The 56,478-nt window shown below is 70.4% G+C and carries 53 protein-coding genes (1 of these 53 running past the window's edge); 30 read left to right on the plus strand and 23 right to left on the minus strand.

Annotation, left to right across the window (positions count from 1 at the left end; genetic code table 11):
- Nucleotides 1-12: 12 nt before the first annotated feature.
- From dacB to folE, 6 genes are all read left to right on the plus strand, one after another.
- Nucleotides 13-1,632 carry a D-alanyl-D-alanine carboxypeptidase/D-alanyl-D-alanine-endopeptidase gene (gene dacB, locus KCH87_RS42650; RefSeq protein ID WP_210593325.1) on the plus strand — a complete coding sequence of 540 codons (1,620 nt, stop codon included), beginning with the start codon at nt 13-15 and terminating at the stop codon, nt 1,630-1,632.
- A gap of 89 nt (nt 1,633-1,721) precedes the next feature.
- Complete coding sequence (locus KCH87_RS42655; protein WP_210593326.1) at nt 1,722-2,861, plus strand: zinc-dependent metalloprotease; 1,140 nt, start codon at nt 1,722-1,724, stop codon at nt 2,859-2,861.
- Nucleotides 2,862-3,074: 213 nt separating this feature from the next.
- Nucleotides 3,075-4,100 carry a tRNA lysidine(34) synthetase TilS gene (gene tilS / locus KCH87_RS42660; protein ID WP_210593327.1) on the plus strand — a complete coding sequence of 342 codons (1,026 nt, stop codon included), beginning with the start codon at nt 3,075-3,077 and terminating at the stop codon, nt 4,098-4,100.
- Between the two features lie 71 nt (nt 4,101-4,171).
- Complete coding sequence (gene hpt / locus KCH87_RS42665; protein WP_210593394.1) at nt 4,172-4,711, plus strand: hypoxanthine phosphoribosyltransferase; 540 nt, start codon at nt 4,172-4,174, stop codon at nt 4,709-4,711.
- 183 nt (nt 4,712-4,894) lie between these two features.
- Nucleotides 4,895-6,928 (plus strand): ATP-dependent zinc metalloprotease FtsH, encoded by a 2,034-nt coding sequence (gene ftsH, locus KCH87_RS42670; protein WP_210593328.1) that lies wholly within the window; start codon nt 4,895-4,897, stop codon nt 6,926-6,928.
- Nucleotides 6,929-7,047: 119 nt separating this feature from the next.
- Complete coding sequence (gene folE / locus KCH87_RS42675) at nt 7,048-7,653, plus strand: GTP cyclohydrolase I FolE (RefSeq protein WP_210593329.1); 606 nt, start codon at nt 7,048-7,050, stop codon at nt 7,651-7,653.
- Between the two features lie 12 nt (nt 7,654-7,665).
- Here folE and KCH87_RS42680 read toward each other — a convergent pair whose 3' ends face one another.
- The 6 genes from KCH87_RS42680 to KCH87_RS42705 all read right to left on the minus strand — a co-directional run bounded on the left by KCH87_RS42680 (nt 7,666) and on the right by KCH87_RS42705 (nt 12,947).
- Nucleotides 7,666-8,154 (minus strand): DUF3180 domain-containing protein, encoded by a 489-nt coding sequence (locus KCH87_RS42680; protein ID WP_210593330.1) that lies wholly within the window; start codon nt 8,152-8,154, stop codon nt 7,666-7,668.
- 88 nt (nt 8,155-8,242) lie between these two features.
- The gene (folK, locus tag KCH87_RS42685) at nt 8,243-8,854 is read right to left on the minus strand and encodes a 2-amino-4-hydroxy-6-hydroxymethyldihydropteridine diphosphokinase (protein WP_210593331.1); all 612 of its coding nucleotides are present in this window, start codon (nt 8,852-8,854) and stop codon (nt 8,243-8,245) included.
- The gene (gene folB / locus KCH87_RS42690) at nt 8,851-9,210 is read right to left on the minus strand and encodes a dihydroneopterin aldolase (RefSeq protein WP_210593332.1); all 360 of its coding nucleotides are present in this window, start codon (nt 9,208-9,210) and stop codon (nt 8,851-8,853) included. The genes folK and folB overlap by 4 nt, the downstream gene beginning before the upstream one ends.
- Before the next feature lie 258 nt (nt 9,211-9,468).
- Nucleotides 9,469-9,972: a nuclear transport factor 2 family protein gene (locus KCH87_RS42695; RefSeq protein ID WP_210593333.1), complete on the minus strand. Its 504-nt coding sequence runs from the start codon at nt 9,970-9,972 to the stop codon at nt 9,469-9,471.
- Nucleotides 9,969-10,904, minus strand: coding sequence for a dihydropteroate synthase (gene folP / locus KCH87_RS42700; protein WP_247197647.1), 936 nt, complete (start codon nt 10,902-10,904; stop codon nt 9,969-9,971). Before folP ends, KCH87_RS42695 begins: the two co-directional genes overlap by 4 nt.
- A 177-nt stretch (nt 10,905-11,081) precedes the next feature.
- Nucleotides 11,082-12,947: a phosphatidylglycerol lysyltransferase domain-containing protein gene (locus KCH87_RS42705; protein WP_210593395.1), complete on the minus strand. Its 1,866-nt coding sequence runs from the start codon at nt 12,945-12,947 to the stop codon at nt 11,082-11,084.
- 223 nt (nt 12,948-13,170) lie between these two features.
- On the opposite strand from KCH87_RS42705, the gene KCH87_RS42710 reads away from it, so the two are divergent.
- Nucleotides 13,171-14,295 (plus strand): esterase family protein, encoded by a 1,125-nt coding sequence (locus tag KCH87_RS42710; RefSeq protein ID WP_210593334.1) that lies wholly within the window; start codon nt 13,171-13,173, stop codon nt 14,293-14,295.
- Nucleotides 14,296-14,393: 98 nt separating this feature from the next.
- Nucleotides 14,394-15,677, plus strand: coding sequence for a hypothetical protein (locus KCH87_RS42715; protein ID WP_210593335.1), 1,284 nt, complete (start codon nt 14,394-14,396; stop codon nt 15,675-15,677).
- A 23-nt stretch (nt 15,678-15,700) separates the two neighbouring features.
- Here the strand turns inward: KCH87_RS42715 and KCH87_RS42720 are convergent, their stop codons facing one another.
- Nucleotides 15,701-17,035 carry a PH domain-containing protein gene (locus KCH87_RS42720; RefSeq protein WP_210593336.1) on the minus strand — a complete coding sequence of 445 codons (1,335 nt, stop codon included), beginning with the start codon at nt 17,033-17,035 and terminating at the stop codon, nt 15,701-15,703.
- Nucleotides 17,032-17,535, minus strand: coding sequence for a PH domain-containing protein (locus tag KCH87_RS42725; RefSeq protein ID WP_210593337.1), 504 nt, complete (start codon nt 17,533-17,535; stop codon nt 17,032-17,034). Before KCH87_RS42725 ends, KCH87_RS42720 begins: the two co-directional genes overlap by 4 nt.
- Nucleotides 17,536-17,574: 39 nt before the next feature.
- Here KCH87_RS42725 and KCH87_RS42730 point away from each other — a divergent pair, with 39 nt between their 5' ends.
- Nucleotides 17,575-18,726, plus strand: a complete 1,152-nt coding sequence (locus KCH87_RS42730) for an NADH-quinone oxidoreductase subunit D (protein WP_210593338.1) — start codon at nt 17,575-17,577, stop codon at nt 18,724-18,726.
- Nucleotides 18,727-18,781: 55 nt separating this feature from the next.
- Here KCH87_RS42730 and KCH87_RS42735 read toward each other — a convergent pair whose 3' ends face one another.
- Nucleotides 18,782-19,807, minus strand: coding sequence for an SAM-dependent methyltransferase (locus KCH87_RS42735; RefSeq protein ID WP_210593339.1), 1,026 nt, complete (start codon nt 19,805-19,807; stop codon nt 18,782-18,784).
- Nucleotides 19,808-19,925: 118 nt separating this feature from the next.
- On the opposite strand from KCH87_RS42735, the gene KCH87_RS42740 reads away from it, so the two are divergent.
- The 3 genes from KCH87_RS42740 (at nt 19,926) to KCH87_RS42750 (ending at nt 22,554) form a co-directional block, all read left to right on the plus strand.
- A complete protein-coding gene (locus tag KCH87_RS42740; RefSeq protein ID WP_210593340.1) occupies nt 19,926-21,131 on the plus strand; it encodes a sensor histidine kinase in 1,206 nt (401 codons plus the stop codon).
- Nucleotides 21,132-21,216: 85 nt separating this feature from the next.
- A complete protein-coding gene (locus KCH87_RS42745) occupies nt 21,217-21,888 on the plus strand; it encodes a response regulator transcription factor (RefSeq protein ID WP_210593341.1) in 672 nt (223 codons plus the stop codon).
- Nucleotides 21,889-21,921: 33 nt separating this feature from the next.
- The gene (locus KCH87_RS42750; protein WP_210593342.1) at nt 21,922-22,554 is read left to right on the plus strand and encodes an AAA family ATPase; all 633 of its coding nucleotides are present in this window, start codon (nt 21,922-21,924) and stop codon (nt 22,552-22,554) included.
- 15 nt (nt 22,555-22,569) lie between these two features.
- Here the strand turns inward: KCH87_RS42750 and KCH87_RS42755 are convergent, their stop codons facing one another.
- Nucleotides 22,570-23,661, minus strand: a complete 1,092-nt coding sequence (locus KCH87_RS42755) for a DUF5937 family protein (RefSeq protein WP_210593343.1) — start codon at nt 23,659-23,661, stop codon at nt 22,570-22,572.
- A gap of 149 nt (nt 23,662-23,810) precedes the next feature.
- Here KCH87_RS42755 and KCH87_RS42760 point away from each other — a divergent pair, with 149 nt between their 5' ends.
- On the plus strand, nt 23,811-24,026 hold the full coding sequence (locus tag KCH87_RS42760) for a hypothetical protein (protein ID WP_210593344.1): 216 nt from the start codon (nt 23,811-23,813) through the stop codon (nt 24,024-24,026).
- On the opposite strand, the gene KCH87_RS42765 is transcribed toward KCH87_RS42760, so the two are convergent.
- The gene (locus KCH87_RS42765) at nt 24,016-25,242 is read right to left on the minus strand and encodes a low specificity L-threonine aldolase (RefSeq protein WP_247197648.1); all 1,227 of its coding nucleotides are present in this window, start codon (nt 25,240-25,242) and stop codon (nt 24,016-24,018) included. The genes KCH87_RS42760 and KCH87_RS42765 overlap by 11 nt on opposite strands.
- A gap of 179 nt (nt 25,243-25,421) precedes the next feature.
- Between KCH87_RS42765 and KCH87_RS42770 the strand changes: the two genes are divergently transcribed.
- The 10 genes from KCH87_RS42770 to KCH87_RS42815 all read left to right on the plus strand — a co-directional run bounded on the left by KCH87_RS42770 (nt 25,422) and on the right by KCH87_RS42815 (nt 33,661).
- Nucleotides 25,422-26,351, plus strand: coding sequence for a Rossmann-like and DUF2520 domain-containing protein (locus tag KCH87_RS42770; RefSeq protein ID WP_210593346.1), 930 nt, complete (start codon nt 25,422-25,424; stop codon nt 26,349-26,351).
- A complete protein-coding gene (gene panC, locus KCH87_RS42775) occupies nt 26,348-27,349 on the plus strand; it encodes a pantoate--beta-alanine ligase (RefSeq protein ID WP_210593347.1) in 1,002 nt (333 codons plus the stop codon). The genes KCH87_RS42770 and panC overlap by 4 nt, the downstream gene beginning before the upstream one ends.
- Complete coding sequence (locus KCH87_RS42780; RefSeq protein WP_210593348.1) at nt 27,346-29,130, plus strand: L-aspartate oxidase; 1,785 nt, start codon at nt 27,346-27,348, stop codon at nt 29,128-29,130. Before panC ends, KCH87_RS42780 begins: the two co-directional genes overlap by 4 nt.
- A gap of 5 nt (nt 29,131-29,135) precedes the next feature.
- Nucleotides 29,136-30,113, plus strand: a complete 978-nt coding sequence (gene nadC / locus KCH87_RS42785; RefSeq protein ID WP_210593396.1) for a carboxylating nicotinate-nucleotide diphosphorylase — start codon at nt 29,136-29,138, stop codon at nt 30,111-30,113.
- 2 nt (nt 30,114-30,115) lie between these two features.
- Entirely contained in the window at nt 30,116-30,913 is a 798-nt protein-coding gene (locus KCH87_RS42790) for a type III pantothenate kinase (RefSeq protein WP_210593349.1), read from the plus strand.
- A 160-nt stretch (nt 30,914-31,073) separates the two neighbouring features.
- The gene (locus KCH87_RS42795; RefSeq protein ID WP_210593397.1) at nt 31,074-31,703 is read left to right on the plus strand and encodes a hypothetical protein; all 630 of its coding nucleotides are present in this window, start codon (nt 31,074-31,076) and stop codon (nt 31,701-31,703) included.
- A gap of 79 nt (nt 31,704-31,782) precedes the next feature.
- The gene (locus KCH87_RS42800; RefSeq protein ID WP_210593350.1) at nt 31,783-31,962 is read left to right on the plus strand and encodes a hypothetical protein; all 180 of its coding nucleotides are present in this window, start codon (nt 31,783-31,785) and stop codon (nt 31,960-31,962) included.
- 161 nt (nt 31,963-32,123) lie between these two features.
- Entirely contained in the window at nt 32,124-32,552 is a 429-nt protein-coding gene (locus KCH87_RS42805; protein ID WP_247197649.1) for a BlaI/MecI/CopY family transcriptional regulator, read from the plus strand.
- Nucleotides 32,553-32,561: 9 nt separating this feature from the next.
- A complete protein-coding gene (locus KCH87_RS42810; RefSeq protein ID WP_210593352.1) occupies nt 32,562-33,101 on the plus strand; it encodes an amino-acid N-acetyltransferase in 540 nt (179 codons plus the stop codon).
- A 224-nt stretch (nt 33,102-33,325) separates the two neighbouring features.
- Complete coding sequence (locus KCH87_RS42815; RefSeq protein WP_210577987.1) at nt 33,326-33,661, plus strand: Lsr2 family protein; 336 nt, start codon at nt 33,326-33,328, stop codon at nt 33,659-33,661.
- A 22-nt stretch (nt 33,662-33,683) separates the two neighbouring features.
- Here KCH87_RS42815 and KCH87_RS42820 read toward each other — a convergent pair whose 3' ends face one another.
- The gene (locus tag KCH87_RS42820; RefSeq protein ID WP_247197650.1) at nt 33,684-34,265 is read right to left on the minus strand and encodes an SCO3374 family protein; all 582 of its coding nucleotides are present in this window, start codon (nt 34,263-34,265) and stop codon (nt 33,684-33,686) included.
- A gap of 469 nt (nt 34,266-34,734) precedes the next feature.
- Between KCH87_RS42820 and KCH87_RS42825 the strand changes: the two genes are divergently transcribed.
- A complete protein-coding gene (locus KCH87_RS42825; protein WP_210593354.1) occupies nt 34,735-37,260 on the plus strand; it encodes an ATP-dependent Clp protease ATP-binding subunit in 2,526 nt (841 codons plus the stop codon).
- 81 nt (nt 37,261-37,341) lie between these two features.
- Here KCH87_RS42825 and KCH87_RS42830 read toward each other — a convergent pair whose 3' ends face one another.
- The 3 genes from KCH87_RS42830 to KCH87_RS42840 form a co-directional block, all read right to left on the minus strand.
- The gene (locus KCH87_RS42830) at nt 37,342-40,548 is read right to left on the minus strand and encodes a serine protease (RefSeq protein WP_210593355.1); all 3,207 of its coding nucleotides are present in this window, start codon (nt 40,546-40,548) and stop codon (nt 37,342-37,344) included.
- A complete protein-coding gene (locus KCH87_RS42835) occupies nt 40,545-40,946 on the minus strand; it encodes a trypco2 family protein (RefSeq protein WP_210593356.1) in 402 nt (133 codons plus the stop codon). The genes KCH87_RS42830 and KCH87_RS42835 overlap by 4 nt, the downstream gene beginning before the upstream one ends.
- Before the next feature lie 157 nt (nt 40,947-41,103).
- The gene (locus KCH87_RS42840) at nt 41,104-41,739 is read right to left on the minus strand and encodes an HAD family acid phosphatase (RefSeq protein ID WP_210593357.1); all 636 of its coding nucleotides are present in this window, start codon (nt 41,737-41,739) and stop codon (nt 41,104-41,106) included.
- Nucleotides 41,740-42,250: 511 nt separating this feature from the next.
- Here KCH87_RS42840 and KCH87_RS42845 point away from each other — a divergent pair.
- Complete coding sequence (locus tag KCH87_RS42845) at nt 42,251-42,844, plus strand: M23 family metallopeptidase (RefSeq protein ID WP_210593358.1); 594 nt, start codon at nt 42,251-42,253, stop codon at nt 42,842-42,844.
- Between the two features lie 7 nt (nt 42,845-42,851).
- Here KCH87_RS42845 and KCH87_RS42850 read toward each other — a convergent pair whose 3' ends face one another.
- Complete coding sequence (locus KCH87_RS42850) at nt 42,852-43,448, minus strand: TetR/AcrR family transcriptional regulator (RefSeq protein ID WP_210593359.1); 597 nt, start codon at nt 43,446-43,448, stop codon at nt 42,852-42,854.
- Nucleotides 43,449-43,569: 121 nt separating this feature from the next.
- Between KCH87_RS42850 and KCH87_RS42855 the strand changes: the two genes are divergently transcribed.
- The 3 genes from KCH87_RS42855 to KCH87_RS42865 all read left to right on the plus strand — a co-directional run bounded on the left by KCH87_RS42855 (nt 43,570) and on the right by KCH87_RS42865 (nt 46,153).
- Nucleotides 43,570-45,141 (plus strand): MDR family MFS transporter, encoded by a 1,572-nt coding sequence (locus KCH87_RS42855; RefSeq protein ID WP_210593360.1) that lies wholly within the window; start codon nt 43,570-43,572, stop codon nt 45,139-45,141.
- Between the two features lie 75 nt (nt 45,142-45,216).
- Nucleotides 45,217-45,648: a helix-turn-helix transcriptional regulator gene (locus tag KCH87_RS42860; protein WP_247197651.1), complete on the plus strand. Its 432-nt coding sequence runs from the start codon at nt 45,217-45,219 to the stop codon at nt 45,646-45,648.
- A 58-nt stretch (nt 45,649-45,706) separates the two neighbouring features.
- Nucleotides 45,707-46,153, plus strand: a complete 447-nt coding sequence (locus KCH87_RS42865; protein ID WP_210593399.1) for a VOC family protein — start codon at nt 45,707-45,709, stop codon at nt 46,151-46,153.
- Between the two features lie 9 nt (nt 46,154-46,162).
- Here KCH87_RS42865 and cseC read toward each other — a convergent pair whose 3' ends face one another.
- From cseC to KCH87_RS42890, 5 genes are all read right to left on the minus strand, one after another.
- Entirely contained in the window at nt 46,163-47,506 is a 1,344-nt protein-coding gene (gene cseC, locus KCH87_RS42870) for a two-component system sensor histidine kinase CseC (RefSeq protein WP_210593361.1), read from the minus strand.
- A gap of 8 nt (nt 47,507-47,514) precedes the next feature.
- On the minus strand, nt 47,515-48,219 hold the full coding sequence (gene cseB, locus KCH87_RS42875; RefSeq protein ID WP_210593362.1) for a two-component system response regulator CseB: 705 nt from the start codon (nt 48,217-48,219) through the stop codon (nt 47,515-47,517).
- Between the two features lie 112 nt (nt 48,220-48,331).
- A complete protein-coding gene (locus KCH87_RS42880) occupies nt 48,332-49,009 on the minus strand; it encodes a hypothetical protein (protein WP_210593363.1) in 678 nt (225 codons plus the stop codon).
- Nucleotides 48,997-49,554: a SigE family RNA polymerase sigma factor gene (locus tag KCH87_RS42885; RefSeq protein WP_210593364.1), complete on the minus strand. Its 558-nt coding sequence runs from the start codon at nt 49,552-49,554 to the stop codon at nt 48,997-48,999. Before KCH87_RS42885 ends, KCH87_RS42880 begins: the two co-directional genes overlap by 13 nt.
- A gap of 306 nt (nt 49,555-49,860) precedes the next feature.
- The gene (locus KCH87_RS42890) at nt 49,861-50,796 is read right to left on the minus strand and encodes an A/G-specific adenine glycosylase (RefSeq protein ID WP_210593365.1); all 936 of its coding nucleotides are present in this window, start codon (nt 50,794-50,796) and stop codon (nt 49,861-49,863) included.
- Nucleotides 50,797-50,992: 196 nt separating this feature from the next.
- Here KCH87_RS42890 and KCH87_RS42895 point away from each other — a divergent pair, with 196 nt between their 5' ends.
- Complete coding sequence (locus tag KCH87_RS42895; RefSeq protein ID WP_210593366.1) at nt 50,993-51,814, plus strand: hypothetical protein; 822 nt, start codon at nt 50,993-50,995, stop codon at nt 51,812-51,814.
- Nucleotides 51,815-51,936: 122 nt separating this feature from the next.
- Here the strand turns inward: KCH87_RS42895 and disA are convergent, their stop codons facing one another.
- Nucleotides 51,937-53,061 (minus strand): DNA integrity scanning diadenylate cyclase DisA, encoded by a 1,125-nt coding sequence (gene disA / locus KCH87_RS42900; protein WP_210593367.1) that lies wholly within the window; start codon nt 53,059-53,061, stop codon nt 51,937-51,939.
- Nucleotides 53,062-53,143: 82 nt separating this feature from the next.
- A complete protein-coding gene (radA, locus tag KCH87_RS42905; RefSeq protein WP_210593368.1) occupies nt 53,144-54,553 on the minus strand; it encodes a DNA repair protein RadA in 1,410 nt (469 codons plus the stop codon).
- Between the two features lie 218 nt (nt 54,554-54,771).
- On the opposite strand from radA, the gene KCH87_RS42910 reads away from it, so the two are divergent.
- Nucleotides 54,772-56,478 carry the 5' portion of a sigma-70 family RNA polymerase sigma factor gene (locus KCH87_RS42910; RefSeq protein ID WP_210593369.1) on the plus strand. 30 nt of this gene lie beyond the right edge of the window, so 1,707 of the gene's 1,737 nt are visible here — the first part of the coding sequence; it begins with the start codon at nt 54,772-54,774; its stop codon lies beyond the right edge, outside the window.

Raw genomic sequence — 56,478 nt, forward strand, 5'->3', positions numbered from 1 at the left:
CGAAAGGGGCTGGTGGTCGTGCCAGAGCTGAGGCCGTGGCGGGCTGCGAGGCCGCATGTGGTGCGGATCGCGAACGCCGTACGACCGCGTCTCGCACGAGCAGCGGACGCCGTACGACCGCGCGTCGAACGGGCCGTGGCAGCTGTGCGGCCGCGGGTCACGCGGCTGGCACGGGCCGCGAAACCGCAGGTCGCGCGGGGTACGGGGGTGAAGACCTGGCAGTACACCGCCGGCGCCGCCATCGCCGGACTGGCCCTGGCCGCGTCCGTGGTGACCGCGGTCGGCCCCTGGGACTCCTCGGGTCAGCGTACGGCCGAGCGCGATCGGGCCGCCGCCCAGGACCTCACGGGTGGCGCAGATCACGGACGTAATTCCGGTACGACAGCCAGGGCGCCCGGGCCCGCCCCCAGCGCCGCATCCGTACTGACCGGCCTCGGCGGTACCGCCAACACGGTGAAGTCCGCGCCGAACGGCAAGGCCGTCGCCGGCGTCCTGGACCCCCTGCTGAAGGACGCCGCGCTCGGCCGCCGGCACGCCGCGTCGGTCGTGGACGTCGCCACCGGCAAAACGCTCTACGGCTCCGGCGCCGACGAGGCGCTGACGCCCGCCTCCACCACGAAGATCGCCACCGCGGTCGCCGCCCTCTCCGCGATGGGCGCCGACCATCGCCTCACCACCCGCGCCGCCCTCGAACCCGACACCAGGGAACTCGTCCTCGTCGGCGGCGGCGACCCCACCCTCACGGCCCGCGAGGACGCCGAGGGCTGGGCGAGCCTGCGCACCCTGGCCGACGAGACCGCCGAAGCCCTGAAGAAGCGGGACATCAGCGAGGTGACGCTCTCGTACGACACCACGCTGTACGCCGGTCCCGAACTCCACCCCATCGGCGAGAACCCCAACCTCGCCCCCGTCAGCGCCCTGATGGCCGACGAGGCCCGCACCGACGACTCGACGAGCGGCCAGGTCGAGCGGGTGAAGGACCCGGCGGCGGACGCGACCCGCAGGTTCGCGGCCTTCCTGAAGGACCACGGCATCAGGACGACCTCGCCCGGCCCCTCCAAGGCGACGGGCCGCGCCGACACCCTGGCGACGGTGCAGTCACCCCCGCTGTCCGCCCTGGTCGAACGCATGCTGACCAACAGCGACAACGACATCGCCGAGGCCCTGGCCCGCCAGACCGCCGTCGCGACGGGCGAGCAGGCGAGCTTCGACGGCGCGGGCAAGGCGATCCTGGACCGGTTGAAGAAGCTCGGACTCCCCGTCGCGGGCGCCGACTTCAAGGACGGCAGCGGCCTCAACCGCGACGACCGCCTCACGGCGGGCCTCCTCACGGGCCTGCTGGTGAAGTCTTCCGACCCCGCCCACCCCGAACTCCGCGCCGCCCTCACCGGCCTCCCCGTAGCAGGTTTCACCGGCACCCTGACCAGCCGCTACACGGACGGCGCGGCAGGCATCGTACGAGCGAAGACAGGCACTCTGACCGGCGTGAACGCCTTGGCGGGAACGGTGGTGGATCAGGACGGGCACCTGCTGGCTTTCGCGTTCCTGGCGTCGGACACGACGGATGCGGGGGCGGCCCAGACGGCCCTGGACAGGACGGCCACGGCGCTTGCTTCGTGCGGCTGTCGGTAGCCGGTGTGCCGGGCGCCCGGCACACCGACGCCACCCCTGCCGACCCGCGCGGCCTGCCCCAAGTGGGAACGCTCACGTACCGTTGACGCATGACGAGCATCGGTGGTGCAGAGATGGTCGACTGGAATCTCGCGGTGGCGACCGCGACCCGGCTCGTACGGCCGGGCCCCGAGGTGAGCCGTGACGAGGCCAGGGCCGTCGTCGCGGAGCTGCGCCGGCATGCCAAGGCCTCGGAGGAACATGTCCGGGGCTTCACCCGTATGGGCACGGACGACGCCCACGACACCCCCGTCCTCGTCGTCGACCGCCCGGGCTGGGTCCGGGCGAACGTTGCGGGGTTCCGGGAGATCCTCAAGCCGCTGCTCGACAAGATGCAGGAGCGGCGCAGCAATACCCCGGGAGGCGCGGTCCTCGGCGCGGTCGGCGGCAAGGTGACGGGCGTCGAGCTGGGCATGCTGCTGTCCTTCCTGGCCTCCCGCGTCCTCGGCCAGTACGAGACCTTCGCCCCGGCCACGCGTGAACTCCCGGCCGGCGGTCCCCCTGATTCGCCGAGCGGCGGCGGCCGGCTGCTGCTCGTCGCGCCGAACATCGTGCACGTGGAGCGCGAACTCGACGTACAGCCGCACGACTTCCGGCTGTGGGTGTGCCTGCACGAGGAGACGCACCGCACGCAGTTCACCGCGGTGCCCTGGCTGCGGGACCACCTGGAGGGCGAAATCCAGTCGTTCTTGGGGGAGACCGACGTCGACCCCATGACCGTTCTGGAGCGCATCCGGGAGGCGGCCCAGTCCCTCGCGGGCGGGCGTCCCGAGGGCGAGGAGGACGACGGCGGCCGTTCCCTCGTGGAGATCGTGCAGACTCCGGGCCAGCGGGAGATCCTCGGCCGCCTCACGGCCGTGATGTCTCTTCTGGAGGGCCATGCCGACTTCGTGATGGACGGCGTCGGTCCGGCCGTCGTCCCGTCGGTCGCGGAGATCCGCGAGAAGTTCCAGCAACGGCGCGCCAAGGGCGCCTCCCGACTGGACCTGGCCCTGCGCAAGCTGCTGGGTTTGGATGCCAAACTCAGGCAGTACCGGGACGGCGAACGCTTCGTGCGCGCCGTCGTCGAGGAGGTCGGCATGGACGGCTTCAACCGCGTATGGACTTCTCCGAACACGTTGCCGACCAAGGTGGAGATCGCCAAACCGGCGGACTGGATCGCGCGGGTGCACCGCAAGGCCGAGTCGTGAATCCCGGCCCCACGTGGTGAAGGGAAGCCCGGCTGTGGTGAAAGGAATCCGGCCGTCGACAGACGAACGCCCCTTCAATCACCCGTCCGAGGGACCGTGAGCCCTGGGTAGGCGTGCAATGCTCGGGGAACGGCCCGGTTCTGTCACCATCTACACACTCTGAGTGACTGAACCCGGGCTCACCCCCCGAAAACTTCATGAAGGGAACCGGACATGGGTCCCCATCCTGCGGTCGCGGCGATACGCCTGGCGGTTCGCCGCGTTCTCCACGACATCCTCAACGAGCACAGCCACCCCTCCAGTGAGACTCCGCACGAGCGCCCGTCCTCGCCGCTCGTGCTCGTGGCATGCTCCGGCGGCGCCGACTCCATGGCCCTCGCCTCCGCCCTCGCCTTCGAGGCCCCCAAGCTCGGCATCCGCGCGGGTGGCGTCACCGTCGACCACGGCCTCCAGCCCGGCTCCGACCTGCGCGCCGCAGAAGTCGTCCTGCGCCTGAACGAACTGGGCCTCGCCCCGGTCGAGTCGGTCGCCGTGCGCGTCGGCCGTGACGGTGGACCCGAAGCCGCCGCCCGCGATGCCCGGTACGCCGCCCTCGACGCCGTTGCCGCCCGCCATGGCGCCGGCACCGTTCTGCTCGGCCACACCCGGGACGACCAGGCCGAAACCGTCCTGCTCGGTCTCGCCCGCGGTTCGGGCATCCGCTCCCTGTCCGGAATGGCTGCGGTCTCGGGGGCCGACGGCCGCTATCGGCGCCCCTTCCTCCACCTGGACCGGCAGACCGCCCGCAAGGCCTGCATGGTCCAGTCCCTGCCCGTCTGGGACGACCCGCACAACGCCGACCCGGCCTACACCCGTTCCCGGCTGCGCCACGAGGGCCTGCCCGCGCTGGAGAAGGCGCTCGGCAAAGGCGTCGTGGAAGCTCTCGCCCGTACGGCCCAGCTCTCCCGCGACGATGCCGACGCCCTCGACGCCTGGGCCGGCCAGGCCGAGGCCGCCGTCCGGGACCCGGCGGGCCGTCTGGAGTGCGCCAAGCTCTATGCCCTGCCGCCCGCCGTACGCCGCCGGATCCTGCGCCGCGCCGCCATCGAGGCAGGCGCCCCCGCCGGTTCGCTGTTCGCCCGCCACATCGAGGAAGTCGACCGGCTGATCACCGGCTGGCGCGGCCAGGGGGCCATCAATCTTCCCGGCAAGGTCGTCGCCCAGCGGCAGGGTGGCAGACTGGTGATTCGGCAAGGCTGAATCCTTGCCCCCCTTCCGGGGGGTGGGCGGCCGGTAGGACGACCGAAGGTGTGCGGGTGGACGCGAATGACATGGGTGCCGACCTCAAGTCGGTACTCATCACCAAAGAAGAGATCGACGCGAAGCTGGCCGAGCTGGCTGCGAAGATCGACGCGGAGTACGCGGGCAAGGACCTGCTGATCGTCGGCGTCCTCAAGGGCGCGGTGATGGTCATGGCGGACCTGGCGCGTGCGCTGTCCACCCCTGTCACGATGGACTGGATGGCGGTGTCCTCGTACGGCGCGGGCACCCAGTCCTCCGGTGTCGTACGGATCCTCAAGGACCTCGACACCGACATCAAGGGCAAGCACGTCCTCATCGTCGAGGACATCATCGACTCCGGCCTGACCCTGTCCTGGCTGATCTCCAACCTCGGCTCGCGCGAGCCCGAGTCGCTGAAGATCTGCACCCTGCTCCGCAAGCCCGACGCCGCCAAGGTCGCCATCGACGTCGAGTGGGTCGGCTTCGACATCCCCAACGAATTCGTCGTGGGCTACGGCCTCGACTACGCCGAGAAGTACCGCAACCTCCCGTTCGTCGGTACGCTCGCGCCTCACGTGTACGGCGGCTGAGCCACTCGGGCCAAGCCCTGTAAGACGATCGGGAACCCCAGCGGGTTTCGCGCCGTTGGAGCATGAGACGGGATTGCCAGCGGCCCTGTGCGGCTTCGGCCCACAAAGCTGGGGTACCGTCAGAAGAACTGTCTTATCAAACTCACTATGGCAGGAGGGACGGGGCGACACCGCTCCGTATGGATGGACGTGAAGCGATACTTCCGTGGGCCGGTCATGTGGATCGTGCTGGCCGTCCTTGCCGTGGTCGTGTTGATGCAGGTCGTCGGCTCGTCCGGCGGCTACAAGACGGTGGACACAGGCCAGGTCGTCCAGGCGATCAATGACAACAGGGTCGAGTCGGCCAAGCTGACTACAGGCGACGAGCAGATCATCAAGGTCCAGCTCAAGGACGACCAAAAGGTCGAGGGCAGCTCGAAGATCCAGGCGAGCTACATCGGCGACCAGGGCGTGGCCATCGCCACCACGCTGCAGAACAAGTTCCAGGCGAAGGAAATCCCGGACGGCTACACAGTCTCGCCGTCCAAGCAGAACCCGTTCGTCGGGATCCTGCTCTCCCTGCTCCCCTTCGTCCTCATCGTGGTCGTCTTCCTGTTCCTGATGAACCAGATGCAGGGCGGCGGCTCCCGGGTCATGAACTTCGGGAAGTCCAAGGCGAAGCTCATCACCAAGGACACCCCGAAGACGACGTTCTCGGACGTCGCCGGCTCGGACGAGGCCGTCGAGGAACTCCAGGAGATCAAGGAGTTCCTCCAGGAGCCGGCCAAGTTCCAGGCCGTCGGGGCGAAGATCCCCAAGGGCGTCCTGCTGTACGGCCCTCCCGGCACCGGCAAGACCCTGCTCGCGCGCGCCGTCGCGGGCGAGGCGGGTGTGCCGTTCTACTCGATCTCCGGTTCCGACTTCGTCGAGATGTTCGTCGGTGTCGGTGCCTCCCGAGTCCGTGACCTGTTCGAGCAGGCCAAGGCGAACGCCCCGGCGATCGTCTTCGTCGACGAGATCGACGCGGTCGGCCGCCATCGCGGCGCCGGCCTCGGCGGCGGTCACGACGAGCGCGAGCAGACCCTGAACCAGCTGCTCGTCGAGATGGACGGCTTCGACGTGAAGGGCGGCGTCATCCTGATCGCCGCCACCAACCGGCCCGACATCCTCGACCCGGCCCTTCTGCGCCCCGGCCGCTTCGACCGCCAGATCGCGGTCGACCGCCCGGACATGCAGGGCCGCCTGGAGATCCTCAAGGTTCACCAGAAGGGCAAGCCGGTCGCCCCGGACGTCGACCTGTCGGCAGTCGCGCGGCGTACGCCGGGCTTCACGGGCGCGGACCTGTCGAACGTGCTGAACGAAGCGGCGCTCCTCACGGCGCGCAGCAACCAGAAGCTGATCGACAACAACATGCTCGACGAGGCCATCGACCGCGTCGTGGCGGGCCCGCAGAAGCGGACCCGGATCATGTCGGACAAGGAAAAGAAGATCACCGCGTACCACGAGGGCGGCCACGCCCTGGTCGCGGCGGCTTCCCCGAACTCCGACCCGGTCCACAAGATCACGATCCTCTCGCGAGGCCGTGCCCTTGGTTACACGATGGTCCTGCCGGACGAGGACAAGTACTCGACCACGCGCAACGAGATGCTGGACCAGCTGGCTTACATGCTGGGCGGCCGCGCGGCGGAAGAGCTCGTCTTCCACGACCCGACCACCGGTGCTGCGAACGACATCGAGAAGGCCACCGCAACGGCCCGCGCGATGGTCACGCAGTACGGCATGACCGAGCGTCTGGGCGCGATCAAGTTCGGTGGCGACAACAGCGAGCCGTTCCTCGGCCGGGAGATGTCGCACCCGCGCGACTACTCGGAAGAGGTCGCCGCGCTGGTCGACGAAGAGGTCAAGAAGCTCATCGAGAACGCGCACAACGAGGCCTGGGAAATCCTGGTCGAGAACCGCGACGTCCTCGACGCGCTGGTGCTCCAGCTGCTGGAGAAGGAGACGCTGAGCAAGGAGCAGATCGCCGAGGTCTTCGCTCCCATCGTCAAGCGCCCGCCCCGGCCCGCCTGGACCGGTTCCTCGCGGCGCACGCCGTCCACCCGCCCGCCGGTGCTCTCCCCCAAGGAGCTCGCACTGACGAACGGCGCCAACGGCGCGACTCCGGCGATCACCACGGCCAAGGCCACCGCAGCGGAACCCGCCGCGGAACCGGTCCCCGAGGAGCGTCCGGAGAGCTGACCCTCCTGGCACCGGTGACCTCACCAGGCCCGGAATGATTGCCGCGCCCCCCTGGTTTTAACCTGGGGGGCGCGGCATCTTCGTATGCCTGTGCAAGTCACCTAGGAACGAGGCACCACATGATCGACCCCGTGATGCTGGACGGCGAGGGCGCCATTGGCGAGTTCGATGAGAAGCGCGCCGAGAACGCCGTACGCGAACTGCTGATTGCGGTCGGCGAGGACCCGGACCGCGAGGGGCTGAGGGAGACGCCGGCGCGGGTGGCGCGGGCGTACAAGGAGATCTTCGCGGGGCTGTGGCAGTCGCCCGAGGATGTGCTGACGACGACGTTCGACATCGGTCATGACGAGATGGTGCTCGTCAAGGACATCGAGGTGTACTCGACCTGTGAGCATCATCTGGTGCCGTTCCGGGGTGTGGCGCACGTCGGGTACATCCCGTCCACCAGCGGCAAGATCACCGGGCTGTCGAAGCTGGCCCGTCTCGTGGATGTCTACGCCCGCCGTCCGCAGGTGCAGGAACGACTCACCACGCAGATCGCGGACTCCCTGATGGACATCCTGGAGCCGCGCGGCGTGATCGTCGTGGTGGAGTGCGAGCACATGTGCATGTCGATGCGGGGCATCCGCAAGCCCGGGGCGAAGACCATAACGTCGGCGGTGCGTGGGCAGCTGCGGGACGCGGCGACGCGCAACGAGGCCATGAGCCTCATCATGGCCCGCTGACACGGCGGTGGGTCAGGCGGCGGACGCCGCTCCCGTGTTGTGGTCGTCGTCGTCCTCCGGGAGCTTGCAGACACGCTCCAGGAAGATGGCTGCCGCTATGACGGCGATGCCGGCCATGACGGAGAAGCCCGCATAGACGGCCTGGTCGCGGCGGGCCGGGATGTCGAGGGACTCCAGGAGGAAGACGCCCGTGCCGCCGTACATCCCGGCGACGAGGGCGGCCACCAGGGCGCTGGCCTGGCCGAAGACGACCGCACGGGCCGCCATGAGCGGGTCGACGCCCTTGGCCTCCGGTCGGCGCTCGCGCTGGGCCTTGAGGCGGGCGCGCAGCGAGAGCGCCGTGGCGAGGAGGATCACGGCGATGACGGCCAGGACGATGGGGGCGGCAAGCGGGACGCTGGGGAGCGTCCCGATCGAGTTCCAGAGGCGGGCTCCCGCCCAGGACAGGATTCCGGCGACGACGAAAACGCCGGCCAGCAGCCTGATGCGCAGCTCTCTCACGGTGTCCCTTCAGCTCCCCGGATCGGTGCCTGTCCTGCGGTCGTGCTGACCCGGCCGGTCCGTCCTGTGGTCGTGTCGACCTTAACGACTATTCAGGCAGCCGGAGTTCCAGGTCCTTGCGGGCCGCGACGCCCTCGCGGGTGACGATGCCGAGGAGCTCGGCCACCGCGCCACGGCCGGGGAGCTGGGCACCCGGCTCCAGGTCGTGCCAGGGGGCCAGGACGAAGGCGCGTTCGTGGGCGCGCGGGTGGGGGAGGGTGAGCTGGGGGTCGTCGGAGACGACATCGGCGTACGCGACGATGTCGACGTCTAGGGTGCGCGCGCCCCAGTGCTCGTCCCGGACGCGGTGGAAGGCTTCCTCGACCGCGTGCGCCCGCTCCAGGAGGGAGGACGGGGGGAGGGTGGTCTTCAGGACCACGACCGCGTTGAAGTACGAGGGCTGGCTGCCGGGCTCCACACCCCACGGCTCCGTCTCGTACACCGGCGAGACCCCCTTGATACGGACGCCCGGGGTGTCCTCGAGGGCGTCGATGGCTCCCTGGAGGGTCTCCAGGCGGTTGCCGAGGTTGGCGCCGAGGGAGATCACGGCTCGTTTCGGATTCTGGAGGGTGGTGTCGGCGGCGTCGACCTTCTCGACGACGGAGGCGGGCACCGGCTGTACGGTCGGGTCGCTGTGACCCTCGGTGAACGACGCAGTCATACTCGGCTCCGGGTGATGGTGACGGTCACGTCGTCGAAGGGGACCGTGATCGGCGCGTCCGGTTTGTGGACGCAGACCTCGACCTCCTGGACCCCTTCGTGCTTCAGACAGGCCTGGGCGATGCGCTCGGCGAGGGTCTCGATGAGGTTGACGGGCTCGCCCTCGACGACGGCCACGACCTCCTCCGCCACGATGCCGTAGTGCACGGTCTTCGCCAGGTCGTCGTCGGCGGCGGCCGGTCGGGTGTCCAGGCCCAGGACGAGGTCCACGATGAACGTCTGGCCCTCTTCGCGCTCCCTGGGGAACACACCGTGGTGCCCGCGGGCCTTGAGGCCGCGCAGCGCGACACGATCCACGCGAATCACTCCTGCAATCGTCGGTCATGGCCGAGGTGCACCGGGTGCGGGCGGCGCACCGGCCTCAAACGAATCTACCTGCGGGCACTGACAGGGCCGGGCCACGGGGCCGGGGTCCGAGTCGGGCTTCGCAGCTTTCATCGTGTGTTTCCCCGGGGGAACCCGGCGGCTCACGGGCTGGTAGCCGCCCCTACCCGGTGCTTCGTGATTCCAACCACTTCTTGGATTCCCTTGGTCCCGTAGGGGGCGCCTACCCACTCAGGTGGGGGTCTCGTCGCCTTCGTCCTCGTCGGTTTCGGCCAGAACCGGGGAGGCGTGGTGCGACCAGAGCCTCCAGCCGCCGGGTGTGCGCCGGAACACATTGGTGGCGACGACGAGCTGTCCGACCAGCGGGCCGAGTTCCTCGCCTCCTTCGGGGGCGGGGCCGCCGCTGAGGATGTTCTCGGTACAGGTCACCAGGGCGGTGTCACCGGTGACGGAGACGTGCACATCGGTGAGGAAGAACTGGATGTAGTCGGTGTTCGCCATGATCAGCGCGTACGACCTCAGGACCTCGCCGCGGCCGTTCAGTACGGGCCAGCCGGGGTGCACGCAGGAGATCACGCCGGCATCCGCCGGGTCGTGGTACTCCTCGTCGACGCCCAGGTCGGAGGGGGTGAGCCAGAGCGAGGTCAGCTCTTCGAAGTCGCCGCGTTCCATCGCTTCGTAGTAGGCGGTGTTGGCGAGTTCGACCTGCTCGACGTCGGTATGGGGGGCGCTCACAGGGCTCCTTCGGCGCCGAGCGCTCCTTCTGCGCCGGGGGTGTGGACGTCGCGCGAGGGGTGAGTGCCGGGGGTGCGCGCTCCCTCCACGGCGCGTGCGACGCGTACCGCGTCCGCCGTCGCGTGCACCTCGTGCACGCGCACTGCCCATGCGCCGGCGTGCGCCGCGAGTGCGGACACGGCGGCCGTTGCGGCGTCGCGCTCGCGTGCGGGCGGCGGTGCGCCCTCCGGTCCGGCCAGGACGCGGCCGAGGAAGCGCTTGCGGGAGGCGGCGACGAGCAGGGGATGGCCGAGGGCGTGCAGGCGGTCGAGGTGGGCGAGGAGCACGAGGTCGTGCTCGGCCTCCTTGGAGAAGCCGAGGCCGGGGTCGACGACGATGCGGTCGGGGGCGATGCCGCCGGCCAGGACGGCCTCCACGCGCACGTGCAGTTCGTCGAGGACTTCGGTGACGACGTCGGCGTAGACGCCCTTGGCGTTGCCGCCCTCCAGGAAGCCCCGCCAGTGCATGACGACGAAGGGGGCGCCCGCTTCCGCGACGACGGGGACCATCGCGGGGTCGGCGAGACCACCGCTGACGTCGTTGACGAGGGCGGCGCCGGCCGTGAGGGACTGCTGGGCGACACAGGCGCGCATGGTGTCGACGGAGACCGTGACGCCCTCGGAGGCGAGCTCGCGCACTACAGGGATGACGCGCCTGAGTTCCTCTGCCTCGTCGACCCGGGTGGCGCCGGGGCGGGTGGACTCGCCGCCGACATCGATGAGGTCCGCTCCCTCGGCGACCAGGGCGAGACCGTGTTTGACGGCGGCCGTCGTGTCGAACCAGCGGCCGCCGTCGGAGAAGGAATCGGGGGTGACGTTCACGACTCCCATGACCGCGCAGCGGTCCCACTCCGGAAGGCCCGCGACGCGCCCGCGTCCGCTCTGCTTGCTCATATCTTCAGCGTAGGCCAGGGCGCTCCGCTGGTTGGGCGGGTCTTTTGGCGCGGGCCCGGTGGGGGCGGTCGCGCCCACGCATGAGAGGCCGAGATGCGCCGTGGCAGGCTGCCGCGCCGTCGTGGCTGGTCGCGCAGTTCCCCGCGCCCCTGACGGGGCGCTGTGCCGCAGCCTCGCTCATGCCGCGCGGACGTCCCGTTCCGCCATGGCGTGGGCACACGCGCGTGGGGCGGGGCGGTGGCGGCGCAGGATGCGCGGCAGGGGCAGGGCGAGATCGACGAAGCCTTCCGCCTGCATGGCGGCGAATCCGATGCGCGGGAGGTCGGCGGAGGCGCGGTACACGACGAAGCGGGGCTCCCAGCGGGGCCGGAACTTCGCGTTGAACTTGTACAGGGACTCGATCTGGAACCAGCGGGAGAGGAAGACCAGCAGGCCGCGCCAGGCTCGCAGCACCGGTCCCGCGCCGATCTTCTCGCCGCGTGCCAGTGCCGAGCGGAACATGGCGAAGTTGAGCGACACGCGCGCGATGCCGAACTTCGGGGCCGCCTGGAGGGCCGCCACGATCAGCAGTTCGTTCATGCCGGGGTCGGCCGAACGGTCGCGCCGCATCAGGTCCAGGGAGGCGCCGTCGGTGCCCCAGGGCACGAAGTGCAGGATCGCCTTGAGATCGCCGTAGGGGCCGGGCTCGTCCGCTGCCCGCCCGTCTCCCACCACCGCCCTGCCTGAGGCGCTGCGCGCCGCCCCTTCAATTCTGTGGGCGGTGGCGATGAGGCAGTCGCCGTCGGTCGGGTCGCCGATGCGGCCGAGTGCCATGGAGAAGCCGCGCTCGGTGTCGGTGCCGCGCCAGTCGTCGGCGGCGCGGCGGATCCGCTCGAGTTCGGCATCGCCGAGGTCACGGACTCGTCGTACCCGGGTCTCGTAGCCGGCGCGCTCGATACGCTTCACCATCTGGCGCACGTTGCGCATCGCGCGCCCGGCGAGCGAGAAATCCGCGACGTCCACCACCGCCTCGTCGCCCAGTTCGAGGGCGTCGAGCCCGGTCTCGCGGGTCCACACCTCGCCGCCGGTCTCCGAGCAGCCCATGACGGCAGGCGTCCAGGAGTGGGCCTTGGCCTCGTCCATGAAGCGCTCGATGGCGCCCGGCCAGGCCTCCACGTCGCCGATCGGGTCACCGCTGGCCAGCATCACGCCGGACACGACGCGGTACGTCACGGCCGCCTTGCCGCTCGGGGAGAACACCACCGCCTTGTCGCGGCGCAGGGCGAAGTGGCCGAGGGAGTCGCGGCCGCCGTGCTTCTCCAGGAGCGCACGCAGCCGGGTCTCGTCCTCCTCGGTGAGACGTGCGGCCGGGTGTTCGGGGCGGAACGCGAGGTAGACGGTCGTGATGGCGGTGAGCAGGCCGAGGGCGCCCAGGGACATGGCGACCGTCCACGACGTGGTGCCCTGGTAGTCGACCGGGCCTTCGAAGCCGAACAGGCCGTAGAGGACGTGCGTGAGGCGGTCGGCCAGGCTCGGATCGCCCACCAGGGTTTTCGGGTGGACGCTGACGATGACCAGCCCGAGGACGAGCGAACCGGCGCCCATCAGGACGAAGTTGGCGAGCGCGCGCCACCGGCTGCGCGGGTCGGGCAGGGCCCTGAACTGGTCGCGGTGGCGCAGCAGCGGTGCCAGCAGCGCCAGCGAGATGACCGCCCCGACCAGGGAGTGGCGATAGGTGAACTGCGCCAGCGCGCCGAACGGCAGCAGGGCGACGGCGGCGCGCCAGGCCCGGCGCTTGCAACGCCTGAGGCCGTGGGCGAGCAGCAGCAACAGCACACCGGCGCTCAGCGAGAGCGCGGCCGCGAACGGGCCGAACGAACCGGGCAGCACTTCGGCGAGTGCGTGCATACGGCTGTGCCGGAACCGTGGGAAGACGCCCGCGGCGATGTCCAGCAGGCCCACGAGGGCACAGGCTCGGGCGACGAGGACGGGAACGGCTTCGGGGCGTGGACCGCGCAGCAGGTGCCGTACTCGGTAAGATCGCTGCGGAACCCCGCCCGACATTTCCACATCTGTCCTGACAGACATCGCATCCCATAGTTCCGCGAGAGAGCTTGGATCCGGTGCCGATTGGGGCATCCGGCGACATTGCGCCCTCTAGGACGGTGTCTCGGAGGCAGAGGTTCACTCCTCTCCTCAAAGCTGGTGAAAAGGCCGGGGAAAGCCCTGGACAAGCCCTTGCGAAGACGTGTGGGGCGAGGCGGAAAGCGCAGGCAGGAAACAGTTCATGGGTCTCACGAGCAACAAGGTGCTGGTGCTGGCGGTCCTCTCCGCCGTGCTGCTGTTCGCCGGCACGGTGTGGCTGTGGCCGCGGCTGGCCCGGCGGACCTGGCGGGCCGTCAGCGGCCGTGTCGCCCTGCTCCTCGCCACCCAGTTGACGCTCTTCGCCTCGGCCGGTCTCGCCGCCAACCAGGCCTTCGGGTTCTACGCCAGTTGGGCCGACCTGCTGGGGCAGGAGACCGACGAGGGAGTGGTCGTCGACCACACACCCGGCGACCCCACGCGCCCGCTCCGGGTCGTCGACACCGGGCGCGTTCCGGGGGCGGGCAGCCCCGGCGCGCGCTCCGGCGGCCGGATCCACGAGGTCGACCTCGTCGGCCGTACGACCCATATCGCCACGCGCGCGTACGTGTACTTGCCGCCGGAGTACTTCCAGCCGCGGTACCGCACGCGCACATTCCCCGCGGCCGTCGTCCTCACCGGCTATCCGGGCACGGCGAAGGCGCTCGTGGACAAGCTCGACTATCCGTACACCGCCCGGGGGCTCGCCAAGGAAGGCCGTATGCAGCCGATGATCCTGGTGATGCTGCGCCCGACCGTCGCGCCGCCACGGGATACCGAGTGCGTGGACATCCCGGGCGGGCCGCAGACGGAGTCGTTTTTCGCCAAAGATCTGCCGGACGCCGTGGGAGCGCACTACAGGGTGGGCGGAAAACCGGGGAGTTGGGGCATCATCGGCGACTCGACGGGCGGCTATTGCGCGCTGAAGCTCGCCCTGCACCACCCCCGGACGTACGCGGCCGGCGCAGGCCTGTCCGCGTACTACAAGGCACCGATCGACCCCACCACGGGCGACCTCTTCCAAGGGGACAAGACGCTGGAGAACCGCGCTGACCTGCGGTGGTTCATCAAGCACATGCCCGCGCCCGACACTTCACTGCTCGTCAGCAGCAGCAAGGTCGGGGAATCCAACTACAAGGACACTCTGAAGTTCATAGAGCAGGTGAAGGCGACGGACCGGACCCGGATCTCGTCGATCATCCTCGAAAGCGGCGGACACAACTTCAACACCTGGCGGCGGGAGATTCCGGCGACGTTGGAGTGGATCAGCGGGCGATTGAGCCATCGGTGAACCGGTGAACCCCCTTGGACCGGGTGAATGCAGCGGGATGGCTGTGTTTTTACGGGGCGGGCCACCAAGATTCGCCTACGCGCGGTAAGTTTCTGGCCATGCCACGTGGACGTCACCGCCATTCCCCGCCCTTGCACAGGCTGCTGCCTCCGTCGGCGATCGCTGGCGTCTCGCTCGTCTGTGCGCTAGGCCCCTGGGTGTTCTCGGAACAGACGGTGCTCCGCGGTCTGGCCGCGGCCGCCGCGGCGACGACGGTCGTCGGCGCGTTCGTGCTCCGCCGTTGGGACACGCAGGCCGGCAAGCAGGTCGCCGACCTCACGCGCGCGCGTGCCAGCGACGAGTGGCGGCACGAGGAGCGTGTGGCCGAACTGGAGACGGATCTCGAGGAGTCGCGCGAGCTGCGCGGCAAGCTGGAGCAGCGGCTGCGCGCGAAGCGTGCGGAGCTGGCCGGGCTGCGCAACGAGCACGCGGCGCTGCTGCGCCGGTACGCCACCGCGGAGACCGAGCGCGCGAGCGCCCTGGAGGGTCGCCGCCTGCTCGAGATAGAGGCCACCACGCCGGCCCGCGCGCTGCCGCCCGTGCCGACCCAGGCGACCGCTCCCGCGGAGGAGAGCGAGACGGTGGCTGCCCCGGCCTCGGCCGAACCCGAGCCGCCGGAAGCCGCCGAAGCCGAACAGGGCGAGCCCGCAGAGGAAGCCGAGGCCGGACAGGTCGAGCCGGCGGCTGCCGCGGTCTTCTCCCCGGAGGGGTCCAAGCTGTTCCTGCGCGCCAAGGTGGCGCTGGCGAAGTTCGACGCGGACAGCGCTTCCAACGGGGCCGACGGTGCCTCCAAGGGCGTCGACAGTGCTGCCAAGGGTTCCGCGGAGGACGAGGGCGCCCCCAAGGGTTCCCCCGATGACGACGGTTCCCCGAAGGGCGGCGCGTCCGCCAAGGCAGCGCCGGTGAAGGCCGGTACCGGGGAGGCCGCACAGGAGGACGAAGCGCAGGGGAAGCCCGAGGCGGTCGACGGGCATGAGCGCGCGACCGCCACCTTCACGGCCAAGCAGGCCCAGCCTGTCCAGCAGCACTCCGGGCACTTCGCGGTCCCGACCGCGGTGGCCGTCGTACCGGCGACGCCCGTGCGGCGTCCGGCGGTCGAGGGCGGTTTCGACTTCTTCGGTACGAAGGCGGAGTCGGAGTCCGCCGCCCTGGAAGCCGTACAGAACGAGGACCTCGCCGACGTCGTCGGTCAGGAGGCGCTCGCCCTGCACAAGGCGGAGGCCGAGGCGGAGTTCAAGCCGGCGGACGCGGAGTCGCGCGGGATCGGGCAGGTCATCGATCTGACGGCTCATGACGAGACGGAACAGATCGATGTGCAGGGGCTGCGCAGCGCGGTTTCCTGACCTACGCCTGACCTACGCCAGACCTACGGCTGTGCCATCCACCGGTCCGGCAGCGCATCCCTGCGCCCCGTTCGTGACCGCTCCGCCTGTCCCCGCAGCAGCTCGGCGGCCTCGTCGGCGTCCCGTAGCCGCGCTGTGACGGTCTTGTTGGCCCCCGTGTCCACGTGGACGTCCGCAAGCCGCCAGAAGCGCATCCAGGGCCCCTGAACGAGTCGTACGCTCTGGACCTTCGCGTGCGGCACCAGGGCCAGTCGCCGGCGCAGGAGCCCGTGCCGGGCGGCGAACACGGTGTCGGTGACCGCCAGGCCGTAGCCGCGCCACCACAGGGGTACGCACCGGCCGGCCCGGCGTGGCGGCCGGGAGAGGGACGGCGGCACCGTCGCTCCGGGCAGCACGCGCGCGATGACGGACTCGGCGATCTCGCGCGGGGCGACCGGCAGCAGCAGGGAGTTCGAGGAACCGGCGACGTCCAGCTCGACGCGCACCCAGCCCCGGCGCCGCCACAGCAGCGGCTCCACGATCCGTACGGTCTGCACGCGCCCCGGCGGCACCGTCTCGTGGACGCGGTCCAGGAGCCCGCGGTCGATGCGCAGCCCGTCCGGGGACTCGGCGACCGTCCAGTCGTACTCCGCGACGAACCGCCCCACACTGCTCGCGCCCGCCGCGCCGAGCAGCGGCAGGCCGACCGCGAGGACCGTCCACACGCTGTGGGTGGCGAGCCAGATCAGCGGCGGTACGACGAGCGCGGCGGCGAGCGTGCCCCAGGTCGCGCCGGTCAGGACGAGGGACAGGGCGAGTACACCGGGAGGCGTGCGCAGGAGCTCCTGCGCCGGCGCTTCCCCGACTTCGTGCGCCGTCTCGGGCGCGAAACCCGCCGCGCGCGCGAGCAGTTCGGCGCGCAGGGCACGCGCCTCGTCCGCGTCCAGGAAGGCGAGTTCGTCCTTCTTGTCCGTGCCGATCACGTCGAGCTTGAGCTTGGCGACGCCCGCGACCCGCGCGAGCAGCGGCTGGGTGATGTCGACGGCCTGGATGCGTTCGAGTCGGATGTGCGCGGCACGCCGGAACAACAGGCCGGTACGGATGCGCAGTTCGGTGTCGGTCACCGCGAAGTGCGTGAACCACCAGGTCAGGAAGCCGTACAGGGCGGCGGCCGGGACGATCACGGCGAGCGCGATCAGCAGTGTGGTCGTCGTCAGCCGGGTCAGCTGGCGCTGCGCCTGGTCGGGGTCGTGCACCGCCCACCCGATGAGTACGGCGACCGGCGCCCACGCCCGCCTGAGCGGCGTCACGGGGTGCAGCCGCCGCTCGGTCACGGGTTCCTTCTCGCGTACGGCGTCGTCGACGCCCGGCACTGTCACAGCCCTGCCGATCGTGCCTCGCCGAGTTCGGTGAGCCGGTCGCGCAGCCGTTCCGCCTCGACCGGATCGAGTCCGGGAATCGTCGCGTCGGTCGCGGCGGCCGCGGTGTGCAGCTGCACGCTGGCCAGCCCGAAGTGCCGCTCGACGGGCCCGGAGGTGACCTCGACCAGTTGCAACCGCCCGTACGGGACGACGGTCAGCTCACGCCACAGCACGCCCCTGCTGATCAGCAGGTCGTCGGCGCGCTCGGCGTACCGCCAGGAGCGCCAGTTGCGCTCGACCATCACCCAGCCCCATATCAGCAGGGCCAGCGGCAGCAGCGCGAAGGCGGCCCACACGGGACCGGCCAACAGACCGAGCAGCAGCCCCGTGCCCAGCGTCAGCAGTCCCAGCCACACCACCAGCAACAACCGACGCATCCGCAGCAGCCCGGGCGGCAGCCCGATCCACGCCTGCTCGACCCCCGCCGCCTCCGGGTTGTCCCGGCTCCCCGTCTCCATACGGCAAGCGTACGTAGGTACGTAGGGGAGACTGTGTCCATGACTCCTACGACGGAGACCACGGTCGGTATCGGCGGTGCCGCGGAGAGCACCGACATGGTGCTCAACATCGGGCCCCAGCACCCGTCCACGCACGGGGTGCTGCGGCTGCGGCTCACCCTCGACGGCGAGCGCATCACGAGCGCGGAGCCCGTGATCGGCTATATGCACCGCGGTGCGGAGAAGCTCTTCGAGGCGCGCGACTACCGCCAGATCATCATGCTCGCCAACCGCCACGACTGGCTGTCGGCCTTCTCGAACGAGCTGGGTGTGGTCCTCGCCGTGGAGCGCATGCTCGGCATGGAGGTCCCTCCGCGCGCGGTGTGGACGCGCACGCTGCTCGCGGAGCTGAACCGGGTGCTCAACCACCTGATGTTCCTCGGCTCGTATCCGCTGGAACTCGGTGGGATCACTCCGATCTTCTACGCCTTCACCGAGCGCGAGGAACTCCAGCACGTCATGGAGGAGGTCTCCGGCGGACGCATGCACTACATGTTCAACCGCGTCGGCGGCCTCAAGGAGGACCTGCCCGCGGGCTGGACGTCACGCGCGCGTGCCTCCGTCGCCGCCCTGCGCTCGCGTATGGACCGCTTCGACGACCTGGTGCTCGGCAACGAGATCTTCCGCGGGCGCACGCGCGGAGTGGGCGTCCTCGCGCCGGAGGCCGTGCACGCGTATGGCGCGAGCGGGCCGATCGCGCGCGCCTCCGGCGTCGACTTCGACCTGCGGCGCGACGAGCCGTACCTCGCGTACGGCGAACTCCAGGACACGCTCGGGGTCGTCACCCGGAACGAGGGCGACTGCCTCGCCCGCTTCGAGTGCCTCCTGGAGCAGACCCACAACTCCCTCGACCTCGCCGACGCGTGCCTCGACCGGCTCGCCGAACTGCCGCCCGGCCCGATCAACCAGCGGCTCCCCAAGGTCCTCAAGGCGCCGGAGGGCCACACCTACGCCTGGACCGAGAACCCGCTCGGCATCAACGGCTACTACCTCGTCAGCAAGGGCGAGAAGACGCCGTACCGGCTGAAGCTGCGGTCGGCTTCGTACAACAACATCCAGGCGTTGGTGGAGCTGCTGCCGGGGACGCTGGTCGCGGACATGGTGGCGATTTTGGGGTCGCTGTTCTTCGTGGTCGGGGACATCGACAAGTAGGCGGCACGATTCGGGAGACGGCACTGGGCGGGAAACTGGGCGGGAAGCAGGAGCCCTAGGCGAGCGGGTTCGGAATTCCCACCGGCTGCACCAGCCACCCGAAGTCGCCGAGGCCGCCGACTGCTGTGAGCTCGGCGCTCTCTCCCGCGTTCGCGAGGGCGCGCACGTAGGCCGCGGGATGGGTGGTCGCCAGGGCTAGTGGGGGGCGTGCGCCTGCTATGCCCAAGGCGCGCAGGGCGTCGCGCTGGCGCAGGAGGTGGGCGCCGGAGCGTGCGTCCGGGAGTGCGCTGCGGAGCGCGTCGAGAGGCGCGCACGCATCCAGCGCGACGTGTGCCGTGATGTCGCACGACCCGTCCGGCACGGGCGGCGTCTCGCGCCCCTGGCGGAAGCCGGTGAGCGTCCCGAACGGCGGGCGCGCGTCCGCCGTGTGCGTGTAGTCGACGGCGACCGCGAGCCCCCGGTCGAGCGTCGCGACCGCCGACGCCCAGGCCTCGTCCCGGGGCAGCCCGATCTCGGCGCGCACCCCCGCCTCGGCCGACAGCGGCCACCATCGGTCCAGCCACTCCGCCTCCGCCCCGGAGACACGTTCACCGAGCAGTTCGGTCCCGTCCTCCCGGACGAGCACCAGCCGCGGCACGCCCGAGGTGTCGACCTCGGCCACCTCCACGGGCACGTTGTCCAGCCACTCGTTGGCGAAGAGCAGTCCGGTGATGCCTTGTGGGGGCGCGCTGCGCCACTCGATGCGGTGATCGAGACCGGCGGGCCGGGTGGCGACCTCGACGGCGTACGCGCGCGTGCGAGCGGCCACGCCGGCGGGCAGCGCGGCCAGCACGCCGGTGACCAGCTCCCCGCGCCCCGCCCCCATGTCGACGAAGTCGAGCGGCTCGGGTCCGTCCAGGGCTTCGTCGACCTCGCACAGCAGCCTGGCCACGGCTTCGGCGAAGAGCGGCGAGGCGTGCACGGACGTACGGAAGTGACCGCCCGGACCCTCGGGCCTGCGGTAGAAGCCGTCCGGCCCGTACAGAGCGGCCTCGGTCGCCGCCCGCCAACCGCGCCAGTGCCCCGCTGTCTCGTCCGTCACGCCGTCAGGTTAAGCGCACAGGGGAACGGAGCCTCCACCTTGCGGAGTATGCGAGCCCGGTGCGGATCGGCCCTCCGGTTGACCCCTGCACGCATCATGCTTCCCTACTCTGGGTTACGTGCAGCGCCTCTACGACTTCCTCCGCAGGCACCCGACATGGGTCGACGGCTTCTGGGCCCTCGTCCTGTTCGGGATCTCAGGCGCGGGCGTCGTCAGTGTCGACCCATCGTCGGACCACCGGGGAACCGTAGCCGAGGGGTTCGTGGTCTCCGCGATCCTCTGCGTGGTCGTCGCGCTGCGCCGCCGTATGCCGGAGAGGATGCTCCTGCTGGCCCTGGTCGCAGGGATGGCGCAGCTGATCCTGGACATCGAGACGGTCGTCGCCGACTTCGCCATGCTGGCGATCGTCTACACGGTCGCCGCGACCGGTGCCCGCTGGGCCTCCCGCCTCGCGCTGGCGGGCGGACTGTGTGCGGCGGCCCTGGCGCAGGTGCGCTGGCCGGAGTACCAGACGAGCGCCGCGGGGAACGTGGCCCTGGCGGTCCTTCAGACGGTGCCGTTCGCGCTCGCCTGGGTGCTCGGCGACTCGGTGCGCACCCGCCGTGCCTACTTCGCGCAGCTGGAGGAGCGCGCCACCCGGCTCGAGAAGGAGCGGGAGGCGCAGTCCAAGGTCGCGGTGGCCGCCGAGCGCGCCCGGATCGCACGCGAGCTGCACGACGTCGTGGCACACAACGTGTCGGTGATGGTGGTCCAGGCCGACGGTGCCGCCTACGTCCTCGACTCCGCGCCCGACCAGGCGAAGAAGGCCCTGGAGACGATCTCCTCCACCGGCCGCCAGGCCCTTGCCGAGATGCGCCGCCTGCTGGGCGTGCTGCGCACCGGCGAGCACCAGGAGAGCGGCGAGTACGTCCCGCAGCCCGACGTTCAGCAGATAGACGAGCTGATCGAGCAGTGCCGCACTTCGGGCCTGCCCATCGACTTCAAGGTCGAGGGCACCCCGCGGCCGCTGCCCAGCGGCGTCGAGCTCACCGCGTACCGCATCGTGCAGGAGGCACTCACCAACACCCGCAAGCACGGTGGGCCGAACACGGGCGCCAGCGTGCGCCTGGTCTACTTCGACGACGGCCTCGGCCTGCTCGTCGAGGACGACGGCAAGGGCGCCCCGCACGAGCTGTACGAGGAGGGCGGCGCCGACGGCCAGGGCCATGGTCTGATCGGGATGCGCGAGCGGGTCGGTATGGTCGGCGGCACCCTGGACGCGGGCCCGCGCCCGGGCGGCGGCTTCCGGATCAGTGTGCTGCTCCCGCTCAAACCGGCGCACTGACGCCGACGCACGCCCCCTGTTGACACCTGTCACGCCCCCGCCATGCACTCAGCCGAGACAACAGACGAGAACGGAAGAGGCCCCGATGACGATCCGCGTGATGCTCGTCGACGATCAGGTGCTGCTGCGCACCGGATTCCGGATGGTGCTCGCCGCCCAGCCGGACATGGAGGTCGTCGCGGAGGCGGGCGACGGTGTCGAGGCGCTTCAGGTGGTGCGCTCGACCGCCGTCGACGTGGTGCTGATGGACGTACGCATGCCCAAGCTCGACGGCGTCGAGGCCACGCGCCGCATCTGCGCCGAGCCCGACCCGCCGAAGGTGCTGATCCTGACCACCTTCGACCTCGACGAGTACGCCTTCTCGGGGCTCAAAGCGGGCGCGTCCGGCTTCATGCTCAAGGACGTGCCGCCGGGGGAGCTCCTGACCGCCATCCGCTCCGTGCACAGCGGAGACGCCGTCGTCGCCCCCTCGACGACCCGGCGTCTCCTCGACCGGTTCGCGCCGATGCTGCCCAGCGCCGGCAAGGAGCCGAAGCACAAGGAGCTGGAGCGGCTCACCGACCGTGAGCGCGAGGTCATGGTGCTGGTCGCGCAGGGGCTGTCCAACGGGGAGATCGCGGCCCGGCTGGTGCTGTCCGAGGCGACCGTCAAGACGCATGTGGGCCGCATCCTCACCAAGCTGGGGCTGCGGGACCGGGTCCAGGTGGTGGTCCTGGCTTACGAGACGGGGCTGGTGCGGGCCGGCGGACACGGCTGATCGCGGGTGCGCACGCCTCGGTAGGGTCGGCGCATGCTCCTGTGGATCAACGGTCCTTTCGGCGGCGGTAAGACACAGACCGCATACGAGATCCAGCGGCGGCTGCCCGGCAGTGTCGTCTGCGATCCCGAGCACGTCGGGTTCGGTCTGAACCGCACGCTGCCGCCCCAACTGCGCGGCGACTTCCAGGACTTGGTGGCTTGGCGGCGGGGTGTCGTCGAGGTGCTGGATCTCGCCCTCACCAAGCACGACGGCGTGGTGATCGCGCCCATGACGGTCACCGACTCCCGCTCCTTCGCGGAGACCGTCGGACGGCTGCGTGAACTCGGCCACGACGTACACCACTTCACCCTCCTCGCGCAGCGCGAGACCGTCCTGAAGCGCTTGCGGGAGCGCAACTTCGGACACCTCCTTGGGTACGTCGGCGGCAAGAACGTCTCTCTGCGCCGGGAGAGTTGGGCGGTACGGAAGCTCGATCACTGCCTGGAGCGGCTGCGCGAGCCGGAGTTCGCCGAGCAGCTGTGGACGGACCACTCGACGGTGCCGAAGACCGCGGACCGAATCGCCGTGCTCGCCGGACTGACGCTCAGGCCGAACACCGAAGGGGCGGTGCGGACGCGGCTCAGACAGGCGCGGATCGGGATCAGACACATCCGGTTCGACTGAGCCCTTGGGGCCGGCTCAGCGCAGGATGCCCTCCAGGAAGTCGCTGCCCAGCCGGGCCACCACGGATATGTCCAGCTGGTACTGGATGTACCGCCCGCGGCGGCGCGTAGTGATCAGGCCGGCCTTCTTCAGGACGCTCAGGTGGCGGGATATCTCCGGGGCCGTCATGCCGTGGATCTGCGCCAGCTCGCTCGTGGTGTAGGCAGTGCGGGCCAGATGGCGGCAGATGCGCATCCGGACGGGGTGGGACAGCGCCGTCATCCGCAGGGCGAGCTGCTCGACGGAGGACGAGGCCGAGAGTTCGGGGGAACCGACCGGATAGTGCAGCACGGGTTGCCAGTCGGGGCGGTACAGCACGGACAAGTGGGGCCGACCGAGGCTGGTCGGAATGAGGAGGAGGTTGCCGTCCTCCGTGGCCGTACGCGCCACGCTCAGTTTGTCGACCGTGATCACCCCGGCGGCCTCGTCGAGCGCGATCGCGGGGGACACCGCGGCCAGAGCCTCGGCCAGGCCCTTGTGGCGCAGCATGTCCGTCTTGTGGCGGGCGTCCGCCGTGAGCTGGTGGCGCAGCCGGGCCCAGGTCTCCGCGAAGAATGCCTCGTCGCAGTCCTCGAGGAACTGCCGCAGCCAGGCCCGGATCCTGGGCGGGTCGGCCAGCAGCAGTTCGCTGAACCGCTGCTGTTGCGGTCCCCGAGCGGCGGCCAGCTCCAGAGCACGGCGGCGCAGCCCGGCGTCGGCGAGCACGCCGTAGGGCATCGCGCACGTGAACTCCATGGCCGCATCCACGAACTGCTCGTCCGTCAGCTTGTCGAGCAGGTCCAGTTCCTCTGCGAGCGTCGCGCCGGGGAGCGTGGCCCCGCCGGGGATTCCGGCGTACGGCAGGAACACGTCCGAGAACGTCGTCCGCCAAAGGAAGTCGGCCTCGCACATCCGGTCGGCCAGATGCGGGTCGAGCCGGGCGGTCACGGCGGTCACCCACCCCTGAAGGCCGGGATGGTGCCCGGGCTCGGACAGCGCGTGCAGCGCCATGCCGAGCTCGGCCACGGGCGAAGGGACGACGGCGACCCTTTCCGGCCGCAGCCCCGCGATGTCGATGGTCACGCTCATGCCCTCATGGTGCACGCCGCCACTGACAACGCGACCTCGGATTGACGGCGGTCGTCAATCGACGCGACTTCCCGGCCGCGGCATCGCAACCTGGGACTCCCGGGGCAGCCGCGGAGCCCGATTTCTACGTCCCGAGAAGGCGATCCGCCATGAGCATCACCCAGCAGTACCTCCTCGACACCTACCGCGCCCGGCAGCTGGGCGAGCCCGCCCCGCCCGCGCCCGGCGCGCACGACTGGCAGGTCGTGCGCGAGCTGCGCGACCACCGGCAGTTCAGCGCGGTCGTCGCGGGCCGCCCGGCCCACGGGCGGCTACGGCCGGCCCTGGCCCGGTGGCTGCGCCCGCGCCCGCGTTCTACTTGCTGACCTCCTCGCTGACCTTCTCGGCGTTGCCGACCACCTCGGTCAGCCGGGCGACGAAGTCCGCGACCGCCGACGTCACCTCCTCGGCCGTCCACTCCAGGCCCGCGGCTCGTACGTCGATCTCCGTGACGGCGAGCCCCGGGCCGGGGGTGGCCCAGGGCCGGGCGAACAGCAAGGTCCCGGTCTCCTCGGCGTGCCGGACCGCGGCCTCGGCGACGGCATCTGCGTCGTACGGCAGCCAGACCTGGAACTCGTTGGTGTGCGGTTCCTCGGGGTGGATGCGCGCCCAGGGCACTCCGGCGGCCGCGAACCCCTCGTGCAGCGCTGCGGCCACCACGCGCGCGTGCCGCACGTATGCGGGGAGCCGGGGCAGCTCCCGCTCCAAGCCGGCGAGCGCCGACAGCACGGTCGGGAACTGCTGGAAGACCGTGCCGCCGTACCGGTGCCGCCAGGCCTTGGCCTCCTCCACCAGCGTCCTGGGGCCGGCGAGGGCGGCCCCGCCGAAGCCGTCCAGGGACTTGTAGAACGACACGTAGACGCTGTCCGCCAGGCCCGCGATCTCGTCCAGGGGGCGGCCGAAGTGGATGGTGGTCTCCCACAGGCGCGCGCCGTCGAAGTGCACCACCGCATCGCGCTCCCGCGCCGCCTCCACGACCTCGGTGAGCTCCTCCCAGGAAGGCAGCACGAAACCGGCTTCCCTGAGGGGCAGTTCGAGCATCAGCGCACCGAAGGGCTCCTCGAAGTCGCGTACCTCGGCGGCGGTCGGCAGTCGGGGCTCGCTCGTCACCCGGACCGGACGCAGGCCGCTGACCTCGCTGAACGCATTGCGCTCGTGCACTTCGGGGTGGGCGAAGGCGTGCAGGGCGACGACGGGGCTGCCGGTACGGCCCGCCCAGCAGCGCAGGGCCACCTGCTGTGCCATCGTGCCGGTCGGGAAGAACGCGGCGGCCTCCATGCCGAGCAGACCGGCGACCTTCTCCTCCAGGGCCTCGACGACGCCGTTGCCGTACATGTCCACCGTCTGATCCAGGTCGTACACCTCGTCGGCGGCCTCCAGCACCGCCAGGCGCTCCCGGAGGGTGCTGAGCACACTGGTGCGCGCGAGGACTCTCTCCGCGCCGCGGTAGGCGCTGACGCGCCGCTCCCGGTTTCGCTTGCGCCGCTCGTCGTCCGACTCCGGTTCGCCCGGTCGCGTGCCCTGTTCCGGCGTATCGCTCATGCGACGGATCATGCCGGTCGGCGATTCGGGAGGGCACCCGCTTTTCCACAGTCGACCCCACCCGACGTGTGGCCGCCCACAGCCTGTGGACAACCGGACGCCCCTGCAACCGATCGCGTTAACATGACGAGAAATCGTCCGGTACCCAGAGCGGACTGGAACGGGAAGGCCTCCGTCGAGTGAGTACAGTCCAACAGCCAGACCCCAAGGACCGCCCCGCGCGGCTCAGCGTCGGCGTTGTCGGCGCCGGTCGAGTGGGCCCTGCGCTGGCCGCGTCCCTCCAGCTCGCCGGCCACCGCCCGGTCGCCGTCTCCGGGGTCTCCGAAGCCTCCAGAAGGCGGGCCTCGCTGCTGCTCCCCGACGTGCCGCTGATGCCGCCCGCCGAGGTTCTCGAGCGCGCCGACCTGGTCCTGCTCACCGTCCCGGACGACGCCCTGCCCGCGCTCGTGGAGGGCCTCGCCGAGACCGGCGCCGTACGGCCGGGGCAGCTGCTGGTGCACACCTCCGGGCGGTACGGCGCGAACGTCCTGAACCCCGCCCTGCGCGCCGGCGCGCTGCCGCTGGCCCTGCACCCCGCGATGACCTTCACCGGCACTCCTGTGGACGTCCAGCGCCTCGCGGGATGCTCCTTCGGCGTGACCGCGCCCGACCAGCTGCGGCTGGCCGCCGAGGCCCTCGTGATCGAGATGGGCGGCGAGCCCGAGTGGATCGCCGAGGAGAACCGCCCGCTCTACCACGCGGCTCTCGCGCTCGGCGCCAACCACCTGGTCACGCTGGTCGCCCAGTCCATGGAGCTGCTGCGCACGGCCGGCGTCGACGCCCCCGACCGGATGCTCGGCCCGCTGCTCGGAGCCGCCCTCGACAATGCCCTGCGCTCCGGCGACGCGGCCCTCACCGGCCCCGTCGCGCGCGGGGATGCGGGCACCGTCGCCGCGCACGTCACCGAGCTGCGCAGGCACGCCCCTCAGACCGTCGCGGGCTATCTGGCGATGGCCCGCGCGACCGCCGACCGGGCACTCGCCCACGGTCTGCTGAAGCCGGAGCTCGCCGAGGACCTCCTGGGGGTCCTCGCCAATGGGACCGACGGGACCGAAGGGGACGCCCGATGACCACCGCCCTGCTGCGCACCTCCGGTGAGCTGCACTCACGCGCGCGTGCGGGCCGCCGCGCCGTGGTGATGACCATGGGCGCCCTGCACGAGGGCCACGCCACCCTGGTCCGTGCCGCGCGCGAGATCGCCGGCCCGGACGGCGAGGTCGTCGTCACCGTCTTCGTCAACCCGCTTCAGTTCGGCAAGGGCGAGGACCTCGACCGCTACCCGCGCACCCTCGAAGCCGACGTCAAGATCGCCGAACAGTCGGGCGCGGACGCCGTGTTCGCCCCGTCCGTGGACGAGGTCTACCCGGGCGGCGAACCGCAGGTCCGCATCAGCGCGGGCCCCATGGGCGAAGGCCTCGAAGGCGCCTCCCGCCCGGGCCACTTCGACGGCATGCTCACCGTCGTCGCCAAGCTGCTGCATCTCACCCGCCCCGACATCGCCCTGTACGGCCAGAAGGACGCCCAGCAACTCGCCCTGATCCGGCGCATGGTGCGGGACCTGAACTTCGGCGTCGAGATCGTCGGCGTACCGACCGTGCGCGAGGACGACGGTCTGGCCCTGTCCAGCCGCAACCGCTATCTGTCGCCCCAGGAGCGGCGCACGGCCCTCGCGCTGTCCCAGGCGCTCTTCGCGGGCCTCGACCGGCACGCGGCGCAGGAGGCGCTGCGGGCGCGGGCGCGTGAAGTGCCCGCCACGCGCGCGCGTGCCGAGGCGCTCAGCGCCATAGGGGAGTCCCGCGCGGCGGCCGACGCGCACGCCGTCGCCAAGGCCGTTCCGGGCGCCCCGTCGGCCGTCCGCGCGGCCGCTCGTCTGGTCCTCGACGAGGCGGCACGTCTCAACCCGCCGCTCGAACTGGACTATCTGGCCCTCGTCGACCCGTCCGACTTCAGCGAGATCGAGGACGACTTCACCGGTGAGGCCGTCCTCGCCGTCGCCGCCCGGGTCGGGACGACCCGGCTGATCGACAACATCCCCCTCACGTTCGGAACCTTCGGAGCCGCCTCGTGACCAGCACCGGCATACGACTGCACACGCCCGCCCCTGGGTGGTCCATCGCGGCGGACGTGGTGGTCGTCGGGTCCGGCGTCGCCGGCCTGACCACGGCCCTGCGTTGCGAGGCGGCCGGCCTCACGACGGTCGTCGTCACCAAGGCCCGCCTCGACGACGGCTCCACCCGCTGGGCGCAGGGCGGCATCGCCGCGGCCCTGGGCGAGGGCGACACCCCCGAGCAGCATCTGGACGACACACTCGTCGCGGGCGCGGGCCTGTGCGACGAGGAAGCCGTCCGGATCCTCGTCACCGAGGGCCCGGACGCCGTACGGCGGCTCATCGAAACGGGCGCCCACTTCGACGAGTCCTCCGAGGGAGAGCTGGCGCTGACCCGCGAGGGCGGCCACCACCGGCGCCGTATCGCGCACGCCGGGGGCGACGCGACGGGCGCGGAGATCTCCCGCGCGCTTGTCGAGGCGGTACGCGCAGACAGGAGGGGCGAGCGCGAAGCGCTCTCGGGCAAGGGTGGTGGTGGGCGACGGGCGGGACTGCGCACCATCGAGAACGCGCTCGTCCTGGACCTGCTGACGGACCCGGACGGCCGTACCGCGGGCGTGACCCTGCACGTCATGGGCGAGGGCCAGCACGACGGTGTGGGCGCCGTGCACGCCCCCGCCGTCGTCCTCGCGACCGGCGGCATGGGCCAGGTGTTCTCCGCGACCACCAACCCGTCGGTGTCGACCGGCGACGGCGTGGCGCTCGCCCTGCGCGCCGGCGCGGAGGTCTCCGACCTCGAATTCGTGCAGTTTCACCCCACCGTGCTGTTCCTGGGCCCGGACGCGGAGGGCCAGCAGCCCCTCGTCTCCGAGGCGGTACGCGGCGAGGGCGCCCACCTGGTCGACGCCGACGGGGTGCGCTTCATGACCGGACAGCACGAGCTGGCCGAACTGGCGCCCCGGGACATCGTCGCCAAGGGCATCATGCGCCGTATGCAGGAGCAGGACGCCGAGCACATGTTCCTCGACGCCCGCCACTTCGGTGCCGACATGTGGGAGCACCGTTTCCCGACGATCCTCGCCGCCTGCCGCGCCCACGGCATCGACCCCGTCCACGAGCCCGTCCCGGTCGCCCCGGCCGCCCACTACGCCTCCGGCGGTGTCCGCACGGACTCCCAGGGCCGTACGACCGTCCCCGGCCTGTACGCGTGCGGCGAGGTCGCCTGCACCGGCGTGCACGGCGCGAACCGGCTCGCGTCCAACTCCCTCCTGGAGGGCCTGGTCTACGCCGAGCGCATCGCCGAGGACATCGCGGCGAGCCACGCCGGGAACGGCCTCCACGCGCGTGTGCCGCACCCGGTCCCGTACCCCGAGGTGCCCGCGCACCCCCTGCTGGAGCCCGAGGCGCGGTTCGCGATCCAGCGGATCATGACCGAGGGCGCCGGCGTCCTGCGTTCCGCCGAGTCCCTCGCCAAGGCGGCCGAACAGCTCCAGGGGCTGCACACCGACGCCCGCGACGCCCTGCACGAGAACGGCAAGACGGCCGAGCCCGGCGTCGACACCTGGGAGGCCACCAACCTCCTGTGCGTGGCCCGCGTTCTGGTCGCCGCCGCCCGGCAGCGCGAGGAGACCCGCGGCTGCCACTGGCGCGAGGACCACGCCGAGCGCGACGACACCGCATGGCGGCGCCACATCGTCGTACGGCTGAATCCGGACCGCACACTCGCCGTACACACCACCGATACCGCAGACTTCCCCCCGACCCGGCAGCACCATCCGGCGCAGCGTCCCCAGGAGCAGTGACAGCAGTGGATACCCCCGACCTTCCCCTCGCACAGGACGACGGCTGCGGCGACGGCTGCGCCTGCGGTGCGGACACCGGCGACGAGTACCTGGAGTGCGGGCTCGATCCCGCACTCGCCGAGCTCCTGGCCGAGGCCGGACTCGACCCCGTGGAGGTCGAGGACATCGCCACCGTGGCCATCCAGGAGGACCTCGACCACGGAGTGGACGTGACGACGGTCGCGACCATCCCCGAGGACGCCGTGGCCACCGCCGACTTCACCGCGCGCGAGGCGGGCGTCGTGGCGGGCCTCAGGGTCGCCGAGGCGGTGCTCTCCGTGGTCTGCGAGGACGAGTTCGCCGTCGAGCGGCACGTGGAGGACGGTGACCGGGTGGAGGCGGGCCAGAAGCTCCTGTCCGTCACCACGCGCACGCGCGACCTGCTCACGGCAGAGCGCAGCGCGCTCAACCTCCTGTGCCGCCTCTCCGGTATCGCGACCGCCACGCGCGCGTGGGCGGACGTTCTGGAGGGCACGAAGACGAAGGTCCGCGACACCCGCAAGACGACTCCGGGCCTGCGTTCGCTGGAGAAGTTCGCCGTGCGCTGCGGCGGCGGGATGAACCACCGGATGTCGCTGTCCGACGCGGCCCTGGTCAAGGACAACCATGTGGTCGCCGCGGGCGGGGTCGGGCAGGCCTTCAAGGCCGTACGGGAGGCCTTCCCGGACGTACCGATCGAGGTCGAGGTCGACACCCTGCACCAGCTGCGCGAGGTCGTGGACGCGGGCGCCGACCTGATCCTGCTGGACAACTTCACGCCGGGCGACTGCGAGGAGGCGGTGGCCGTCGTGCACGGCCGCGCCGCCCTGGAGGCGTCCGGACGCCTCACCCTGGAGAACGCGAAGGCGTACGCGGACACCGGCGTGGACTACCTGGCCGTCGGCGCCCTCACCCACTCCTCGCCGATCCTGGACATCGGCCTCGACCTCCGTGAGGCGGAGTAGCCATGCTCCTCACGATCGACGTCGGCAACACGCACACCGTCCTCGGCCTGTTCGACGGCGAGGACATCGTCGAGCACTGGCGGATCTCGACGGACGCGCGCCGTACGGCCGACGAACTGGCGGTACTGCTACAGGGTCTCATGGGCATGCATCCGCTCCTCGGAGAGGAGCTGGGCGACGGCATCGACGGGATCGCGATCTGCGCGACCGTGCCGAGCGTGCTGCACGAGCTGCGTGAGGTGACGCGGCGCTACTACGGCGACGTGCCTGCGGTGCTGGTCGAGCCCGGCGTCAAGACGGGGGTGCCGATCCTGACCGACAACCCCAAGGAGGTCGGCGCGGACCGGATCATCAACGCGGTGGCGGCGGTCGAGCTGTACGGCGGGCCCGCGATCGTCGTGGACTTCGGTACGGCGACGACGTTCGACGCGGTCAGCTCGCGCGGGGAGTACATCGGCGGGGTCATCGCGCCCGGCATCGAGATCTCCGTGGAGGCGCTCGGTGTCAGGGGCGCGCAGCTGCGGAAGATCGAGGTGGCGCGGCCGCGGAGCGTGATCGGCAAGAACACGGTCGAGGCGATGCAGTCGGGGATCATCTACGGGTTCGCGGGGCAGGTGGACGGTGTCGTGAACCGGATGGCCCGGGAGTTGGCCGAGGATCCGGATGAGGTGACGGTGATCGCGACGGGTGGGCTGGCGCCGATGGTGCTGGGCGAGTCCTCGGTGATCGACGAGCATGAGCCCTGGCTGACATTGATCGGCTTGCGGTTGGTCTACGAGCGCAATGTGTCCCGCATGTGACCCGCCCTCGCCGCCCATACCCGTCCGGTGAGGTTGCCTGATCTGTGTCGGGTCGCGTCCGGGCGGGTGGCTCTTGCGCCACACCGGGGGATATGACGGAATTTGTCTGATTAGCGCGTATCGTCACCTCATGCCCACGCCATACGGATTCCGCGGCGGCATGGCGTTCGGTGCGGAGGAGCTGCGTGTGCTCCGCCGCGCTCTCGCCCTCGCCCTTCAGCCCAGCCCGGTCTCGGCCGAGGATGTCCAGGACTGCCGTCGTCTCACCGAGTCCCTCGATGAGGCGGTGCGTGAGGGTGCCCGGTTGCGGGCCTTCCTGGTGGCCGACGTCGCCAGGTACCGCGCCGCCCTGCCCGGCACCGCCGCCGGCTATCTCACGCTGCTGGAGGAGGCGCTGCGCGCGGGGTACCGGCCGGACCCCGACGACCTCGCCGCGCTCCGGGCCCTGCGCGGCAACCCTGTCGCGGCAGCCCTCCTCGACCGCTGCCGGACGCTCGCCGAGCAGGACGTACGCGTGCGTGTCGCGCGCGCCACGGCCCGATCCGCCGCACCGAGTGCGGCCGCCTCCCACAGGCGCCTCACGGCCCTTCCCGGCGGTCTCGTCGGGGACGCCGGGGAGGAACCCGTGCGCAGGCCCGAGAAGAAGCCCGCGGAGAAGCCGGCCCCGAAGCCCGCCCCCGCCCCGGCCGCCCCGAGGCCCGCCCGCCCCATCCCCCCCCCGGGCGAAGTCTTCCCGCGCCGCAAACCCGCCTCGCCGCCGAACCCGTCGCGGCAGCTCGTCGCAGGTTGAGCGGCGGGCTTCGGCGTCGGCAACCGGGAAGCCCCAACCCCGCCCCGTCCCCTCCCCGCCCCGTGGCTACCCTGGTCGCATGGACTACGTCTCCGCGCTGCTGCCTCCGGCCGTCATGGCCGTGTTCTTCATCGGTGTGATCCGGGTGATCGTGAAGACCCAGGGCGGGGCCAACAAGACCAAGGAAGACGCGGCCGTCGACGCCGCCATCGCGCGCGTGGAGGGCGCCCGTCAGACCCCCTCCGGCACCGACGCCTGACGCCTGACGGGGTCGCTCCCGCGCTCACCGCGCACTTTCAAGCCGTACGCCCTTTTCGTTCCTGTTTGTTGGTCAATGTGCCCGTCCGGCACGCCAATGCGGAGATCTCCCACTATTGTCGAGTTGTGCCTCGCCCATTGGGAGAACTCGAAGACTCGGTCATGACGCGGGTGTGGAAGTGGAACCGCCCGGTGACCGTTCGAGAAGTCCTCGAAGATCTTCAGCAGGAACGGTCCATCGCCTACACCACGGTGATGACCGTTTTGGACAATCTCCATCAGAAGGGCTGGGTGCGCCGCGAGGCGGAAGGCCGGGCCTATCGATATGAGGCGGTCTCCACCCGAGCCGCCTACGCCGCCGCGCTGATGAACGAGGCCTGGTCCCAGAGCGACAACCCGGCGGCCGCTCTCGTCGCCTTCTTCGGCATGATGAGCGACGAACAGCGACAGTCGCTCCGGGACGCCGTACGGATCGTCCAAGGACCGGAAGAAACAGCCGAAGCCGCGCAAGCGGCCGGCACTCCCGATACCGCCGAAGCGGATACCCGAGGGGAGAACCCCGGCTCGGCGCCGGAGGCCCCCGGGCGATAGCGTCCGCTCATGTCAGTACAGCGCCCCGAAGTCGCCGCAAAAGCCATCATCGTCCGGCGGGCCCGCACCAGCGATGTCCCGGACGTGCGCCGTCTCCTCGACGCGTACGCCCGCGACCGGATCCTGCTCGACAAAGCCACGGTGACGCTTTACGAGGACATCCAGGAGTTCTGGGTCGCGGAACGGGGCGCCGGCTCAACTTCTGAGGTGGTCGGCTGCGGCGCTCTGCATGTGATGTGGGAAGACCTGGCCGAAGTGCGCACTCTCGCAGTGAAGCCCGGTCTGAAGGGTGCGGGTGTCGGGCATCAGTTGCTGGAGAAGTTGCTGCACACCGCGCGCTGGCTCGGTGTTCGACGCGTATTCTGCCTGACCTTCGAAGTGGACTTCTTCGTCAAGCACGGCTTCGTCGAGATCGGCGAGACACCTGTTGACACCGACGTCTACGCGGAGCTGCTGCGTTCCTATGACGAGGGTGTGGCGGAGTTCCTCGGTCTCGAACGAGTGAAACCGAACACCTTGGGCAACAGCCGGATGCTTCTGCATCTGTGATCGCCGAGAAGTTTTCAAGCTGACAGCACTGCCCAGGTTCCCTATGTCCGAAACGCGCATGTTTCCGGACCGGGGGTGACCAGTGGGTCTCTCCCAGGGGTTTGTGTTTTTCCAGCAAAAGCGGTTTGCTTTCCGACGTACTGCAGTACTGCATATAACAGGGGACGGCGAAACGGCGGACGCCGCAGACCCCAGCCCTCAAGTTATCGATGAAAGGAAATCCGGTGGCACAGAAGGTTCAGGTCCTTCTTGTCGACGACCTCGACGGCGGCGAGGCGGACGAGACCGTGACGTTCGCGCTGGACGGCAAGACATACGAGATCGATCTCACGACCGCCAATGCGGACAAGCTGCGCGGCCTTCTCGAGCCTTACGTGAAGGGTGGTCGTCGCACCGGAGGCCGTGCTTCGGGTGGGCGCGGAAAGGCGCGTGCCGCTTCCGGTGGCAGCCAGGACACCGCGCAGATCCGCGCCTGGGCGAAGGAGAACGGTTACGAGGTCAACGACCGCGGCCGTGTTCCCGCGACCATTCGCGAGGCGTACGAGAAGGCCAACGCCTGATCGCGAGGCCTTTGACAAGGCCTTATGGCAGGGCCAATGGCTGAGCGCACGCGCGCCACAGCCGCAATCGGTGACAACGCGTTGCCACCGTGTCCAGAAGGCGCACCAGATCGGGGGCGTCTCCACTGCCCCCCAGGGCCGACAGCGTCGGCAGCGAGACCTCGACCTCGCATCCCGGCTCGGGGGGCCGCAGCCACACGGCGGCCCCCCGGAGAGCGTCGGAGCGGACCGAAGGCGGCCGGGCTCCCGTGGAGCCACTCCCCGGAGGCAGGGGCGCGTCCATGAGGCCGCCCTCGCCGGTCGCCCTCAGATCGAGCGCCAGGGTGCCCCACTCCAGCCAGTCCAGCAGCCCAGGCAGCTCCTCAGTGCTGCCCGCGGCCACCAGCAGCCGCATCCGGTCGCCCTGTACGGCCACCGGAGAGCCCGGCGCCAGGTGGCGCAGCGCGGACCGGCCCGCCTCGGCCGGCATGTCCAGGACGTCGAAGCGCAGGCCCAGGGGAAGTCGTACGGGATTCCCGGGCACCGTCGCCCACCCCAGTTCGTTCTCGTACCACCGGCGGACCTGATCGCTCGGGTCGAGTGACCGTCGGGGGGAGGGGACCATGGAGATTGCGGGCGAAGTCGAACAGCCGGTGGCAACCATGCCAAGTGAAACTGCCGAAAAACCCTTCAAGTTACGCTGGGTGTTCTTGCGGACGCACAGAGTGCCGGAAAAGGGGGCGCGCGGGGGTGTGGTGTGGTGCAAGGTTGTTCGCCCGTAGCGGAGGGAACCGGTGCACGCGGCATGGACTGTCGGTCCGAGCGGGTAAGACATCCCTAGTGGGAGGGGGCGACACGCAGGACGGGCCGTCTCACGTTCGCCATCGGCGTACTGATGGTGAGGGTAACTGCCTGGCCTGCGGGAACATCATCTCGCACCATCGGGTTGGAGCAGATGTCGGCGTTCGGGGTCAGGAGGCCATCGACGGTGTCGGCAGTTGGAATGAGCGGTCCCCGCTTGCGGGACTAAGCTGCGGAAGGACAGGGAGGGGAAGTTCCCCCCACTGCCTGACCGCTCTGAGGAGCGATTAACGATGTTCGAGAGGTTCACCGACCGCGCGCGGCGGGTTGTCGTCCTGGCTCAGGAAGAAGCCCGGATGCTCAACCACAACTACATCGGCACCGAGCACATCCTCCTGGGCCTGATCCACGAGGGTGAGGGTGTCGCCGCCAAGGCCCTTGAGAGCCTCGGGATTTCGCTCGAGGCGGTCCGCCAGCAGGTGGAGGAGATCATCGGGCAGGGGCAGCAGGCCCCGTCCGGGCACATCCCCTTCACCCCCCGTGCCAAGAAGGTCCTGGAGCTGTCGCTCCGCGAGGCCCTTCAGCTGGGCCACAACTACATCGGCACGGAGCACATCCTGCTCGGCCTGATCCGTGAGGGCGAGGGCGTCGCCGCCCAGGTCCTGGTCAAGCTGGGCGCAGATCTCAACCGGGTGCGGCAGCAGGTCATCCAGCTGCTCTCCGGTTACCAGGGCAAGGAGACCGCCACCGCCGGCGGGCCTGCCGAGGGCACCCCCTCGACGTCCCTGGTCCTCGACCAGTTCGGCCGGAACCTCACCCAGGCCGCTCGTGAGTCCAAGCTCGACCCGGTCATCGGGCGCGAGAAGGAGATCGAGCGGGTCATGCAGGTGCTGTCCCGCCGTACGAAGAACAACCCGGTCCTGATCGGTGAGCCCGGCGTCGGCAAGACCGCCGTCGTCGAGGGGCTCGCCCAGGCCATCGTCAAGGGCGAGGTGCCCGAGACGCTGAAGGACAAGCACCTCTACACGCTTGACCTCGGCGCGCTGGTCGCCGGCTCCCGCTACCGCGGTGACTTCGAGGAGCGCCTGAAGAAGGTGCTCAAGGAGATCCGCACCCGCGGCGACATCATCCTGTTCATCGACGAGCTGCACACGCTGGTCGGTGCGGGTGCCGCCGAGGGCGCCATCGACGCGGCCTCCATCCTGAAGCCGATGCTGGCCCGCGGTGAGCTTCAGACCATCGGTGCCACCACGCTGGACGAGTACCGCAAGCACCTGGAGAAGGACGCGGCCCTCGAGCGCCGCTTCCAGCCGATCCAGGTCGCGGAGCCGTCCCTGCCGCACACGATCGAGATCCTCAAGGGTCTGCGTGACCGGTACGAGGCGCACCACCGTGTCTCGATCACCGACGAGGCGCTGGTCCAGGCCGCCACCCTGGCCGACCGGTACATCTCGGACCGCTTCCTTCCCGACAAGGCGATCGACCTGATCGACGAGGCGGGCTCCCGGATGCGCATCCGCCGGATGACCGCTCCGCCGGACCTGCGCGAGTTCGACGAGAAGATCGCCGGTGTCCGCCGGGACAAGGAGTCCGCGATCGACTCGCAGGACTTCGAGAAGGCCGCGTCCCTGCGCGACAAGGAGAAGCAGCTCCTGGCCGCGAAGGCGAAGCGCGAGAAGGAGTGGAAGGCCGGCGACATGGACGTCGTCGCCGAGGTCGACGGCGAGCTGATCGCCGAGGTCCTCGCGACCGCCACCGGCATCCCGGTCTTCAAGCTGACCGAGGAGGAGTCCTCGCGTCTGCTGCGCATGGAGGACGAGCTCCACAAGCGGGTCATCGGCCAGGTCGACGCCGTCAAGGCGCTGTCGAAGGCGATCCGTCGTACGCGTGCGGGTCTGAAGGACCCCAAGCGTCCGGGTGGTTCGTTCATCTTCGCGGGCCCGTCCGGTGTCGGTAAGACCGAACTCTCCAAGGCTCTGGCCGAGTTCCTCTTCGGTGACGAGGACGCGCTGATCTCCCTCGACATGTCGGAGTTCAGCGAGAAGCACACGGTGTCGCGTCTGTTCGGTTCGCCCCCCGGATACGTGGGCTACGAAGAGGGCGGCCAGCTGACCGAGAAGGTCCGCCGCAAGCCGTTCTCGGTGGTCCTGTTCGACGAGGTCGAGAAGGCTCACCCGGACATCTTCAACAGCCTTCTCCAGATCCTGGAGGACGGTCGCCTGACCGACTCCCAGGGCCGGGTCGTGGACTTCAAGAACACGGTCATCATCATGACGACCAACCTCGGTACCCGGGACATCTCCAAGGGCTTCAACCTGGGCTTCGCGGCCTCGGGTGACAAGAAGACCAACTACGAGCGCATGAAGAACAAGGTCTCGGACGAGCTCAAGCAGCACTTCCGTCCCGAGTTCCTCAACCGCGTCGACGACGTGGTCGTCTTCCCGCAGCTGACCCAGGACGACATCCTCAAGATCGTCGACCTGATGATCGGCAAGGTCGACGAGCGCCTCAAGGACCGGGACATGGGCATCGAGCTCTCCCAGTCCGCCAAGGAGCTGCTGTCCACCAAGGGGTACGACCAGGTGCTGGGTGCGCGTCCGCTGCGTCGCACCATCCAGCGCGAGATCGAGGACACGCTCTCCGAGAAGATCCTCTTCGGCGAGCTGCGCCCCGGTCACATCGTGGTCGTGGACACCGAGGGCGAGGGTGAGACCAAGACCTTCACCTTCCGCGGCGAGGAGAAGTCGGCGCTGCCGGACGTCCCGCCGATCGAGCAGGCGGCCGGTGGGGCTGGGCCCAACCTGAGCAAGGAGGCGTAAGCCTCTCAGCGCCTCGTACCGAAGGGGCCGGTGCCGTGCAGGCACCGGCCCCTTCGTGGTGCCCGGGCTCGTTCGCGGTGTTCAGGCCAGCGCCACCGTCACATGCGGCATGCTCGCCCGGAGCCGGGCAAGCCCCGGGTCGTCCGCGTTCAGCCGATGTCCCCGGGCACACACCAGGTTGAGCGTGCCGAGCGAGGGGAAGACGGCCGCCAGTACATCGACATCCCGAAGTTCCGTCAGCTGCCACAGATGCAGCGACCGTACCCGGGGCATGGCGCCGAACTGCCGGAGCTCCGCGAAGGACCGTACGGTCGTGTCGACCTCCCGGATCCGCCCGGAATCGCGGACGAACTCCCAGAACTCGGCGGGGTTCAGCGGCAGGGGCAGCACGACGGAGGTGAGCGCACCCCAAGCGTCGAGCCCCCGCGTGTCCACCAGCCGCTGCGCGGTCAGCGCCAGCCGCTCGACACCCTGATGCACGGGCAGGGACGCCACCGAGGTGAGGTGGGGAGTGGACAGGGTCAGGGAGGTGAGCGCGGGAATCTCCGCCAGCTTTCCCAGGTCCTCGGGCTGTAGCGGCACGCGCAGGGACAGATGGGTGAGCGCGGGCAGCTCGGCGACGGCCGAGATGTCCCTCAGGGCCGAGGCGTGCTCGGTCGCGCTGAGCTGATGCAGGTGCCGGCCGTGCGGAGGCAGGAAGTCCAGGTCCGCCAGGGCGGGCAGCCGTTCCAGGCGCAGCTGGCGCAGGGGTGGCAGCCGGGCGGCGGCGAGTTCGGGGGAGGTGAAGGGGCCGCTCAGGGCGAGTCGCCCGCCCGTCGGCAGCCCGTGTACCAGGTCCAGCTGCTCCCGGGTGTTCACCGGTAGCGTGCGGCTGGCCGGTATCCGGCTGAGTACCGAGCGGGCGTACTCGGCGGCGGGGAAGTTGTTCCACGCCTGCATCAGCCGCATCTGCACGATGCTCGGCAGCCCCGGAGTGCTCACGAGCCGTCGTGCGTACGGGATGGCCTGCGCACCGCCGACTCTGCCGACCAGGTCGGCGACCGCCCGCCCGCGTGCCGGACCCAGCTCCTCGGGATCGGGCAGGAACTGAAGGACGTACGGCCCGAGCCGTGCGACCTGCGAGACGTCGTCCGGGGTGAGGGACCTCATGAGGTCGGCGATCCGTGCGCGTACCCGCTCCTGAAGGCCGGGGGCGAGCCATGCCGCGTGCTGGGCGCACAGGGCGGTCAGGATGGACAGTTGCGTCCGCAGCGGCTTGCCGAGGCCGGGAGCGTCAGCGCGGGCGAGGAGTCCCGACAGCAGAGTGCCGATCGTCTCCCCTTGGCAGTGCCCGGCCGCGAGCAGGATCACGTCCTGCCACAGCCCGTCGTCGGCGTTGCGGACGAGTTCCCCCAGCGAGCTTCGCTCCACGAGATGCTTGGCGGCGAGGAAGTCCTGGAAGGTGCGGTGGATGAACTGGTAGGAGTCGTCCCCGCGTTCCTGGAGCAGGCCCGAGCGGTTGAGCAGGTGCGTGAGGATCGCCTCGGGGGTGCCCAGGCCGCGGGCCCGTTCCATGCCGGCCAGCGCCTCGGCCAGCTGCGGACGGGCCTCGTCGCGGCTGAACTCGGACTGGCCGCAGCGCACCAGCCAGACCGCGATGCGCTGAAGGATCTGGTTGTGCTCCTCGACGGTCATGGCGATGCCGTCCGGGGCGTCCAGCCGGCGCAGCCGGTCGCGGTGGCCGAGGAGCATCTCCAGGGCCGCCTGGTAGAGCCTGAACCGGGTCTCCGGCAGGAATCCCTGATGGCGGCGGTGCAGCGCGCAGATCACCGCGCACAGCAGCGGGGTGCGCGCCAGGTCGCTGAGCGCGGGGTTGTGCCGGAACTGCTGGGACAGGTCCTGTTCCAGTTCCGTGAGCAGTTCGTCGTCGTCCTCCAGCCGGGCCGCGCGATGCCAGGAGGAGATGAACGTCTGGATGTCCTCGTTCCGCATCGGCAGCAGGCGCAGCTCCTCGAAACGCTCCTCCTCCAGCCAGTCGGGCTCGACGGCCAGGGGGCGCACGGTCGCCACACATCGCGTGCGGGGATAGCGCGCGAGCAGCGCGCACAGCCAGCGGTGCGCCTCCTCCCGGTCGGTCTGCGGGACCTCGTCGAGGCCGTCCACCAGCAGCAGCGCGCGCCCCGCCTCCAGCACCCGGCCCGACCAGCCGTCGGGTGGCTGGTCGACCACCAGCCGCGCGGCGTGCGGAAGCCCGGCGGGCGAGGGGAAGGCGCCGTCCTGGGAGTGCAGGGTGCGCAGCGGGACGACGAACGGGACCAGGCCGTTGAGCCCGGCCAGGGTGGGGCCCAGGGTGCCGGCCGCGGTGTGCGCGGCCAGCCACCACACCAGGGTGGTCTTGCCGGCGCCCGCCTCGCCGCGCAGCAGCACGCGGGGACGGACGGACAGCAGGGTGTCGATGCGCTGCGGGGTGCGCCCGGTCGTGGAGAAGGGCTGCCGCGTCGTCGCCGTGTCCAGGTTCCGCGCCGCGGTCTCGGAGACACGGGGTACCGCCTCAAGGCTCAGATAGGCGGTGTTCAGATCCCACTCGGTCTCGCGGCGCGTGAGGTCGTCCAGACCGAAGATCCGCATCCTGCGGAACGCGATCTGCACGGCACGCGCGTAGTCGCGCTCGTATGCGCTGTCCTGCGGATGGTGCCGGGTGATCGGCTCGGTGTCCGGGATGTCGTACGGCAATCCCCTCAGGGCGCCTATCGGGACGCCCTCGGCGCGTAAGTGGCCCCGGCCGCGCGGGATCGAGGTCACGATGCCCAGGAGGACGTCGCCCGCGAAGACCGGCGCGCCGGAAAGCCCGGCCAGTGGGCTGGCCCGGTCCGTGAGTGACTCGGTCGCCGGGGCACGGTCGAACGAGAAGGTGAGCACGGAGCGCGGGTGGGCCGCGGCGGGCAGGACCTGGCCGGTGAACTGGTCCGTCGCGAGGAAGCGCCCGGCGTGCCGCTGGATGTCCGGGTAACCGATGATCTCGCAGTCCGGCAGCGCCTGTTCCGCGGCGAGATGGCCGACCCGGACGTGGGTGGAGCAGGGCAGTTCATCGGCGGTGTGCAGCAGGGCGGCGTCCTGCTCGGCGTCGGACCAGACGACCTGGGCGGCGGTGCGGCCGGTGCGCCGGGGCAGGGCGACCTCCGGCGTGGTGGTGTCGCCGAGGACGTGGGCGGAGGTCAGCACGAGCTGTCCGTTGAGCGCGACCCCGCTGCCCTGCCGGTCGCCGAGCACCACGACGGCGCGGCTCGCGGGGGAGTCTCCGGGGGTCATCGGGCGGGCGGCGCGGGGACGGGGACCGGGGCGGTGTTGCCGAGGCCCGCGCTGCTTACCCGGTCGTCGTCGCCGAAGCCCGCCGTGCTGCCGCGGTCGTCGTTGCCGACCTGCCAAGGCGTGTCCGTCCGGGAGTCGCGTGGGGTGAGGGTGAAGGCGATGCGGTGCGTACGGCCCGTACTGCGGGCGGTGTCGGCGCCCGCCTCCGCCACCCAGGCCCGGACCTTGCCGCTTCCCTTGGTCTCCTTGCGCAGCTCCACGGTGAACTCCATGTCGATGGGGCCCACTTCGAAGGAGACCGGCTGGCCTGTGGCGCGGGTGGTTGCCTCGATGAGCTGGTCGCGAACTGAGGCGATGGCGTCGGCGAGATCGATGCCGTCGATGGCGTGACCGTCCATGTGTCCCCCGTGGAGTGCGCGTCTGTGCACCTGGCAGTCTTTGTAACTACCATGATTTTACTGTGCTTTGGCGCGTCACACGGTGCTTCGTCACCAACTGGGTCACCTGACGAAGGGGCCGGCGCGCACAAAGGCGCCGGCCCCTGAAACGGCGGTCCTACGACAGCTGGCCGTCGTAGTCCGGCAGCTTGTACGTCTTCTCGGCGTGGCCGCCGGAGAGGTCGGTGGCGCTGTTGCCGATGTTGGCGATGATCGTGTAGCCCTTGGACTCGATGTCGACGCGCTGGGCGGTCTTGTAGGCGGCGACGTCCTTGAAGAGGTCGATGAAGCTGCGGACGTAGAGACCGGAGACGTCGTAGCCCTCGTGCTTGAGGTTGTACTCGGTGGGGGCGTAGATGATGCCCGGCCGGGCGGTCACGAAGAAGAGGTCGACGCCGTGCTCCTGGGCGTACTCGGCGACCTCGAGGACCGGCTGGTTGGCCGGCTGCGGGTAGCTGAAGCCGAAGTCCGTCTCCAGGGTGGTGTTGTCGATGTCGAAGACGATCGCCTGCTTCTCGCCCGGCTTGGTGTTGGCGATGCGCTGCTGCACGTACGGCATTGCCTGGTCCATCACCGCCTGGCAGTCGTTCTGCCAGGTGTCGTAGTCGACGTCCTCGGCGGCTGCGGCGGTGGCGGCCGTGGAGGTGCTCGTGGTGGTCGCGGCCTGGGCGCCGGCGGGGACGGCCATCGCGGTGACGGCGATGGTGGTGACGGCGGTCATGCCTATGCGGCGCGTCCAGGTGCCTCTGGTCATGGGGGTGGGGGTCCTCTCACGTCACACGTGCGCTGCCGGTTGTCGGAGGCATGCTCGTGGGTGGCAGTGGCCTGGGGGGAACCGGAAGGTTACTGGACGGTAGCTCTCGTCGAGAGGCGCGTCACACCGCAGGGTGCGCACTCGCGACGACAGCCGCGGGGTGCGTCCTTCTGCGGCGTAGCCCCGGTCACATTTCGAGGGCTCCTGAGCCTGTCGCCCGGTGACAAGCCGCACAGGCGATTTGTCCGTTACTAGGGCGGATAGTGGCAAGTCATGATCGGGCAAAACGGATGTTTAGTGCCGAACCGGCCTGCGAGTTTTGCCCTCTTGGGTGGATTTATTCCTGATGGGGGCTCTGTCAAGAACCGGGAAGTTTTGTACTGAAGTACTAGATTCCGTCGTAGATCAGGGGTTTGGGGGTCTCTGGGCGATGGGGGTACCAAGGGGTGGTCCATCCGGCGGCTGCCTGTGCGCCGGGTGGTTTTCTGTCCCCGTCCCCCGTGAGGTTCTGATGTTCAAGCGCGTCTCCGCTCGCTCTTCCCGTACGTCCCTGCTCCGCACCCGTGGGGCCGTCATGGCTGCCGCCGTGGGTGCCTCGGTCGTGCTGGGGGCAGGAGTCGCGACCGCCGCGCAGGGCACTGTCGCTGCCAAGTCGGCCGCGCCCACCGTCGCCGCGAAGAAGGCCGCTTCCTGGGTCGACCCGGTGAAGAAGTACACGCTCTCCGCGAGCTTCGCCCAGGCCGGCGGCATGTGGCAGTCCACGCACTCCGGGCAGGACTTCGCCGTGCCGAGCGGCACCAAGGTCCTGGCCGCGCACGGCGGCACCGTCGTCAAGGCCGGCTCCAACGGCGCCGGTGACGGCCCCGCGTACGGCAACGCCATCGTCATCAAGCACGGCAACGGCAGCTACTCCCAGTACGCCCACCTGTCGAAGATCAACGTGAAGGTCGGCCAGGTCGTCAAGACCGGCCAGCGGATAGCCCTGTCCGGCAACACCGGTAACTCCAGCGGCCCGCACCTGCACTTCGAGATCCGTACGACCGCGAACTACGGCTCCGCCATCGACCCGGTCGCCTTCCTGCGCACCAAGGGCGTGACCGTCTGAGACGGAGCTACGACTTCCGGGTGCCGGTGTGCGCCTGGGTCACCAGATCGATCGCGACCTCGAGGACGGCCTTGCGCTTGTCCTCGGGGTCGCCTTCGAGTTCCCGCAGGACGAACATCCCGGCGTGCATCGTGAACAGCGCGCTGATGCAGCGGACCTGGTCGACCAGCTCGGCGTCCGGGTCTATGACGATGTCGCGCATGCCCATCATGCGGCTCTTGAACATCTCGCCGATGCTCAGTTCCCGCACGGTCGCCTGGTTCTCCTGCATGAACTGGAACAGCGGCGACGCCTCGGACAGCGCCTGGCTGTAGCGCCGTACGATCTCCTGCTTCGTCTCCAGCGTGTGCGGCTGCTGCCTGCCCCACTCGATCAGGTCCTCGATCGGCTTCGTCAGGTCCTCGAAGAGGCTGACGATGATCTCTTCCTTGGTCTTGAAGTGGTAGTAGAGCGCCGCTTTCGTGACGCCGAGGCGCTCGGCGATCTCTCGTAGCGAGGTCTTCTCGTAGCCCTGCTCGGCGAAGAGTTCGAGGGCCACGTCCTGGATGCGCTGGCGGGTGTCCCCGCGGCGCCGCTGCTTGGTGCCGTCCATGGTGCCGCCCATCCTCGTACTCTTCGGCTTTCCAGAAAACTTACTTGACGCCCGGCTAGTTACGCATTTACCTTCCCAGTGTAGACAACTAGCCGGGCGGCAAGTAAGTAGCTGAGCTGGGGGAGTGGGAAAGATGGCAGGGGCAGGGACGGAGACGGCGGCGAAGCAGCCAAAGAGTGTGCGGGTCGTGCTGCTCGCACTGATGATCACCATGATGCTCGCGATGCTCGACAACATGATCGTGGGCACGGCGATGCCGACGATCGTCGGAGAGCTGGGCGGGCTCGAGCACCTCTCGTGGGTCGTGACCGCGTACACGCTGGCGACCGCCGCCTCCACCCCGCTGTGGGGCAAGCTCGGCGACATGTACGGGCGCAAGGGCGTCTTCATGAGCTCGATCGTGCTCTTCCTGATCGGGTCGGCGCTGAGTGGCATGGCCCAGGACATGGGGCAGCTGATCGGCTTCCGGGCCGTCCAGGGCCTTGGCGCCGGTGGGCTCATGGTCGGCGTCATGGCGATCATCGGTGACCTCATCCCGCCCCGCGAGCGGGGCAAGTACCAGGGCATGATGGCCGGCGTCATGGCGCTCGCGATGATCGGCGGACCGCTGGTCGGCGGCACCATCACGGACAACTGGGGCTGGCGCTGGTCCTTCTACATCAACCTGCCGCTGGGCATCGTCGCGCTGCTCGCCATCAGCGCCGTACTGCACCTGCCGAAGAAGCGGGCGCAGGCGCGCATCGACTATCTGGGCGCCGGACTGCTGACCGTCGGCATCACGGCGATCGTGCTGGTCACCACCTGGGGCGGCACGGAGTACGCCTGGACGTCCGCGATGATCATGGAGCTGATCGGCATCGGTGTGGCCGCGCTCGTCGGGTTCGTGTTCTGGCAGACCAAGGCCGCCGAGCCGGTCGTGCCGCTGCACATCTTCCGCAGCCGCAACTTCACGCTGATGTCGGTCATCGGCTTCATCGTCGGGTTCGTGATGTTCGGCGCCACCCTGTTCCTGCCGCTGTACCAGCAGTCCGTGCAGGGCGCGTCCGCGACCAACTCCGGGCTGCTGCTCCTGCCGATGCTCGGCGCGATGCTGGTGACGTCGATGATCGCGGGTCGGGTGACCACCAACACCGGGCGGTACAAGGTCTTCCCGGTCGTCGGCAGCGCGCTGATGGTCGTCGGGTTGTATCTGCTGTCGGCGATGGACACGGACACCAGCCGGCTCACGTCCGGTGTGTACATGGCCGTGGTCGGTCTCGGCATGGGCTGCCTGATGCAGATCACCATGCTGGTCGCGCAGAACAGCGTGGAGATGAAGGACATGGGCGTCGCGTCCTCGTCCACCACCCTCTTCCGCACCCTCGGCTCCTCCTTCGGCGTCGCGATCATGGGTGCGCTGTTCAACCACCGGGTGCAGGACGTCATGGCCGAGCGGGCCGGCGCGCTGGGCTCGAAGGTGACCGAGCAGTCCGCCCAGCTGGACGCGGCGAGCCTGGCGAAGCTGCCGGACGCGGCGCGGGAGGCGTACCAGCACGCGGTGTCGGAGGGCACTCACTCGGCGTTCCTGCTGGGAGCCGTGGTCGCCGTGGTCGCGCTGGTCGCGGCGGTGTTCGTCAAGGAGGTGCCGCTGAAGGGGGCGGGGCCGAAGGAAGACGCCGACGGCGACGGCACGGCGCCGAAGGTGCAGGTGGCCGAGACGGTCTGAACGGGCGGGGAGCGAACGGCCTCCGGGGTCCACACCCCGGGGGCCGTTGTCAGTGCCGCGTGCCACCATCGGGCCATGGACAAGATGCGGCCGCTGCGCCTGGCCAAGGACGCCATGGACCGCGACTGGGCCGAGCCCTCCCTCGACCTGGACGCGGTGGCCGCCCATGCCGGGTACTCCCGCTATCACTTCATACGGGCCTTCAAGGCGGCGTACGGCGAGACGCCCGGCCAGTATCTGTCGCATCGGCGCATCGAGCGGGCCGAGGATCTGCTGCGCACCGCGAACCTGACGGTCACGGAGATCTGCAACCTCGTCGGCTTCAGCAGTCTGGGCACGTTCTCGACCCGGTTCAAGGCGTTGACCGGCCTGACCCCCAGCGAGTACCGGGCGAAGCACGTGGGGCGCGGCACCGCCCTCATACCGGGGTGCTACGTCATGCACTGGGCCGGCGGCTACAGATCGGCTCCCGCCGGATCACAGCGCAATTCTGGAGAAGCGGACTGACTTCGCCGCCGCCTACGGTGACATGGCAAGCACGAACGGCAGCCGACAGGAGCACGCCATGATCAAGGGCCTCGCCATCTCGACCGTCTGGGTCCTCGACCAGGACCGCGCCAGGGAGTTCTACACCGAGAAGCTGGGCCTCGAGGTCCGAACGGACATGGTGATGGGCGAGGGCGGCATGCGCTGGCTCACCGTCGGCTCCCCGAACCAGCCCGACTTCGAGCTCACGCTGATGGTGCCGGACGGGCCGGGGATGGACCCCGAGTCCGCCGAGATGATCAGGACGCTGGTGGCCAAGGGGGTGCTGGGCGCGGGGGTGCTGACCACCGACGACATCCAGGGTGACTACCAGAAGCTCAAGGACCGCGGCGTGGAGTTCCTCCAGGAGCCGCAGGAGCGCCCGTACGGCACGGAGGCGCTGTTCCGCGACGACTCCGGGAACTGGTTCTCCTTCACACAGCCCCGCGCGGGCGGACTCGACACGGACAAGGACTGGGCCTGCTGAGCCGGAGCCCTACGGCATCATCGGATAGCTCCCCGTGGCCGTCGGCGCGTGCTCCGGCAACCACAGCACAGCCACTGCACCCTCCGCAGGGACATGCTCCGGCGCGCCCGCCGGGCGGACATTGCGGAAGGTCAGGCGGGCGCCCATCACACGGGCCTGACCGGCGGCGATGGTCAGACCGAGGCCGTGGCCGCGGCCGGCGCGGTCGCTGCTGCCCGTGCGGAAGCGGCTCGGCCCCTCGGCGAGGAGCTTCTCGGGGAAGCCGGGGCCATGGTCGCGGACCCGGACGACCCGCCCCTCGACGGTGACCTCGATGGGCGGCTTGCCGTGCCGGGCGGCGTTGGCGAGCAGGTTGAACAGCACGCGCTCCAAGCGCCGGGGGTCGGTGGTGACCTCCGACTCGTGGACCACGCGCACCTCGACGTCCGGGTCCTTCGCCGCCACCCGTCGGGTGACGAACTCGCCCAGCATGATGTCCTGGAGCTCGGCCCGCTCCGAGGCACCGTCGAGCCGGGCCACCTCCAGGACGTCCTCCACCAGGGTGCGCATGGCCTTCGCCCGGTCGAGGACCAGCTCGGTCGGCCGGCCCGGCGGCAGCAGTTCGGCCGCCGTCAGCAGCCCCGTCACCGGCGTGCGCAGCTCGTGCGCGATGTCGGCGGTGACCCGGCGCTCGGCATCGAGCCGTTTCTGTAGTGCGTCCGTCATGGCGTCCACCGCGCGGGCCAGGTCGTCGGTCTCGTCCCGTACGACACCGCCGATGGCGTCCCGCACCCGTACGTCCGTCTCGCCCTTGGCGACCTGGTTCGCCGCGGCCGCCGCCTTGCGCAGCCTGCGCGACAGCTGCCCGCCGATGAGCACACCGAGCGCGCTGCCGCCGAGGACGACCGCGATCGAGCCGATGACAAGGGCCTGGTCGAGGTCCTTGAGGATGTCGGTGCTGCGGTCGGTGAACCCGGTGTGCAGGGACAGCACATGCCCGTCCGTGACGGGTACGGCGGCCCAGATGTCCGGCACACCGCCCTTGTCGTCGGTCACATAGGTGGCCCGGCGGCCCTGCTCGACCTTCGCCCGCAGCTCGGGCGGCAGGTTCGGGTCGTCGATCTCCACGTTCGGGAAGTTCAGCCGGCTGGACAGCTCGTAGTTGCGCTGGGCGATCAGGATCCGCTCGTCGGCCAGGTCGCGCGCGTTGTCCAGCATCGAGACCCGGGCCGCGTTGTGCACGACCAGGCTCAGCGTGATCGCCACCAGCGCGCCGACGAACGCGATCGCCACGCTCAGCTTCCACCGCACGCCCGTACGAATGCCCGTGCGCGCCCACCGCGCCGGGACCAGGCGCCCCACGATCCCCCGCATACCCCTGCTCAGGCCTTCAACTTGTAGCCGAAGCCACGGACCGTCTCGATACGGTCCTGGCCGATCTTCGTACGCAGCCGCTGCACATGGACGTCGACCACGCGCGTGTCACCGCCCCAGCCGTAGTCCCACACCCGCTCCAGGAGCTTGTCCCGCGACAGCACCGTGCCCGGCGCCGACGAGAACTCGAGAAGCAGCCGCATTTCCGTGGGTGTCAGCGCGACCGGCTGCCCGCCCTTGCGCACCTCCATGCCCTCGGTGTCGATCTCCAGCTCGCCGAAGGTCAGCACCCCGCCGGCCGACGTGGACGCGGGCTCCTCCGACTGCCCGCCGCCGCCCGCGTGCCCGAAGCGGCGCAGCACCGCCCGGATCCGCGCGACCAGCACAGCGCCGTCGAACGGCTTGGTCACATAGTCGTCCGCGCCCGCCTCCAGGCCCAGCACGACGTCGATCGAGTCGGCACGTGCCGACAGCATGATCACCGGCACCGTCGACTCGTCCCGGATACGGCGGCACAGGCTGACGCCGTCCAGGCCGGGGACCATGACGTCGAGGAGCGCGATGTCGGGGCGGTTCGCCCGGAAGGCCTCCAGGCCGGACAGCCCGTCGGGCATCGCGGTGACCACGAAGCCGTCCCGCTCCAGGGCGAGCTGGGTGGCCTCGCGGATGACGTCGTCGTCCTCGACGAACAGGACGTGGGTCTGGTCTGCCATCCCGGTGCTCTCTGTCCTCGTGCGGTCTCGTGGTGCATTCAGTCAGTCGACGTAGAAATCGTGCGGGCGGTTCACTGGAGGATCGTTCCCGGCCGCCCGATCGGTTCACGCCTCAGCTGGCCTCGGGTGCCACGGTCGGATCCTCCCCGACGACACTGCTGTAGTCGTTGCGCGTGCGGTACTTCTCGGTGAAGCGGCCCGACGCGGACCATCGGTATGTGATCACATACTCGCCGGACGGACTCGACACCGGGTCGCCCTTCTCGTACACCTGCTTGGTCACCACCAGGTCGCCGCGGTCGATCTCGGCGTAGACCGGCGGTTCCTCGACCTTGAACACGTTCTCGTACCGCCCGTGCTCCTCGCGGTACACATAGGAGCCGACACCGACCGCGTCACCGCAGGTCAGTACGTTGACGACGACATCGTTCGCGGATCCTCCGGTCAGGTCGCCGTACGACACGTCGACCGGGTACTCGTCGCCGACGCAGGGCTTCAGCTCGCGCTTGACCTCGGCCGCGATGCTCGGGTCGTCCTGCACCAGCTTGACGCCGTCCACGCGGGCCGGTGTGGCGGACGGGGAGGCGGGCGGCGACATGCTCGCGGGCGCGACCGAGTCGGAGTGCGCCGGGCCCTCGTCACGGGCGCCGGTGCCGCCGGTGCCGCAGCCGGACGCGAAAAGGGCGAGGGCGGCGAGCACGGCCACCGCCGTGAACGCCGCCTGCAATGTGCCTCGACCTGGTGTGGGCCCAGGGCCCACGTCGGGATCCGCGTCGGTCAAGCCGCGCACCGCTCCTGCTCCTCACGCTCCAGCGCGCGTGCGTCCAGATCGCGGCGCTCCAGCTCCTCGCGGAGCCGGGCGAGCGCCCGGTGCAGCGTGCTCTTGACCGTTCCGGCCGACATACCGAGGGCGGCGGCCGTCTCCTCCGTGGACATCTGCTCCCAGTGTCGCAGCACCACGACGCTGCGCTGCTTGGGAGCCAGCACCTTCATGACATCCATCAGCAGGGCGCGGTCCGCGTGCTGCTCGGTGGCGTCGTCGACACAGGCGTCCGGGAGCTGCTCGGTCGGCACTTCCTCCAGCTTGCGCGCCCGCCACCACTCGGTCCGGGTGTTGATCATCACGCGCCGCAGATAGGCGTCCGCGAGCCGCTTGTCCGCTATGCCGTCCCAGCGGCCGTACGTCCGTACCAGCGCGGTCTGGAGCAGGTCCTGTGCGTCGACAGGGTCCGGGACCAGTCGGCGGGCGCTGCGCAGCAGCGCGTCCTGCCGGGTGCGGACGTACTCCTCGAACTCGAGCACCTCTGCCACTGCGCCCACCTCGCACTGCTCCATGATCAACCGCCTCCCGATCCCCGTACCCGGCCCGCTTGAACGCCGGTGTCCACTGCCTGTGGTCTGTAGCCGTCGCGCCCCCGTCGGGCACTGAAATGAAGCTACGGAGGGGTTGTCACGGGGCTGTCCGAAGCAGCCTGCGGCCAGCGCTCGGCTGTCCGTCGGTTGTGTAACAGAGGTAGGGCGGGAGTAAAGGTGCAGATGAGATGGGGCGGGTATGGGGTGATTTGGGGTCGGGTGGGGCTGGGGTTTCGCTGTGAGGTGTTGTGACGTGGCTGTCCGTCGGCCGACGAACCTGTGGATACGTCAGCTCAGCGGCAGCCGGTACAGCCCCTCCGCCAGCGGTTCCACCAACCCGTCCGCGACCAGGCCGTCGAGAGCGCGGGCGCGCTGCACCGGCTCGTGCCACACGCGGTCGAGGACGGCCTGCGGAACGGGCGCGTGGGCCTCGCGCAGTACGGCGAGGAGCTTGCCGCGGACCTGGCGGTCGGTGCCGGCGTACGTCTGCCCGCGGCGCGGCGGCCCCTCGTGCTCGGGCTTGCCCGCGAGCTGCCAGGCGCACTGGGCGGAGATGGGGCAGCGGTGGCAGGTCTCGTTCCTGGCGGTGCACACGAGCGCGCCGAGTTCCATGGAGGCGGCGGCCCAGCGGGCTGCGGTGCGCTCGTCCTCGGGCAGCAGCGCACGGGCGAGCTTGCGTTCGGCGGCGGTGGTGGCGTTCGGCGGGTACTGGACGCCGGTGACCGCGCGGGCGAAGACCCGGCGGACGTTGGTGTCGAGGACGGCATGCCGCTGGCCGTACGCGAAGGAGGCGACCGCGGCGGCCGTGTACTCGCCGATGCCGGGCAGGGCCAGGAGCTGGGTGTGGTCGGTCGGTACGTCGCCGCCGTGCCGTTCCGTTATGGCGACGGCGGCGCCGTGCAGCCGCAGGGCGCGGCGCGGGTAGCCGAGCCGGCCCCAGGCGCGGACGGCCTCGCCCGGCGCCTCCTTCGCGAGGTCGGCGGGGCGCGGCCAGCGGGCCAGCCACTGTTCGTAGACGGGCAGGACGCGGTTCACCGGCGTCTGCTGAAGCATGAACTCGCTGACCATCACCCCCCACGGTCCGGCTTCCGGGCGCCGCCACGGGAGATCGCGGGCGTGCTCGTCGAACCAGGCGATGACGGGGGAGTGCAGGGGTGCACCGACGAGAGGGTCGGCGGCGGAGTCGGCGCTGTGCGGGGGCTGGGGCATCGTGGGCGCAGTCATGGCCTTCCGATCCTGCCACGGGAGGACGGGGGCTCGGGTGTTCCGCCACCCGCAGAGCGGGGGGAGTTCATGAACCCGGTATCTGACGAAAGTCGGGGATGAGACGGTCGTTTCCGGGATGATGATCCGGAAAAGTTGTGGCCCCGGGCGGCGGGTGGGGGCAGCGTCGGTGCCGATCTCTCGTACAGTTTGCGCCGTGGGATCTCTGCGCAATCCGGTCGGGCCGCTTCCCTCCTCCATCTACTGGCGTCGGAGGGTCGTCATTGTGTCTGTGGTCGCCCTGTTGGCGCTGCTGATCACATGGATCGTCACCATGGGCGGCGGCAGCAAGAACGGCGCCGACGGCGGCAACGGCGACGGAAGTCCCACGCCGTCCACCATCACGCCCGGACCGTCCGGCTCCGGTCCCGCGATCAGCCAGGCCCCGGGCGGACGCGACGAGACGGGAGACGGGGACTCCAACGGGTCCTCCTCCGGCTCGGGTTCGGGGTCCGGGGACACGGGTGGAACCTCCGACGGCGCCAACGGCGACGACGGGTCCGCGGGTGGCGGGTCCGAGGGTGGTGCCGGCAGCGGTGGCGGTACGGGGGACACGCTCCCGGCCGGGTCCACGCTGCCCAACTGCACCACCGGGGCGGTCAAGTTGAGCCTGCGCAGCCTGCACAACGCGTACGGGCTGGGGCAGACGCCGAGCCTTGAGCTGACCGCGACGAACTCCTCCGGGGGTGACTGCAAGGTCGATCTCGGGCCGCAGGGCACGGTGTTGACGATCACTCAGGCGGGCAGCGACGAGGACTTCTGGTCGTCCGAGGACTGTCCGAAGACGTCCGGGAGCCTGCTGTACCGGGTGCCGGCCGGCAGCAGCGTCACGTACACCGTGGAGTGGGACCGGAAGGCCAGCGCGCCGGAGTGCGGGACGCCTTCGGCGGGGTCGGCGGCGGCGGGGACGTATCTGGTGGAGGCGGTGGCGCCGGGGTTCGCGAAGGTGCAGACGTCGTTCGTGCTGGAGAAGGACTAGGCGCTCTGTGAGGTGCCGGACGCTCTGAGGGGTGCCTGGGTAGGTCGTTGAGCGGCTGCGGGTCCGTTGTGGCTGGTCGCGCAGTTCCCCGCGCCCCTTAGGGACGCTGCCGATCGCTGCGTCTAGACGTACCGCTCCAGGATCGAGCTCTCCGCCAGTCGCGACAGTCCCTCTCGCACGCTGCGTGCCCTCGCCTCGCCCACTCCGTCCACCGTCTGGAGGTCGTCCACGCTCGCGGCGAGCAGTTTCTGGAGGCCGCCGAAGTGTTCCACCAGGCGGTCGATGATGGCGCCGGGAAGGCGCGGCACCTTCGCGAGCAGGCGGAAGCCGCGCGGGGACACCGCCGAGTCGAGCGCTTCTGGTGATCCGGTGTAGCCCAACGCCCTTGCCACCGTCACGAGTTCGAGGAGTTCGGCGTGGGTGAGGGCGTCCAGTTCGGAGAGGGCTTCCTCGACCGTACGGGAGCGTTTCGCGGTGGGCTCGGGGACGTAGTCCCGGACGACCAGCTCACGCTCGGGCTCCACGCCGGCGATCAGCTCGTCCAGCTGGAGGGCCAGGAGCCGCCCGTCGGTGCCCAGTTCGACCACATACTCGGCGATTTCGGTGGCGATGCGGCGCACCATCTCCAGTCGCTGCGCGACCGCGGAGACGTCCCGGACCGTCACCAGGTCCTCGATCTCCAGCGCTGACAACGTTCCCGCGACCTCGTCCAGGCGGAGCTTGTACCGCTCCAGGGTCGCCAGGGCCTGGTTCGCGCGGGACAGGATCGCCGCCGAGTCCTCCAGGACGCGGCGCTGCCCGTCGACGTAGAGCGCGATCAGCCGCATGGACTGGGAGACGGAGACGACGGGGAAGCCGACCTGCTTGCTGACCCGGTCCGCGGTGCGGTGCCGGGTGCCGGTCTCTTCCGTCGGGATCGTCGCGTCGGGCAAGAACTGCACGCCCGCCCGCAGGATCTTCGACAGGTCGGAGGTGAGCACGATGCCGCCGTCGAGCTTGCACAGCTCGCGCAGCCGCGTGGCCGTGAACTCGACGTCCAGGACGAATCCACCCGTGCACATCGCCTCGACGGTCTTGTCGAAGCCGAGCACGATGAGACCGCCGGTGTTGCCGCGGAGCACGCGCTCCAGGCCGTCGCGCAGCGCCGTGCCGGGTGCCACGGCGCTCAGTGAGGCGCGCATCAGGCCATCGGCACCGGAACTCCCGCCGGACTTTCCGGGAGCTGCCGCCCGGTCGTTGGCTGCCACTGCACTCCTCCGGTCGCAGGTACTTCTGGCGCTCCCGTTTCGCACACTCGGTTCGTACGCACGGGCGAGACCAGGGCAAAGTCTACCGGCGGTCCTCCTCGTCCCGTGGGGCCTCTCGGCGACGCGAGCGCGGAAGGACCCTGAGGGCGTCTCCTATGTCGGCCACTTCCAGCACCTTCATACCGGCAGGGATCTTGCCGGGATCGCCCGGCACGAGCGCGTGCGTGAAGCCCAGACGGTGGGCTTCGGAGAGCCTGCGCTGCACGCCCGTGACCCGTCTGACCTCGCCCGCGAGGCCCACTTCGCCGATCGCGACGAGGTTCTTGGGCAACGGGGTGTCGGTCGCGGCCGATGCCAGGGCGAGGGCGACGGCCAGATCCGCGGCGGGCTCGGAGAGCTTCACGCCGCCGACCGTCGCGGAGTAGATATCCCGTTTGCCCAACGCGCTGATTCTGCCCCGCTGCTCCAGGACGGCCAGCATCATCGAGACGCGGGAGGTCTCCAGGCCGGATGTCGTACGGCGGGGGGAGGGGATCTGGGAGTCGACGGTCAGGGCCTGGACTTCGGCGACCAGGGGGCGGCGGCCCTCCAGCGTGACGGTCAGACAGGTGCCGGGCACCGGCTCGGCCCGGCGGGTCAGGAACAGGCCGCTCGGGTCGGCCAGGCCCGTGATGCCCTCGTCGTGCAGCTCGAAGCAGCCGACCTCGTCCGTGGTGCCGTAGCGGTTCTTGACGCCTCGTACGAGCCTGAGGCGCGCGTGCCGGTCGCCCTCGAAGCTCAGGACGACGTCCACGAGGTGTTCGAGGAGCCGGGGTCCCGCGATCGCGCCGTCCTTGGTGACATGGCCCACCAGGAGTGTGGACATCCCGCGCTCCTTGGACACACGGATCAGCGCCCCGGCCACCTCCCGCACCTGTGCCATGCCGCCGGGTGCGCCGTCGATCTCCGGGGAGGCCACCGTCTGCACGGAGTCGAGGATCAGCAGGGACGGCTTCACCGCGTCCAAGTGGCCGAGTACGGCGGCCAGATCGGTCTCGGCGGCGAGGTAGAGGTTGTCGTCGAGGGCCTTGATGCGGTCGGCGCGCAGCCGGACCTGGCTCGCCGACTCCTCGCCCGTCACATAAAGGGTGCGGTGCTCGTCGTTCGCCGCCTTGGCCGCGACGTCGAGAAGGAGTGTCGACTTGCCGACGCCGGGCTCGCCCGCGAGGAGGACCACGGCTCCGGGGACCAGGCCGCCGCCGAGCACCCGGTCCAGCTCGGGTACGCCGGTGGAGCGGGCGGTGGCCTGACGTCCGTCGACCTGGCCGATGGGCAGCGCGGAGGTGGTGACACGCCCCGGCGTCGTCGTACGGACCGCGGGCGCGCCGTACTCCTCGATCGTCCCCCACGCCTGGCACTCGGGGCACCGGCCGAGCCACTTCGCCGTCTGCCAGCCGCATTCCGTGCAGCGGTAGGACGGACGGTCCTTCGTGGATTTCGTACGGGCAGCCATGGACGGAACCGTAACGGGCCCCACTGACAACGCGGGCACTGCGCCGTCCACCCCTCGACCGCGACATCGGGCAACTCGCAATGAAACGGGCACGACCACCCCGAACCGGTCATGGAATCCGGCGCTCCTGTCCCCGATTGAGGGATCGTTTCACCCGTATGGATTAAAAGTGCTCAAGGGGCAGGAAGCCGCCAACGCCCGCCGCCTACGGTCCACGGGTGATGAGCAGCAGTTCGGAGACCTCGACCCGCACCACCGGCGCACACAGGTCGCACCGGGAGGCGCGAGACCGTGCTGCCGCGCGCACGCTGGCGCAGCGGCCGCCCGCGCGCTACGAGCCCTACCTGGACGGCCTGTTCACCTACTGCCTGTCCGTGCTGTGCGACCACGACGCGGCGACCGCCGCCCTCGGGGACGTCCTCGCGCTGGCCGAGCGGCGTGGCCGGCACGGGCCGGACGCGGCCGGCGACCGCAGGGCCTGGCTGTACGCGCTGGCCCGCTGGGCGTGCCTGCGCAAGCTGGCCGAAGCCAAGCAGAAACGTCAGGCCACCCACGCGGCGGGCCGGCACACCACCGACCGGCGCCGCACCGCGGAGTCTCCCGCGCCGCCCGTCTCCGACGAGGTCCAGGAGCAGCGGCGGCGTGAACTCGCCCTGCTCGCCTGGCCGGAGGCCGCTGGCACCACCCCGGAACAGCGCGAGGCGCTCGAACTCGCCGTGCGCCACCATCTCGCCGCGCACGAGGTCGCCGCCGTCCTCGGCCTGGACCTGGCCACCGCCCGCGAACTGCTCGCCTCCGCCGCCTGCGAGGTGGAACGCACGCGTGCCGCCCTCGCCGTCGTGGAGACCGGCGGCTGCCCGGGCGTCGCCCGGCTCACCGGCGACAACCAGCTGGTGCTCAGCGCCGCCGTGCGCCGCGAGCTGGTGCGGCACGTCGACGACTGTCCGCGCTGCCGCCGTACCGCCGAGCGCGCGATCCCCGGCCGCTGGCCCGGCGCGAACGCCACCACCGCCGAACTGCCCGTCCTTCAGGCGCCCCGCGCGGCCCTGCACATCGCCATGGCGCACGGCCCGCGCGCACGGGCCGCCGCTCCCCGCTTCGACCGGCGCGGTTTCCCGATGGACCCCAAGGACCGTGCGGCCCGCAGGGACCGGCTACGCGCGCGTGCCCTCACGACAACCGTGGTCGCCACCGTCGTCGCCGCGCCCGTGCTCGCGCTGTGGGCCGCCTACCGGGGTACGCCGGTCGCCGAGGGTCAGGAGGGCAGCCCGGCCAGTGCGAGCGAGGCGTACGGCCCAGGCAGCCTGGACGGCGAGGCGGCGAGCGGGGGCTACGAGAACGCCGGGAACGCCGACATCAAGCCCGGCACCCGCTTCGGCCAGGGAAGCAGGCCCGACGTCTCGGTGGAGGTCATCAGCGTCACCGGCGCCGCCACCAAGGGCGCGGCACACCTCGCGGTGACGGCCGACAACAGCGGCGACACCACGCTCCTCACCCTCACCGCGACCGGCTCCGCGCCCGTCCACTGGTCCGCGACCACGGGCGCCTCCTGGCTCTATCCGAGCCAGTCCTCGGGAACGCTCGAACCCGGCGAGTCGTTGACGATCAAGGTGCACGTCGACCATCTGCGCGAGCCGTCCGGGTACTGGAGCGCGCGCATGGCGATCTCACCCGTCGGCGCCGTCGTCTCCATCGAGGGCTACGGCACCGCGCCCACCCCGTCCCACCCGGGACCCGGGCCAGTCACTCCCAGCGACCCGCCCCCGTCGACGTCCGATCCGAGCCCGCCCCCGACCGACCCGTCGCCCACCGAGCCCATGCCGAGCGACCCGCCCCCGTCCTCCGCCGACCCGAGCCCGACCCCCAGTGAGCCGTCGCCGTCCGACCCGGGGGATCCAGGGGACTCGTCGCCACCACCGAGCGAC

The sequence above is a fragment of the Streptomyces sp. GESEQ-35 genome (assembly GCF_017948485.1).
Taxonomy (GTDB): domain Bacteria; phylum Actinomycetota; class Actinomycetes; order Streptomycetales; family Streptomycetaceae; genus Streptomyces.

Bases quoted from the DNA above. Each gene is read 5' to 3' on its own strand.
- radA (WP_210593368.1), bottom strand. From the start codon at position 54,553: ATGGCTGCCCGTACGAAATCCACGAAGGACCGTCCGTCCTACCGCTGC.
- KCH87_RS42715 (WP_210593335.1), top strand. From the start codon at position 14,394: ATGCCACGTGGACGTCACCGCCATTCCCCGCCCTTGCACAGGCTGCTG.
- KCH87_RS42890 (WP_210593365.1), bottom strand. From the start codon at position 50,796: ATGACTGCGCCCACGATGCCCCAGCCCCCGCACAGCGCCGACTCCGCC.
- KCH87_RS42860 (WP_247197651.1), top strand. From the start codon at position 45,217: ATGGACAAGATGCGGCCGCTGCGCCTGGCCAAGGACGCCATGGACCGC.
- KCH87_RS42725 (WP_210593337.1), bottom strand. From the start codon at position 17,535: ATGGAGACGGGGAGCCGGGACAACCCGGAGGCGGCGGGGGTCGAGCAG.
- panC (WP_210593347.1), top strand. From the start codon at position 26,348: ATGACCACCGCCCTGCTGCGCACCTCCGGTGAGCTGCACTCACGCGCG.
- KCH87_RS42820 (WP_247197650.1), bottom strand. From the start codon at position 34,265: ATGGTCCCCTCCCCCCGACGGTCACTCGACCCGAGCGATCAGGTCCGC.
- KCH87_RS42765 (WP_247197648.1), bottom strand. From the start codon at position 25,242: ATGAGCGATACGCCGGAACAGGGCACGCGACCGGGCGAACCGGAGTCG.
- folP (WP_247197647.1), bottom strand. From the start codon at position 10,904: ATGAGCAAGCAGAGCGGACGCGGGCGCGTCGCGGGCCTTCCGGAGTGG.
- KCH87_RS42755 (WP_210593343.1), bottom strand. From the start codon at position 23,661: ATGAGCGTGACCATCGACATCGCGGGGCTGCGGCCGGAAAGGGTCGCC.
- KCH87_RS42705 (WP_210593395.1), bottom strand. From the start codon at position 12,947: ATGTCGGGCGGGGTTCCGCAGCGATCTTACCGAGTACGGCACCTGCTG.
- KCH87_RS42730 (WP_210593338.1), top strand. From the start codon at position 17,575: ATGACTCCTACGACGGAGACCACGGTCGGTATCGGCGGTGCCGCGGAG.
- folE (WP_210593329.1), top strand. From the start codon at position 7,048: ATGATCGACCCCGTGATGCTGGACGGCGAGGGCGCCATTGGCGAGTTC.
- KCH87_RS42655 (WP_210593326.1), top strand. From the start codon at position 1,722: ATGACGAGCATCGGTGGTGCAGAGATGGTCGACTGGAATCTCGCGGTG.
- KCH87_RS42750 (WP_210593342.1), top strand. From the start codon at position 21,922: ATGCTCCTGTGGATCAACGGTCCTTTCGGCGGCGGTAAGACACAGACC.
- cseB (WP_210593362.1), bottom strand. From the start codon at position 48,219: ATGGCAGACCAGACCCACGTCCTGTTCGTCGAGGACGACGACGTCATC.
- KCH87_RS42840 (WP_210593357.1), bottom strand. From the start codon at position 41,739: ATGACCAGAGGCACCTGGACGCGCCGCATAGGCATGACCGCCGTCACC.
- KCH87_RS42810 (WP_210593352.1), top strand. From the start codon at position 32,562: ATGTCAGTACAGCGCCCCGAAGTCGCCGCAAAAGCCATCATCGTCCGG.
- KCH87_RS42845 (WP_210593358.1), top strand. From the start codon at position 42,251: ATGTTCAAGCGCGTCTCCGCTCGCTCTTCCCGTACGTCCCTGCTCCGC.
- KCH87_RS42855 (WP_210593360.1), top strand. From the start codon at position 43,570: ATGGCAGGGGCAGGGACGGAGACGGCGGCGAAGCAGCCAAAGAGTGTG.
- KCH87_RS42800 (WP_210593350.1), top strand. From the start codon at position 31,783: ATGGACTACGTCTCCGCGCTGCTGCCTCCGGCCGTCATGGCCGTGTTC.
- KCH87_RS42825 (WP_210593354.1), top strand. From the start codon at position 34,735: ATGTTCGAGAGGTTCACCGACCGCGCGCGGCGGGTTGTCGTCCTGGCT.
- KCH87_RS42795 (WP_210593397.1), top strand. From the start codon at position 31,074: ATGGCGTTCGGTGCGGAGGAGCTGCGTGTGCTCCGCCGCGCTCTCGCC.
- KCH87_RS42850 (WP_210593359.1), bottom strand. From the start codon at position 43,448: ATGGGCGGCACCATGGACGGCACCAAGCAGCGGCGCCGCGGGGACACC.
- KCH87_RS42885 (WP_210593364.1), bottom strand. From the start codon at position 49,554: ATGGAGCAGTGCGAGGTGGGCGCAGTGGCAGAGGTGCTCGAGTTCGAG.
- KCH87_RS42745 (WP_210593341.1), top strand. From the start codon at position 21,217: ATGACGATCCGCGTGATGCTCGTCGACGATCAGGTGCTGCTGCGCACC.
- KCH87_RS42830 (WP_210593355.1), bottom strand. From the start codon at position 40,548: ATGACCCCCGGAGACTCCCCCGCGAGCCGCGCCGTCGTGGTGCTCGGC.
- ftsH (WP_210593328.1), top strand. From the start codon at position 4,895: ATGGACGTGAAGCGATACTTCCGTGGGCCGGTCATGTGGATCGTGCTG.
- KCH87_RS42865 (WP_210593399.1), top strand. From the start codon at position 45,707: ATGATCAAGGGCCTCGCCATCTCGACCGTCTGGGTCCTCGACCAGGAC.
- KCH87_RS42760 (WP_210593344.1), top strand. From the start codon at position 23,811: ATGAGCATCACCCAGCAGTACCTCCTCGACACCTACCGCGCCCGGCAG.
- KCH87_RS42835 (WP_210593356.1), bottom strand. From the start codon at position 40,946: ATGGACGGTCACGCCATCGACGGCATCGATCTCGCCGACGCCATCGCC.
- hpt (WP_210593394.1), top strand. From the start codon at position 4,172: ATGGGTGCCGACCTCAAGTCGGTACTCATCACCAAAGAAGAGATCGAC.
- KCH87_RS42710 (WP_210593334.1), top strand. From the start codon at position 13,171: ATGGGTCTCACGAGCAACAAGGTGCTGGTGCTGGCGGTCCTCTCCGCC.
- folK (WP_210593331.1), bottom strand. From the start codon at position 8,854: ATGACTGCGTCGTTCACCGAGGGTCACAGCGACCCGACCGTACAGCCG.
- cseC (WP_210593361.1), bottom strand. From the start codon at position 47,506: ATGCGGGGGATCGTGGGGCGCCTGGTCCCGGCGCGGTGGGCGCGCACG.
- KCH87_RS42790 (WP_210593349.1), top strand. From the start codon at position 30,116: ATGCTCCTCACGATCGACGTCGGCAACACGCACACCGTCCTCGGCCTG.
- KCH87_RS42805 (WP_247197649.1), top strand. From the start codon at position 32,124: ATGACGCGGGTGTGGAAGTGGAACCGCCCGGTGACCGTTCGAGAAGTC.
- tilS (WP_210593327.1), top strand. From the start codon at position 3,075: ATGGGTCCCCATCCTGCGGTCGCGGCGATACGCCTGGCGGTTCGCCGC.